At 71.7% G+C, this 44,278-nt stretch carries 39 protein-coding genes and 1 pseudogene; 12 read left to right on the top strand and 28 right to left on the bottom strand.

The window, feature by feature from the left end; genetic code table 11:
- Positions 1-99: 99 nt before the first annotated feature.
- Both AC4IJH_RS33790 and AC4IJH_RS33785 read right to left on the bottom strand, forming a co-directional pair.
- Positions 100-519 (bottom strand): ATP-binding protein, encoded by a 420-nt coding sequence (locus AC4IJH_RS33790; RefSeq protein WP_490855762.1) that lies wholly within the window; start codon positions 517-519, stop codon positions 100-102.
- Between the two features lie 139 nt (positions 520-658).
- Positions 659-1,819, bottom strand: coding sequence for an adenosine deaminase (locus AC4IJH_RS33785; protein WP_490855761.1), 1,161 nt, complete (start codon positions 1,817-1,819; stop codon positions 659-661).
- A 103-nt stretch (positions 1,820-1,922) separates the two neighbouring features.
- Here AC4IJH_RS33785 and AC4IJH_RS33780 point away from each other — a divergent pair, with 103 nt between their 5' ends.
- The gene (locus tag AC4IJH_RS33780) at positions 1,923-2,684 is read left to right on the top strand and encodes an alpha/beta hydrolase (RefSeq protein ID WP_490855760.1); all 762 of its coding nucleotides are present in this window, start codon (positions 1,923-1,925) and stop codon (positions 2,682-2,684) included.
- 146 nt (positions 2,685-2,830) lie between these two features.
- Here the strand turns inward: AC4IJH_RS33780 and AC4IJH_RS33775 are convergent, their stop codons facing one another.
- Positions 2,831-3,397 carry a MarR family winged helix-turn-helix transcriptional regulator gene (locus AC4IJH_RS33775; protein ID WP_490855759.1) on the bottom strand — a complete coding sequence of 189 codons (567 nt, stop codon included), beginning with the start codon at positions 3,395-3,397 and terminating at the stop codon, positions 2,831-2,833.
- A 100-nt stretch (positions 3,398-3,497) separates the two neighbouring features.
- On the opposite strand from AC4IJH_RS33775, the gene AC4IJH_RS33770 reads away from it, so the two are divergent.
- Positions 3,498-3,899, top strand: coding sequence for a VOC family protein (locus AC4IJH_RS33770; protein WP_490855758.1), 402 nt, complete (start codon positions 3,498-3,500; stop codon positions 3,897-3,899).
- A 59-nt stretch (positions 3,900-3,958) separates the two neighbouring features.
- Here the strand turns inward: AC4IJH_RS33770 and AC4IJH_RS33765 are convergent, their stop codons facing one another.
- Both AC4IJH_RS33765 and AC4IJH_RS33760 read right to left on the bottom strand, forming a co-directional pair.
- Positions 3,959-5,644, bottom strand: coding sequence for an FAD-binding oxidoreductase (locus AC4IJH_RS33765; RefSeq protein WP_490855757.1), 1,686 nt, complete (start codon positions 5,642-5,644; stop codon positions 3,959-3,961).
- 240 nt (positions 5,645-5,884) lie between these two features.
- A complete protein-coding gene (locus AC4IJH_RS33760) occupies positions 5,885-6,883 on the bottom strand; it encodes a LysR family transcriptional regulator (RefSeq protein WP_490855756.1) in 999 nt (332 codons plus the stop codon).
- Positions 6,884-6,946: 63 nt separating this feature from the next.
- On the opposite strand from AC4IJH_RS33760, the gene AC4IJH_RS33755 reads away from it, so the two are divergent.
- Positions 6,947-8,269, top strand: coding sequence for an MFS transporter (locus AC4IJH_RS33755; RefSeq protein ID WP_490855755.1), 1,323 nt, complete (start codon positions 6,947-6,949; stop codon positions 8,267-8,269).
- Between the two features lie 159 nt (positions 8,270-8,428).
- On the opposite strand, the gene AC4IJH_RS33750 is transcribed toward AC4IJH_RS33755, so the two are convergent.
- The 4 genes from AC4IJH_RS33750 to AC4IJH_RS33735 all read right to left on the bottom strand — a co-directional run bounded on the left by AC4IJH_RS33750 (position 8,429) and on the right by AC4IJH_RS33735 (position 12,520).
- Positions 8,429-9,607 (bottom strand): acyltransferase family protein, encoded by a 1,179-nt coding sequence (locus tag AC4IJH_RS33750; protein ID WP_490855754.1) that lies wholly within the window; start codon positions 9,605-9,607, stop codon positions 8,429-8,431.
- 43 nt (positions 9,608-9,650) lie between these two features.
- Positions 9,651-10,268, bottom strand: coding sequence for a TetR/AcrR family transcriptional regulator (locus AC4IJH_RS33745; RefSeq protein WP_490855753.1), 618 nt, complete (start codon positions 10,266-10,268; stop codon positions 9,651-9,653).
- A gap of 130 nt (positions 10,269-10,398) precedes the next feature.
- A complete protein-coding gene (locus AC4IJH_RS33740) occupies positions 10,399-11,160 on the bottom strand; it encodes a bestrophin-like domain (protein WP_490855752.1) in 762 nt (253 codons plus the stop codon).
- A gap of 82 nt (positions 11,161-11,242) precedes the next feature.
- Entirely contained in the window at positions 11,243-12,520 is a 1,278-nt protein-coding gene (locus AC4IJH_RS33735; RefSeq protein ID WP_490855751.1) for a thymidine phosphorylase, read from the bottom strand.
- A 172-nt stretch (positions 12,521-12,692) separates the two neighbouring features.
- Between AC4IJH_RS33735 and AC4IJH_RS33730 the strand changes: the two genes are divergently transcribed.
- Positions 12,693-13,253 (top strand): MarR family winged helix-turn-helix transcriptional regulator, encoded by a 561-nt coding sequence (locus AC4IJH_RS33730; RefSeq protein WP_490855750.1) that lies wholly within the window; start codon positions 12,693-12,695, stop codon positions 13,251-13,253.
- A gap of 142 nt (positions 13,254-13,395) precedes the next feature.
- Here the strand turns inward: AC4IJH_RS33730 and AC4IJH_RS33725 are convergent, their stop codons facing one another.
- From AC4IJH_RS33725 to AC4IJH_RS33680, 10 genes are all read right to left on the bottom strand, one after another.
- Positions 13,396-13,818, bottom strand: coding sequence for a cytidine deaminase (locus AC4IJH_RS33725; protein WP_490855749.1), 423 nt, complete (start codon positions 13,816-13,818; stop codon positions 13,396-13,398).
- Entirely contained in the window at positions 13,815-15,092 is a 1,278-nt protein-coding gene (locus AC4IJH_RS33720) for an ABC transporter permease (RefSeq protein ID WP_490855748.1), read from the bottom strand. Before AC4IJH_RS33720 ends, AC4IJH_RS33725 begins: the two co-directional genes overlap by 4 nt.
- Entirely contained in the window at positions 15,089-16,192 is a 1,104-nt protein-coding gene (locus AC4IJH_RS33715) for an ABC transporter permease (protein ID WP_490855747.1), read from the bottom strand. Before AC4IJH_RS33715 ends, AC4IJH_RS33720 begins: the two co-directional genes overlap by 4 nt.
- Positions 16,189-17,682, bottom strand: coding sequence for an ABC transporter ATP-binding protein (locus AC4IJH_RS33710; RefSeq protein WP_490855746.1), 1,494 nt, complete (start codon positions 17,680-17,682; stop codon positions 16,189-16,191). Before AC4IJH_RS33710 ends, AC4IJH_RS33715 begins: the two co-directional genes overlap by 4 nt.
- A 172-nt stretch (positions 17,683-17,854) precedes the next feature.
- Complete coding sequence (locus AC4IJH_RS33705; RefSeq protein WP_490855745.1) at positions 17,855-18,886, bottom strand: BMP family lipoprotein; 1,032 nt, start codon at positions 18,884-18,886, stop codon at positions 17,855-17,857.
- Positions 18,887-19,113: 227 nt separating this feature from the next.
- Positions 19,114-20,370: an amidohydrolase gene (locus AC4IJH_RS33700; protein ID WP_490855764.1), complete on the bottom strand. Its 1,257-nt coding sequence runs from the start codon at positions 20,368-20,370 to the stop codon at positions 19,114-19,116.
- A 242-nt stretch (positions 20,371-20,612) separates the two neighbouring features.
- Positions 20,613-21,752, bottom strand: coding sequence for a hypothetical protein (locus AC4IJH_RS33695; protein WP_490855744.1), 1,140 nt, complete (start codon positions 21,750-21,752; stop codon positions 20,613-20,615).
- A gap of 26 nt (positions 21,753-21,778) precedes the next feature.
- Positions 21,779-22,717 (bottom strand): N-acetylneuraminate synthase family protein, encoded by a 939-nt coding sequence (locus AC4IJH_RS33690; RefSeq protein WP_490855743.1) that lies wholly within the window; start codon positions 22,715-22,717, stop codon positions 21,779-21,781.
- A 90-nt stretch (positions 22,718-22,807) separates the two neighbouring features.
- Positions 22,808-24,079 (bottom strand): cytidylyltransferase domain-containing protein, encoded by a 1,272-nt coding sequence (locus AC4IJH_RS33685; RefSeq protein ID WP_490855742.1) that lies wholly within the window; start codon positions 24,077-24,079, stop codon positions 22,808-22,810.
- 68 nt (positions 24,080-24,147) lie between these two features.
- The gene (locus AC4IJH_RS33680) at positions 24,148-25,461 is read right to left on the bottom strand and encodes a DUF6716 putative glycosyltransferase (protein WP_490855763.1); all 1,314 of its coding nucleotides are present in this window, start codon (positions 25,459-25,461) and stop codon (positions 24,148-24,150) included.
- 223 nt (positions 25,462-25,684) lie between these two features.
- Between AC4IJH_RS33680 and AC4IJH_RS33675 the strand changes: the two genes are divergently transcribed.
- Genes AC4IJH_RS33675 through AC4IJH_RS33665 form a run of 3 tightly spaced genes read left to right on the top strand, consistent with a single transcriptional unit; the run spans position 25,685 to position 29,162 of the window.
- Positions 25,685-26,662 carry a glycosyltransferase family 2 protein gene (locus AC4IJH_RS33675; protein WP_490855741.1) on the top strand — a complete coding sequence of 326 codons (978 nt, stop codon included), beginning with the start codon at positions 25,685-25,687 and terminating at the stop codon, positions 26,660-26,662.
- Positions 26,662-28,026, top strand: coding sequence for an alpha-2,8-polysialyltransferase family protein (locus tag AC4IJH_RS33670; protein WP_490855740.1), 1,365 nt, complete (start codon positions 26,662-26,664; stop codon positions 28,024-28,026). The genes AC4IJH_RS33675 and AC4IJH_RS33670 overlap by 1 nt, the downstream gene beginning before the upstream one ends.
- Positions 28,023-29,162 (top strand): acyltransferase family protein, encoded by a 1,140-nt coding sequence (locus AC4IJH_RS33665; protein WP_490855739.1) that lies wholly within the window; start codon positions 28,023-28,025, stop codon positions 29,160-29,162. Before AC4IJH_RS33670 ends, AC4IJH_RS33665 begins: the two co-directional genes overlap by 4 nt.
- Positions 29,163-29,291: 129 nt before the next feature.
- On the opposite strand, the gene AC4IJH_RS33660 is transcribed toward AC4IJH_RS33665, so the two are convergent.
- Entirely contained in the window at positions 29,292-29,972 is a 681-nt protein-coding gene (locus AC4IJH_RS33660; RefSeq protein WP_490855738.1) for a TetR/AcrR family transcriptional regulator C-terminal domain-containing protein, read from the bottom strand.
- Between the two features lie 71 nt (positions 29,973-30,043).
- Between AC4IJH_RS33660 and AC4IJH_RS33655 the strand changes: the two genes are divergently transcribed.
- Both AC4IJH_RS33655 and AC4IJH_RS33650 read left to right on the top strand, forming a co-directional pair.
- Positions 30,044-31,570 (top strand): FAD-dependent monooxygenase, encoded by a 1,527-nt coding sequence (locus tag AC4IJH_RS33655; protein ID WP_490855737.1) that lies wholly within the window; start codon positions 30,044-30,046, stop codon positions 31,568-31,570.
- 37 nt (positions 31,571-31,607) lie between these two features.
- On the top strand, positions 31,608-32,069 hold the full coding sequence (locus AC4IJH_RS33650; protein ID WP_490855736.1) for a GNAT family N-acetyltransferase: 462 nt from the start codon (positions 31,608-31,610) through the stop codon (positions 32,067-32,069).
- A gap of 4 nt (positions 32,070-32,073) precedes the next feature.
- Here AC4IJH_RS33650 and AC4IJH_RS33645 read toward each other — a convergent pair whose 3' ends face one another.
- Both AC4IJH_RS33645 and AC4IJH_RS33640 read right to left on the bottom strand, forming a co-directional pair.
- On the bottom strand, positions 32,074-33,471 hold the full coding sequence (locus AC4IJH_RS33645) for a GntT/GntP/DsdX family permease (RefSeq protein WP_490855735.1): 1,398 nt from the start codon (positions 33,469-33,471) through the stop codon (positions 32,074-32,076).
- Between the two features lie 67 nt (positions 33,472-33,538).
- On the bottom strand, positions 33,539-34,051 hold the full coding sequence (locus tag AC4IJH_RS33640; protein WP_490855734.1) for a gluconokinase: 513 nt from the start codon (positions 34,049-34,051) through the stop codon (positions 33,539-33,541).
- A gap of 143 nt (positions 34,052-34,194) precedes the next feature.
- On the opposite strand from AC4IJH_RS33640, the gene AC4IJH_RS33635 reads away from it, so the two are divergent.
- Complete coding sequence (locus tag AC4IJH_RS33635; protein ID WP_490855733.1) at positions 34,195-34,902, top strand: FadR/GntR family transcriptional regulator; 708 nt, start codon at positions 34,195-34,197, stop codon at positions 34,900-34,902.
- Between the two features lie 19 nt (positions 34,903-34,921).
- Here AC4IJH_RS33635 and AC4IJH_RS33630 read toward each other — a convergent pair whose 3' ends face one another.
- From AC4IJH_RS33630 to AC4IJH_RS33620, 3 genes are read right to left on the bottom strand one after another with little or no spacing between them, the layout of a single operon-like run.
- On the bottom strand, positions 34,922-35,134 hold the full coding sequence (locus tag AC4IJH_RS33630) for a hypothetical protein (protein ID WP_490855732.1): 213 nt from the start codon (positions 35,132-35,134) through the stop codon (positions 34,922-34,924).
- 14 nt (positions 35,135-35,148) lie between these two features.
- A complete protein-coding gene (locus AC4IJH_RS33625) occupies positions 35,149-36,324 on the bottom strand; it encodes a hypothetical protein (protein WP_490855731.1) in 1,176 nt (391 codons plus the stop codon).
- An 8-nt stretch (positions 36,325-36,332) separates the two neighbouring features.
- Positions 36,333-37,913 carry an acyl-CoA mutase large subunit family protein gene (locus AC4IJH_RS33620; protein WP_490855730.1) on the bottom strand — a complete coding sequence of 527 codons (1,581 nt, stop codon included), beginning with the start codon at positions 37,911-37,913 and terminating at the stop codon, positions 36,333-36,335.
- A 290-nt stretch (positions 37,914-38,203) separates the two neighbouring features.
- On the opposite strand from AC4IJH_RS33620, the gene AC4IJH_RS33615 reads away from it, so the two are divergent.
- Complete coding sequence (locus AC4IJH_RS33615; protein WP_490855729.1) at positions 38,204-39,061, top strand: L,D-transpeptidase family protein; 858 nt, start codon at positions 38,204-38,206, stop codon at positions 39,059-39,061.
- Between the two features lie 193 nt (positions 39,062-39,254).
- Here the strand turns inward: AC4IJH_RS33615 and AC4IJH_RS33610 are convergent, their stop codons facing one another.
- Positions 39,255-40,355 carry a hypothetical protein gene (locus tag AC4IJH_RS33610; RefSeq protein ID WP_490855728.1) on the bottom strand — a complete coding sequence of 367 codons (1,101 nt, stop codon included), beginning with the start codon at positions 40,353-40,355 and terminating at the stop codon, positions 39,255-39,257.
- Complete coding sequence (locus AC4IJH_RS33605; RefSeq protein WP_490855727.1) at positions 40,355-41,080, bottom strand: RNA polymerase sigma factor; 726 nt, start codon at positions 41,078-41,080, stop codon at positions 40,355-40,357. Before AC4IJH_RS33605 ends, AC4IJH_RS33610 begins: the two co-directional genes overlap by 1 nt.
- 903 nt (positions 41,081-41,983) lie before the next feature.
- On the opposite strand from AC4IJH_RS33605, the pseudogene AC4IJH_RS33600 reads away from it, so the two are divergent.
- Positions 41,984-43,042, top strand: a pseudogene (locus AC4IJH_RS33600) (HD domain-containing protein).
- Positions 43,043-43,194: 152 nt separating this feature from the next.
- Here AC4IJH_RS33600 and AC4IJH_RS33595 read toward each other — a convergent pair.
- A partial coding sequence (locus AC4IJH_RS33595; protein WP_490855726.1) for an AAA family ATPase occupies positions 43,195-44,278 on the bottom strand: 1,084 nt, incomplete at its 5' end.

The raw sequence follows: 44,278 nt of genomic DNA, 5'->3' as shown, positions 1-44,278 counted from the left end.
CCCCCCCCCCCCCCCCCCCCCCCCCCCCCCCCCCCCCCCCCCCCCCCCCCCCCCCCCCCCCCCCCCCCCCCCACGGCCATGTGCACACGGGCGGCAGGTTCAGCCGAGGCCGGGCAGGCCGCCGGGGACGGCGCCGGTCGGCAGACCGCCGGTGACGGCGTCGGTCGGCAGACCGCCCTTGGCCGCGTCGCCCGCGACCGGCAGGCCGCCGAGCAGGTCGCCGCCCGGCAGGCCGCCGCCCTCGCCGCCCGCGGCGACGGTCGGCAGGGACTTGTCGGCGGTCATCGGCAGCGTGGCGGCGCCGCTGCCCAGCGCGTTCTGGCCGGCGGCCAGAGACTCCGCCGTGCCCGCGGGCAGGGACTTGGCGGCCTGGTCGACGGGGAGCTGCTGTACGAGCCCGGTGGCGGCGCTGGTGGCCATCTCGGTCGGCGAGGCGGCGGAGGCGCTGCCGGCCGCGGTGGCGGCGAAGGCGGCACCGAGCGCGGCGACACCGAGAGTCTTGACGGTTCCCTGCTTCATCGAAATACGTCCTTGTCACGGGGGCTTGACCGGCACAGGAACCTAGTGAGGAGATCACCGGCGCCGCAAACCCCCCGCGGCACGGAAGAGCGGCCGGAACGCATCGTCCCGGCCGCCTCAACTCCCGTGCGGATTCCGCTTACACAGCGTCAGAACCACTGCTCACAGGGGTGGTCGTGCCCGCGTGACGGAACAGCCATTCGGACCTGAGCTCGGCATATCCGGGCTTGATCACGTCATTGATCATGGCGAGACGTTCATCGAAAGGAATGAACGCTGATTTCATCGCATTGACTGTAAACCACTGCATGTCATCGAGCGTGTATCGAAATGTCTTGACCAGGTGCTCGAATTCCTGGGTCATGCTCGTGCCGCTCATCAGCCGGTTGTCGGTGTTGACCGTGAGGCGGAACTGGAGCCGGCGCAGCAGCCCGATGGGGTGCTCGGCGTACGAACTGGCGGCGCCCGTCTGGAGGTTGGAGGTCGGGCACATCTCCAGCGGAATGCGCTTGTCGCGCACGTAGGAGGCCAGGCGGCCCAGCTTCACCGAGCCGTCGTCGGCGACCTCGATGTCGTCGATGATGCGCACGCCGTGGCCCAGGCGGTCGGCGCCGCACCACTGCAGGGCCTGCCAGATGGAGGGCAGGCCGAAGGCCTCGCCGGCGTGGATGGTGAAGTGGTTGTTCTCGCGCTTGAGGTACTCGAAGGCGTCCAGGTGGCGGGTGGGCGGGAAGCCCGCCTCGGCCCCGGCGATGTCGAAGCCGACGACGCCCAAGTCGCGGTAGCGGTTGGCCAGTTCGGCGATCTCCAGGGCGCGGGCCGCGTGCCGCATGGCGGTGAGCAGGGCGCCGACGCGGATCCGGTGGCCGTTGGCCTTCGCGCGGCGCTCGCCCTCGCGAAAGCCCTCGTTGACCGCCTCGACGACCTCTTCGAGGCTCAGCCCCTTCTCCAGGTGCTGCTCGGGGGCGTACCGGATCTCGGCGTACACCACGCCGTCCGCCGCGAGGTCCTCGGCGCACTCGGCGGCCACCCGCACCAGCGCCTCGCGGGTCTGCATGACGGCGCAGGTGTGCGCGAAGGTCTCCAGGTAGCGCTCCAGGGAGCCGGAGTCGGCGGCCTCGCGGAACCAGATGCCCAGCTTTTCCGGGTCGGTCTCGGGGAGGCCCTCGTAGCCGCTTTCGCGGGCGAGGTCGACGATCGTGGCCGGCCGCAGGCCGCCGTCGAGGTGGTCGTGGAGCAGCACCTTGGGCGCGCGCTTGATCTGCTCCGCTGTCGGGAGGTTGGTGGTCTCGCTCGTCATTGCGGCACTCTAGCCCCTACGCGCGTAGATCTCACTGAACGATATGCAACGGTGACCCGCACGACAGGTGGCCGGGGCGCCGCCTTCTGCCATCGTTGCGCCCATGGATCGGCAAGCGGTGCCGGAGCGCGCCGCCCGGCTGGGCAGACCAGTGGGGGCGACGGGGCGGACGGCGAGTGGAGTGGCGCTCTTACTGCCCGAGGGTGAGCCGACGGGCACCCGGCGGCCCTCACCCCTGACGGCGCTGGCGGTCCGCCCGCTGGCCGCCAGGCTGGCCCGCGCGGGCCGGGAGGAGGGTCTGGTCGCGCACGTACTGCACTACCGCTGCCGCGGCTGGAACGGCCCGGCCGCCCACCCGGCGCGCGATGCGCACTGGGCGCTGGAGGAGGTGCTGCGGCGCTACGGCGACGTACCGGTGTGCCTGGTGGGTACGGGCATGGGCGGGCGGGCCGCCCTGCGCGCCGCCGGGCACCCGGCCGTCAACTCCGTCCTGGCGCTGGCCCCTTGGCTGCCCGGGCCCGGAACGCACAGCGAGGGGCCGGAGCCGGTCAAGCAGCTCGCGGGCCGCCGGGTGCTGCTGGTGCACGGCACCAACGACGAGCGCAACGACCCCGATCTGTCCTACCGCTACGCGGAGCGCGCCAAGAAGGCCAACCGCGATGTGTGCCGCTTCGAGGTGCACTCCGACGGCCACTCCCTGCACCAGCACCGCTCCGAAGTCCTGGCGCTGGCAGCGGACTTCATGATGGGCTCCCTCTTCGCCCGCGCCTTCGCCCGGCCCGTCGAGGACGCCCTGGCCGCGCCCCCGCCCCTGGGTCTGCGGATGCCGCTGGCCTCCGGCTTCGGGGTCTCTCTGCGGCACTGACGGCGAAGGCGCTGACAGCGAAGGCGCTGACAGCGAAGGCGCCGTCGGCGAAGGCGCCGACAGCGAAGGCGCCGACAGCGAAGGCACCGACAGCGGGGACACGGCCTGCGGGACCGGAGGCCGGGCCCGCGGGCGCCGGGGAAACGTCACCCCTCGGCGCGCCGCCCGTTCTTGCCCTGCCGCAGCGAGGCGGAGTCCGGGTGCGGTGCGCGGGCCAGCTTCTGCAACAGCCCGCCCAGGGCATCGCGTTCGGCGCCGTTCAGGGGTTCCAGCAGCGTGGCCTCGGCCTCGTCGGTGAGGCGGTCGGCGAGTTCGCGCATGCGTATCCCCTCGGGCGTCAGGGTCAGGGCGTAGCGCCGGCGGTCGGCCGGGTCGCGCTCGCGGGAGATCCAGCCGCGGCGTTCGGCGTCGTCGGCCACGGCGACCATGGTCGTACGGTCCGTGCGCAGGATCGCGCCGGCCTCCTGCTGGGAGATGGGCCCCAACTCGGCGACGGTGACCAGGAGTCCGTGGTGGCGCATGGTCATGTCGTGCTCGGCCAGGCGCTCCTCCAGCATCCCCCACAGCCGCAGTGCGGCGTGCGACACGAGAAAGCCGGGGCCGCGCAGCATGCCGGCGGGCATCCGTGGGCCGTGCGCGTAGGGGTCGCCGACCAGCTCGCCGGGCTGGGGCAGGGAGGGCAGGGATGCGCTGGGGCGCTTGGGTGACGTCACCCCCACATCTTTGCTGCCGCCGGAGGGATTGCCAATCAGTCAGCACCCCATATACTCAGCAAGACGAACAGTCAGGATCACTGATGATCTGGAGGCGAGTATGCCGGGCACCCTCGACCACGTGATCGTGCACTGCCGCGACCAGCGCGCCGCCGCGTCCTTCCTCACCGGGCTGATGGGCTCCCCCGAGCCCGTCCACTGGGGCCCGTTCGCCCAGGTGACCACCGCCAACGGCGTCGGCATCGACTTCCTGGACAGCGTGGTGGACGCCGACCGGATCAACATCTCGCACATCGCGCTGCTGGTCTCCGACGAGGAGTTCGACGCGGTCATGGGCCGCATCACCGAGCGCGCCGTCCCCTACTGGGCCGACCCCGAGCAGAAGCTGACGGGTGAGATCAACCACGACTTCGGCGGCCGCGGGGTCTACGTCCGCGACCCGGGCGGCACGGTCAGCATCGAGTTCATGACCGCGCCCTACGGGGAGTTCCCCGACAGCTGAGCGGTGTGCCCCGGCCCTCCCCGGCCCGGAGCACACCGCTCGGTCATCTCACCGGCGCACTACGGCAGTTGCACCGACTGGCTGTGCTTGAAGAAGTTCTTCGGGTCCCACGCGGCCTTGGTCTTCTGCAGGCGCGCGTAGTTCTCCTTGTAGTAGAGGCTGTTCCACGCCGTCGTGGAGGCGTTCCACGTCTGCGTGCTCAGGTCGGTGTCCGGGTAGTTGACGTAGCAGCCGTCGTTGATGTCGCCGGGGACCGGCACACCGCCGGTCTCCGCGTACACGTCGCGGTAGAACTCCCGGATCCAGTTGAGGTGCTTGGCCTCCTCGGACGGGTCGGTCCAGTAGGTCTGGTACTGGAGCTTGAGGACCGAGTCGCGCTGCGGCACCGCGGTGTCGCCGGGCTTGACCGCGTTGATCCGGCCGCCGTAGGAGTCGACCTGCACCAGCGCGTCGGGGTTGTGGTAGTCGGTGCGCGACAGGTGCTTGTACATCGCCTTGATCTGGGTGGCGGAGAAGCCCTTGCGCGCGTACGCCGACTTGTACTTGCCGTGCAGCGTCGGGTTGCCGCCGCTGAGGTAGTCGGTGGCGATGTACCAGGGCAGCGTCCGCGGGGCGGCGAACTGCGGCATCGCCGCGTGCTCGCCCATCCGTACGGTCATCGCCTGGCGCTGCACGCCCACGCCCGCGGTGACGGCGGCGAGGTAGTCGTTCAGCAGGCCCTGCGCGTTGGGCACCTTGGCGTCCATCTGCGTGAGCAGACCGATCTGGCCGTTGGAGCTGTGGTTCAGCTTCAGCAGGCCGAACAGCGAGTTGTACGGCGAGTCCGGGGCGCTGTTCTTCTCGTGCCAGGCGCCCCAGTTCTGCAGCAGCCGCGTGAAGGAGGCCTCGTCCATCTCCGCCCACTTGAAGGACGTGGCGTGCACGAAGACCTCGGACGGCGGCTTGGGCAGCAGCTTGGAGGGGTCGGTGCCCGTCGCGCCGGGGGTGCGCAGCCAGTAGCGGGTGATCAGGCCGAAGTTGCCGCCACCGCCGCCGGTGTGGGCCCACCACAGGTCCTTCAGGGCGGCGTCGGTGGAGTCGCGGGTGGCGACCACGGCCTTGGCGGTGCCGTTCTTGTCGACCACGACGACCTCGACGCCGTACAGGTGGTCCACGGTCAGGCCGTGCAGTCGGGAGAGCAGGCCGTAGCCGCCGCCGGATATGTGGCCGCCGGCGCCCACGGAGGCGCAGGAGCCCGCCGGGAGGGTGACCCCGTACAGCTTGTAGAGGGTCTCGTAGATGTTGAGGTTGGAGGCGCCCGCCTCGACGGCGAAGGCGTTCTTGGCCGCGTCGAAGTAGACCTGGGTCATGGCCGACATGTCGACGACGACCTGGACGTCCTTGTTGAAGACGAAGTCCTCGTAGCAGTGGCCGCCGCTGCGCACGGTCAGCCGCTTGCCCGCGGAGACCGCGTCCTGGACCGCCTTGACGGCCTGGGAGGTGGTCGTGACCAGACGGACGTACTCAGGGTTGGCGACCCAGCGCTGGTTGATGCCGCGCACCAGGTCCGGGTAGCGGGCGTCGCCCGGCTTGACCGTGACGGCGCTCGACGTGGTGGCGGCGGCCTCCCCGGCGGCGGCGGACCGCGGCGCGGCCTGGGCGCTCGTGGGCAGTGCCGAAGCCAGGGCGGCACCGCCGGCCACCGCTGCCGCACCGGTGAGCAGGGATCTGCGTCCGACGGAACGTTCCGGGTTCGTCTTGCTCATGACCATTCCCCCAAGGGGTCTTTTCCCGACGAAAGTTGACCGATGATCGATCGGCGAAAGACTAGACCAATGTGACAGGTGAGGCGCAAGGGCCAGTTCTATAAATCTGTCCGAACTGTCAGTCAGACCCCGCTTGACAACGGGATGGCGGGACTTTTACGCGGCAAATCGCCTTCGCACCGCAGGAATTACCGACCGGAGGGAATGTTTCCAGTCTCCGCCCCTCCCCGGTCCGCCCCCTCAGCGCGGCAGCAGCTGCCCCCGCCGCGACAGCAGGAACTTCTTGAACGCCGCCACCGGCGGGGTGTCCGGGTGCCCGTCCAGCCAGGCCACCCCGATCTCCCGGACCGCGCGCGGCGCGGTCACCGTCAGCTCGGCCACTCCGGGCCGGGGAAAGACCGGCGGCGGCAGCAGCGCCACCCCGAACCCGGCCGCGACCAGGCCGCGCAGCGTCTCCGCCTCCTCCCCCTCGAAGGCGATCTTGGGGGTGAAACCGGCCTCGGCGCACAGGGCGTCGGTAATACGGCGCAGGCCGAAGCCCGGCTCCAGGGTCACGAACAGCTCGGCGGCGGCCTCCGCGAGCCGGATGCGCTTGCGCGAGGCCAGCGGATGGTCGTCCGGGACCACCAGCCGCAGCTTCTGCTCGTCCAGGCGCCGGGCCACCAGGTCGGGCGAGTCCGGGACCGGGGAGGTCAGACACAGGTCCAGGTCCCCGGCGCGCAGCCGCTCGATCATCGCGTCGCCGTAGTTCTGCACGAGCTGGAAGCGCACCCGCGGGTGGTCGGCGCGGAAGGTACGGATCAGGCCGGGCACGGTCTCGGGCCCCAGGGTGTGCAGAAAGCCGAAGGCCACCTTGCCCGCCGCGGGATCGGCATCGGCGCGTACGGACTCCGTGGCGCGCTCCACATCGGCCAGCGCGCGCTCCACGGAGGCCAGGAAGGCGCGGCCCGCGGGCGTGAGCGAGAGGGTACGGCCGTGCCGGGCGAAGAGCGCCACCCCCAGGTCCTCCTCCAGGCGCACGATGGCACGGCTGAGGGTGGGCTGGGGCACGCCCAGCTCCTGCGCGGCGCGGGTCACATGCTCGTGCCGGGCGACGGCGGCGAACTGGGCGAGGCGGGGAGTGAGCAGGGCCGCCCAGGAGTTGATACCGAGATCCGTTAGTTCTTCGTTAGTTCCCTGAATGTCTTTTCTGTTGCTTGCCCGTGACAGAGACCGCCCTGAGCTGTGCTCATACGCCATGGAATCAATTATGTCGTTTCTATGCATTGGACGCATGAGAACTGGCTGCCTAATGTCGCCGTCATGCCTCCCGCTGATACCGGGGCGTCCGCCACACCGTGCGCGGACGCCTCTGCCCCGTCGTCCCCTGCCGCCGAGTCCGCCCCCGCCGAGCCGGCCGACCCCGAGCCCGCCAAGCTGCGCCCCGGTGGCCCCGGTTACCGCCGGATGAGCTTCGCCCTCTTCGCGGCCGGAGTGGCGACCTTCGCCCTCCTGTACTCCACCCAGGCCCTGCTCCCCGCCATCTCGGCCGACCTTCGGGTCTCCCCCGACCAGGCGAGCTGGACCGTGTCGGCGGCGACCTTCGGCCTGGCGCTGGCCGTCATCCCGCTCAGCGCGCTGTCCGAGCGCTTCGGCCGCCGCACGATGATGACCGCCTCCCTCTCCGTCGCCGCCGTGATCGCGATGCTGGTGCCGCTCGCCCCGTCGCTGGGCTGGCTCATCGCGCTGCGCGCCGTACAGGGTGTGGCCCTGGCCGGGCTCCCCGCCTCCGCGATGGCCTTCCTCGCCGAGGAGGTACGGGCCAAGGCGCTGGTGGGCGCGATCGGGCTGTTCGTCGCGGGCAACAGCATCGGCGGCATGTCGGGCCGGATCGTCAGCGGCTGGGTCTCCCAGGCCTGGGGCTGGCGCGCCGGGCTGGCCGCGGTCGGCGCGATGGCGGTGCTGTGCGCCGTGGTCTTCCGCCTGCTGATCCCCAAGGCCCGCCACTTCACGTCCCGTTCGGTGGGGCCGCGGGCGCTGGCCGCCACGTTGGCCGGCCACCTCTCCGACCCGCTGCTGCGCCGTCTGTACGCCATCGGCGCCCTGTTCATGACGGTCTTCGGCGCCATCTACACGGTCATCGGCTACCGGCTGGTCGGCGAACCGTTCAACCTTCCCCAGGGCCTGATCGGTTCGATCTTCCTGATCTACCTGGTCGGCACGCTCTCCTCGGCCGCGGCCGGGAAGCTGGTGGGCCGCGTGGGCCGGCGCGGCGCCCTCTACCTCGCGGTCGGCACCACCTCCAGCGGCCTGCTGCTGTCCCTCTCCCACTCCCTGACGGCGGTCCTGGCGGGCCTGGTCCTGATCACCGCGGGCTTCTTCGCCGGACACGCGGTGGCCTCCTCCTCGGTCAGCCGCGCCGCCAAGACCGCCCGCGCCCAGGCCTCGGCCCTGTACCAGTGCGCGTACTACATCGGCAGCAGCCTCGGCGGCGCGCTCGGCGCCCTCGCCTTCCACGCCGCCGGCTGGGACGGCACCGTCCTGCTCGGCCTGACCGCCATGCTCGGCGCCGCCGCCATCACGCTGTACGCCACCCGCAAGGCCGTCGCCGAACAGCGCCTGCTGCGCCTGGAGAAGGCCGCGTGACGCGCTGAGCCGAACGCGTCACACCCCCTGAACCGAAGGGGCCGCCCCATCCACCTGTCCTGGTGGGGCGGCCCCTTCATCGTGTGCGGGCGGTCGGCTGCGGGCCGTCTGTGGCTGGTCGCGCGGTTCCCCTCGCCCCTTATGGGCGCGCTGTGCGCCCTACAGGACCCGGTCGGCGTGCGGGAGGGAGCGGACGGCGTAGGCGAGGGTCCAGCACAAGGGGAGGGCCAGGGTTGCGACCAGGGCGAATTTTTCGATGGCGGGGGCGTGCAGCCAGCGGAAGGCGTAGCCGAGGGCGACGAGGACGGGTGGGTGGACGAGGTAGACGGTGAAGGCGTGGCGGGAGAGGAAGGTGGCGGTGCGGCCCTGGTGATTGAGGCGTTCGCGGAAGAGGACGGTCAGGCCGAGGACCATGCCGAGGGCGAGCGCCGACTCCCATGCGGCCATGGCCAGCGACTCCCAGGTGCCGAAGCCGGCGATCGACTCCGGCGGGGAGAGCAGGGCCACCGGGAGGAAGGCGAGCGTGGCCACGGCGCTGACGGCGAAGCCGATGCGGCCGGCGGTGCGGGAGAGGGACGTCAGCCAGCCGCGGCGGTGGGCCAGCACGCCCAGGGCGAAGAAACTCGCGTACTGGGGGAGGTAGTTGGGAGAGGGGAGACCCAGCACCGGGACGTAGGTGCCGACCGGGACGAGGATGCGCCACAGGTAGGTGGCGAGGGTCAGGCCGAGGCCGAAGGCGACGAGGGAACGCGGGCGCAGCGGACATACCCCCCGGGCCTGCGCGTCGGCGGGGACGGCCCGCGCACGGCGCTCCCGGCGGCGGCGCAGCAGGACATAGGCCGCGGTGAACACCAGCAGCACCTCGACGAACCACATCGGGCCCGGGTCCCAGCTGTCGATGTAGAAGGCCCAGTAGGACAGCCGGTCGCGGAACCGCTCGTAGGCGCCGAAGTCCACTATCGGGCGGATCAGCAGGAGGAAGGCGAGCAGCGGGATGCCGAGCCGCTTGAGGCGGTCCCGCAGGAAGGGGCCCGCGCCCTTGCGCTCGTACGAGCCGGGGGTGAAGAGCCCGGCGATCAGGAAGAAGAAGCCCATGAAGAACGCCTGGTTGACCATGACGAAGATGTCCAGGAGCATCCCCGAGCCGTCCTTGGCGGGCTCGGTGTAGAACCAGGCGTTGATGGTGCTGTAGGTGACGGCGGTGTGGTGCAGCACCACGAGCGCCGTCAGCGCGATGCGCAGATTGTCGATGTAGAGGAGCCGGGCGGGGCCGGCCCGCTGGGTGACGGGTATGTCCTTGGCGGTTGAGGCCTTGCTCTCCCCGTCCTGCTGGGTCATCGGCGGTTCCCCAATCGGTGATCAGTGGTGCTGTGGCGACCGTTCACTCGGTGGGCGGGTGCTGTGCGCGGGTGGCGTGCTCGTAAAGATCGGCCAGTTCGCGCGCGTGCGCCGCGAGGTCGTGCTCGGGATAGGCGCTCCAGTACTCGAACATCGCGTCGAGGCCGGACTGGAGGCTGACGGCCATCACGCGGGGGTCGAACGCGCGGAACTCACCGCGCTGCTGGGCCTGGCGGAAGACCTCCTCCAGCGCGGCGTAGAGCGGCTCGGTGCTCACCACTCCGTAGCGCGGGGAGCCGTCGGCGGCGCGGAAGTTGTGGAAGATCGCGCTCAGCGCGGCCAGTTGGGACCGGTGGCCGTGCATGTACTCGGCGAGCGACTGGATGTAGGTGCGCAGCCAGCCGCCACCCGCCTCCTGCTCCTCCAGCCGCGGCGCCATGAACGCTTCGATCCGCTCGAAGATCTGCCCGACGACCTGCTCGATCAGCTCGTCCTTGCCAAAGAAGTGGTACGAGATCACGCCCTTGCTGATCCGGGCCCGCTCGGCGATCTGCGCGAGCGAGGCCCCGGCGAACCCCTTGGCCGCGATGGTCTCCACGGCGGCATCGATGATCTGCGCCCGGCGGGCCTGCTCGATGAACGAGCGCTGCTGCTCCCCCACGGTCCGCTTGCCCTCCCCGGGCCGATGACTGGCTGACCGCCCGGCCCATTTTTTGACCAGGCGGCCAAAAGCTAGGCCATGCGGCCGGAGGCTGTCCAGAGCGGTCCGGATGCCGGCCGCTGTGCCCAGGTCAGACGAGGGTGGACATACGGGTGAGGGCCAGTTCGAAGGCGGTGGGGTGGACGCGGACCGGGCCGCTGAAAGGGTGGTTGAGCTCGTGGGCCAGCAGCATGAGAAAACCGATGACGGTGGAGAGCAGGAAGATCACGACGGTGTGGACCCACAGGTCGGCCATGCCGAACATGAAGGAGAAGCCGACGGTGACGGCGCCGCCCAGGAGCAGGGCGGTCCACAGCAGGCCGGGGACCGTGCCCTGCGCGGCCTCGTTGATGCGCTCGCGGCGGGCGTCGCCGAGTTGGGCTATGGCCTGCAGGGCCACCTGGTAGCGGCCCTCGTCACCGGCCGTCAGGGGCTCGTGGGTGTTCAACGCGCGCCGCAGCTCTATGTACTGCTTCCACACCTGGGGGCTGGCCTGGCCACCGGCGAGCAGCTCCCACTCGGTCTCGATGACGCTGCGGGTGTACTGCACGGCGAGCGTGGTGATCCAGGTCCCGTCCTCGCCGCGCAGCGCCTGGCCGTACCAGAAGACCTGGAGTACGGCGTTGGTCTCGGTGTAGGTGTTGGTGTGGGCGCGTTTGCGGGCGTCCCACACGCCGATGACGACCATGGCGAGCACGACCGCGTAGACGACACCGACCTGCGCGTACACCGCGCTCAGCGCCTCGTTCTGCGCGGTGCGGACGTCGAGCGGTACGAGGTGGGCGCAGAGCAGGAAGCAGGCCACGGTGAGCAGTGAGGTGCACAGGATCAGCAGGGTTCCCCGAAGCGGCATGCGCTCCATCGTGGTGCCTGAAACAGCCTCGCCCCATTACACGATCGTGTGATGGGGCGAGGGTTTGAACCGGAGCCGGGCGTCAGGCGATGCGGCCGAGGACGATCGGGTTGGGCGTGAAGTCCGTTCCCGCGGGGGCGATGTCGTACGCGCCGGCCAGGGACTGCAGGGCGTAGTCGAACTTCTCCGGGGTGTCGGTGTGCAGGGTCAGCAGCGGCTGGCCCTCCTTGACCTCGTCGCCGGGCTTGGCGTGGATCTCCACGCCGGCGCCCGCCTGCACCGGGTCCTCCTTGCGGGCGCGGCCCGCGCCCAGACGCCAGGCGGCCAGGCCGACGGCGTAGGCGTCCAGGGAGGTCAGGACGCCGGAGGCGGGCGCGGTGAGGGTCTGCGTCTCGCGGGCGACGGGGAGCGGGGCGTCCGGGTCGCCGCCCTGGGCGCGGATCATCCGGCGCCAGTGGTCCATCGCGGAGCCGTCGGCCAGCGCCTTGGCCGGGTCGGCGTCCTTCAGGCCCGCGGCGTCCAGCATCTCGCGGGCCAGCGCGAGGGTGAGGTCGACGACGTCCTGCGGGCCGCCGCCGGCCAGCACCTCGACGGACTCGCGTACCTCCAGGGCGTTGCCCGCGGTCAGGCCGAGCGGGGTGGCCATGTCGGTGAGCAGCGCGACGGTCCGCACGCCGTGGTCGGTGCCCAACTCCACCATCGTGGACGCCAGTTCGCGGGCGTCGTCGAGATTCTTCATGAACGCGCCGGAGCCGACCTTGACGTCCAGGACGAGCGAGCCGGTGCCCTCGGCGATCTTCTTGGACATGATGGAGGAGGCGATCAGCGGGATGGCCTCGACGGTGCCGGTGACATCGCGCAGCGCGTACAGCTTCTTGTCGGCGGGGGCCAGGCCGTCGCCCGCCGCGCAGATGACGGAGCCGACGTCGCGCAGCACGTCCAGCATCTCGGAGTTGGAGAGCAGGGCGCGCCAGCCGGGGATGGACTCCAGCTTGTCCAGGGTGCCGCCGGTGTGGCCCAGGCCCCGGCCCGAGAGCTGCGGTACGGCGGCGCCGCAGGCCGCGACGAGGGGCGCCAGCGGCAGGGTGATCTTGTCGCCGACGCCGCCGGTGGAGTGCTTGTCCGCCGTGGGGCGGGGCAGCGAGGAGAAGTCCATGCGCTCGCCGGAGGCGATCATCGCCGCGGTCCAGCGGGCGATCTCCGCGCGGTTCATGCCGTTGAGGAAGATGGCCATCGCCAGGGCCGACATCTGCTCGTGGGCGACCTCGCCGCGGGTGTACGCGTCGATGACCCAGTCGATCTGCTCGGGGGTCAGCTCGCCCCGGTCGCGCTTGGTGCGAATGACGCTGATGACGTCCATCAGGCTTCCTTTCGTGGCACTCTGCCGCTCCACCCGTCCCTGGACCCGGGAACGACGCGGCGGGCGGACCCTTCAGTTCTACACGCATAGACCCGGAAGATCGAGGCCTCCGCCCGCGCAGGCCCCGCGCCGGGCGGGGCCACGAAGGCGCCGGAGGGGGCCAGGGGGACGGATGACTGCGGATCTGGTGACGGCCGACGGCTTCTTCGCAGAGCCGGACGAAGTGACGGCGGCGGTGATGGCGGCGTCGCGGCTGGTGATCGCCGTGTCGGCCCGCGCGCTGGTGGAGGTGGACGACTCCCTCACGCTGGCGCAGCTGCGCACCCTCGTCGCGCTGGAGGGCTGCGGCCCGGTCAAACTCGCCACCCTGGCCGGGGTGCTGGGGGTCAATCCGTCGGCCGCGATGCGGATGACGGGCAAGCTGGCGGCCGGCGGGCTGGTGGACCGGCGCGCCAACCCCGACAGCCGCCGGGAGGTCGTCCTGAGCCTTTCGCCGCGCGGCGCGGACCTGGTCGAGCGCGTACTGGCCCACCGGCGCCGCGAGATCGAGACCCTGGTCAGCGGCCTCTCCCCCGACCTGCGCACCGGCCTGGTCGAAGGCCTGCGGGCCCTGGTCGCCGCATCGGACGACCCCTCCTTGCGGGGCAGCGACGCCGGCCGGTACGCGGAGGAATTCCGGGACGATCCGGGCATCGATGTCGCCGCGGGCGTGGCCCCTCCCGGTGCCCCGTAAGGGGCGCGGGGAACTGCGCAGTCTTGAGGGGCGCGGGGAACCGCGCGGCCGGCCCCCACCGGCCTGCGGTGACACGACCGCGCTTGCAGTGATCGGTCGTCTGCGGCCAGTACGTGGCTGGTCGCGCAGTTCCCCGCGCCCCTTACGGGACGCGATGGGTGCGAGCCAGGTGCTCGGGACCGAACGCGTCCGGCAGCAGATCCGACAGCGGGCGGACTCCCGCCGCCGTGTCGACCAGTAGGCCGGGGCCGCCGTGCTCGTACAGCAGCTGACGGCACCGCCCGCACGGCACCAGCAGATCGCCCTCGCCGTCCACGCAGGTGAAGGCCGTCAGCCGACCGCCGCCGCTGGCGAACAGGGCGGAGATCAGGCCGCATTCGGCACACAGCGCCAGCCCGTAGGAGGCGTTCTCGACATTGCAGCCGGTGACCGTGCGCCCGTCGTCCACCAGCGCGGCGGCGCCCACCGGATAGCCCGAGTACGGGGCGTAGGCCCGGGACATGGCGTCCCGGGCCCGCGCCCTGAGGCCGTCCCAGTCGACCTCGTCGGTCGTGCGCTCGCTCACGTGCCCTGCCCCCGGCGGTACGGCTTGCCGACGGCCTTGGGCGGCCGCAGCCGCTGGGCGAACAGCGCCAGCACCAGCAGCGTGGCGATGTAGGGGCTGGCCTCGACGAGCTCCAGGGGCACGGAGTCGGTGAGGAAGTACCAGAGCACCAGCAGCACGGCGACCACTGCGGCCACCGCCGCCTGGGCGCGCTTGGCGGCGCGCAGCCGGAACAGGGCGAGCACCGCGAGCAGCGCGGCCAGGCCCAGCAGCAGGGCGTGCACGGTCGGTCCGCCGCTGCGCAGCTGCATGGCGTCCATGAAGCCGAACAGGCCCGCGCCCATCGCGACGCCGCCCGGGCGCCAGTTGCCGAAGATCATCGTGGCCAGGCCGATATAGCCGCGGCCGCCGGTCTGCCCGTCCTGGTAGAAGTGCACGCCGATGGAGAGGAAGGCGCCGCCGAGCCCGGCGAGCGCGCCGGAGACCAGCACGGCCGCGTACTTGTACGTGTAGACGTTGACGCCCAGCGTCTCGGCGGAGACCGGGGCCTCACCGCAGGAGCGCAGCCGCAGGCCGAAGGGCGAGCGCCACAGCAGGAAGAAGCTGCCGACGAAGACCAGCACCGCGAGGACGGTGAGCCACGAGACGCCTGTGACCAGGCCGCCGAGGATGCCGGCGAGGTCGGAGAGAAGGAACCAGTGGTGGTTCTCCACCGACTCCAGCCAGTCGGACAGCCCGGGGATGGTGAAGGTGGGCATGTCGGCCATCGGCGGCGACTGCTTGTCGTTGCCGCCCGCCTTCATCGCCGCGCTGCCCTCGGCGCCGAACCACAGGGTGGCGAGGTACTGGGTGGCGCCCAGGGCGAGGATGTTGACGGCGACACCGGAGACGATGTGGTCGACACCGAAGGTGACGGTGGCGACGGCGTGGATGAGTCCGCCCAGCGCGCCGCCGACGATCCCGGCCGCCGCGGCGGCCCACGGGCCGTGCTGCCAGCCGACCCAGCCGGCCGCGAAGGACCCGAGCATCATCATGCCTTCGAGGCCGATGTTGACCACGCCCGCGCGCTCGGCCCACAGGCCGCCCAGACCGGCCAGGCCGATCGAGGTGGCGGCGGCGAGCGCGGCGCTGAACTGCCCGGCCGAGGTGAGGTCGCCGGTACCGGTGATCATCCGCAGCGCGGAGACCGCGAGCAGCGCACCCGCGATGATCAACAGGACGACGGGATAGGACAGTTTGCGGCGCGGGCCGCCCTTCACCGGGGCCGCGGCGGTGGCCTTGACGTCCGTGCTCACGCGGTCACCTCCGCCTTGTCGTTGTTACGGGCCTGGGCGGCCAGCTCGGCGCCGACCTTGCGCTGCTGGGCGCGGAGCCCGTACCGGCGCACGATCTCGTACGCGATGACCACGCACAGCACGATGACGCCCTGGATGACGCCGACGATCTCCTGCGCGTACCCCTCGAACTCCAGCCGGGAGCCGGTGCGGTCCAGGAAGGCCCACAGCAGCGCGCCCAGCGCCATGCCGACGGGGTGGTTGCGGCCCAGCAGGGCGATGGCGATGCCGGTGAAGCCGATGCCGGCGGGGAAGTCGGTGCCGTAGTTGAAGGACTCGCCCAGCAGGGTGGGCATGCCGACCAGTCCGGCCGCGGCGCCCGACAGCAGCATGCTGATGACGACCATCCGCTTGACGCTCACGCCGCTGGCCTCGGCCGCCGACTCCGAGGAGCCCACCGCCCGCAGGTCGAAGCCGAAGCGGGTGCGGTTGAGGACGAACCAGTAGACCAGGCCCGCCAGTACGGCCACCACCACGAAGCCGTAGACGGGCTTGGGGTGGGTGGGGAAGGAGAAGAAGTGGCTGGACTCCGGCAGGAACTTGGTGTGCAGCAGGTTGCCGTCCTTGACGGCCAGGCGCCCGTCCTGCAGGAAGTAGCCGATCACCGAGGCGGCGATGGCGTTCAGCATGATGGTGGTGATGACCTCGCTGACCCCGCGGGTCGTCTTGAGCAGACCCGCGATGCCCGCCCAGATCGCGCCGACCAGCATCGCCACGACGATCAGCAGGATGATCTGGATCGCGCCCGGCAGCGCGATGGCGCCGCCGACCGCCGCCGCGGCGAAGGCGGCGAGCCGGTACTGGCCGTCCACACCGATGTTGAACAGGTTCATCCGGAAGCCGATGGCCACCGCCAGCGCCGAAAGGTAGTACGGCACCGACTTGTTGATGATCCAGACCTGGCTGTCGCTGTAGCGGCCGTAGTCGGCCATGATCCCGAACGCCCGGAACGGGTTCTCGCCGGAGGCCAGGAAGACCAGCGAGCTGATGACGAACGCGGCCACGATGGCCAGGAGGGGCGCGGCGATCGCGAGGACCACCTTGTCCTTGGTGAACTTCACTCCTGGTCACCTCCTTCGTGCTTCAAGTGGCCGCTGGCGGCACCGGTCATGGCGGAGCCCAACTCCTCCGGGGTGATCGTGGCGGGATCGGCGTCCGCGACCAGCCGGCCGCGGTACATCACCCGCAAGGTGTCGGAGAGCCCGATCAGCTCGTCCAGATCGGCGGAGATCAGCAGCACCGCCAGGCCCTCGCGCCGCGCCTGGCGGATCTGCTCCCAGATCTGCGCCTGGGCGCCGACGTCGACACCGCGGGTGGGGTGGGCGGCGATCAGCAGCTTGGGCCGATGGCTCATCTCCCGCCCCACGATGAGCTTTTGCTGATTTCCGCCGGACAGCGACGCCGCGGTGACGTCGATGCCGGGAGTACGGACGTCGTACTCCTCGACGATCCGCTCGGTGTCCTTGCGCGCACCGGCCAGATCCAGCAGCGCGCCCTTGCTGTTGGGCGCCTCGGTGACATGCCCCAGGATGCGGTTCTCCCACAGCGGGGCCTCCAGCAGCAGGCCGTGGCGGTGGCGGTCCTCGGGTACGTACCCGATGCCGCCCTCGCGCCGCTTGCGGGTGGAGGTGCGCGTCAGGTCCTGGCCGTCCAGCGTCACGGTGCCGCGGTCCAGTACCCGCGTGCCCATGATCGCTTCGACCAGCTCCGCCTGCCCGTTGCCCTCCACGCCGGCGACGCCGAGCACCTCGCCCTTGTGGATGGTGAAGGAGATCCCGTCCAGTACGGTGCGCTCCACGCCGTCGGAGTCCGTGGCGCTCAGCCGCAGTTCCTCCACGCCCAGCATCGGCACATCGGTCACCGTGGACTCACGCGTCTCGGGCGAGGGCAGTTCGCTGCCCACCATCAGCTCGGCGAGCTGCTTGGGCGTGGTCTTCGCGGGCTCCACCGAGGCGACCGTGGTGCCCCGCCGGATGACGGTGATGTCGTCGGCGACCGAGAGCACCTCGCCCAGCTTGTGCGAGATGAAGATGACGGTCAGGCCCTCGGCCTTCAGCTCCCGCAGGTTGTCGAAGAGCGCGTCGACCTCCTGGGGCACCAGCACCGCGGTCGGCTCGTCGAGGATGAGCGTACGGGCGCCCCGGTAGAGGACCTTGAGGATCTCCACGCGCTGCCGGTCGGCGACGCCCAGGTCCTCCACCAGCGCCTCGGGCCGTACGCCGAGCCCGTACGCGTCCGAGATCTCCATGATCTTCTTGCGCGCCCGGCCACCGATGCCGTGCAGCTTCTCCGCGCCCAGAACGGTGTTCTCCAGGACGCTGAGGTTGTCGGCGAGCATGAAGTGCTGGTGGACCATGCCGATGCCGCGGGCGATGGCGTCGCCGGGCGTGTGCAGGTTCACCTGCTCGCCGTCGAGCGCGATGCTGCCCTCGTCCGGCTTCTGCATGCCATAAAGGATCTTCATCAGGGTGGACTTGCCCGCGCCGTTCTCACCGCACAGCGCGTGCACGGTGCCGCGGCGGACGGTCAGGTGGATGTCGTGGTTGGCCACGACGCCGGGGAACCTTTTGGTGATGCCGCGGAGTTCTACCGCAGGGACACCCGTGTCTTGCTCCGGGCGGCTGCCGGTCGCTACTGCGTTGATGACGCACTCCCCTCGGGGACGAAGATGGCGAGGTGGGGGCAGAAGGGCTGAAGGACGTGCCGAAGGCGCCGTCCGGCTGTTACGGGGTCTCCTTGACCTTCACCCTGCCCTCGACGATCTTCTTCCGGGCGGCGTCGATCTGCGGCTGGACGTCCTTGATGAAGCCGCCCGAGGTCGCGAGTGTGACGCCGTCCTTCTTCATGTCGTAGGCGTGCACACCGCTCAGCGGCTTGCCGTCCTTGACGCTCTTGACCAGGTCGTAGACCGCCACATCGACGTTCTTGACGACCGAGGTGAGAATGCAGTCCTTGTACTTCGCCAGGCCCGGCTGGAGGTACTGGTCGGAGTCGACCCCGATGGCCCAGGCGCCCTTCTTCTTGCTGATCGCCTCGATGGCCCCGGCGCCCGACTGCCCGGCCGCGGAGTAGATCACATCGATGTCCCGGTCGAGCATGCCGTTGGCCTTGGCCTTGGCGGCTCCCGGGTCGTTGAAGCCCTTGTCGTTGTTCGGGTAGAGGTACTGCGAGACGACCTTCACCTTGCGGTTCGTATCGCGTACGCCCTGCTCGAAGCCGGCCTGGAACTTCTGGATCAGCGCGTTGTTCACGCCGCCGATGAAGCCGACCTTGCCGGTCTTCGACTTCAGCGCGGCGGCGACGCCCGCCAGGTAGGAGCCCTCGTGCTCGGCGAAGACCATCGCGTCGACGTTCTTGCCCTGCGGCACGGCGTCGACCACCCCGAACGTGGTCTCGGGGAAGTCCTTGGCCACGTTCTCGATGGAGCGGCTGTAGGCGAATCCGACGCCGATGACCGGGTTGTACCCGGCCTCCGCGAAGGAGGTCAGCCGCTGCTCGCGGTCGGCCTCGGTCTCACCGTTCTTGGCGGTGAGCATCTTGGCGTTGACGCCCAGCTTCTTCTGGGCGTGCTCGATGCCGCGGGCCGCCGCCTCGTTGAAGGAGTGGTCGTCGCGGCCACCGATGTCGAAGGCGAGGCCGACGCCCGCGTGCTTGGCGCGGTTGGCCTCGGCAAAGCTCTGACCGCAACCGGTGGCGGTGAGCGCGAGGGCCGCGGTGGCGGTGGCCGCGGCGGCAATCCTGATGACCCGACGCAAGGGGCCTTCCCTTCGCTCGAAGCGCCCCCATTGGCGCTGCGCGCGCCCCGGCTGAGCGCTGGCTTGACGGGAGATTAACGCGCGTAGACCTGGCGCAAAACCCTCGCCGGGGTGGCCGTTACCGATTCGACGCCGTCGCGGGATCCGGCGGTCCTCCCCCACCTGGCTCGGTGTACAGGGCAGCCACGTGGGGTGCGGGCCGGGCACGGTGCCCGGCCCGCTCCGGATCAGCGGTCGAGCAGGGCGGCGGCGGTGAAGAGTTCGACGCCGACGCGGATCGCTTCCTCGTCGGCGTCGAAGTCGCCCTGGTGGAGGTCGCGGCGGGTGGTGTCACCCACCGGGCGCACGCCGAGGCGGGCCATGGCTCCGGGGACGTGCTCCAGGTACCAGGAGAAGTCCTCGCCGCCCTGGGACTGCTCGGTGTCCTCCACGGAGAACGGGCCGCGCCGCGCGGTCATCGCGTCCTGCAGGAGCTGGACGCTGCCGGCCTCGTTGACCACCGGCGGCACCCCGCGCACATAGTTCAGCTGCGACTTGGCGCCGTACAGCGCCGCCACCTCGTCGATCGCGGCGTGCACGAGGTCCGGCGCCGCCCGCCAGGCCTCCAGGTCCAGGCAGCGCAGGGTGCCGGACAGCTCGGCGTGCTGCGGGATGACGTTGCAGGTGTGCCCCGCCTCCAGCCGCCCCCAGGTCACCGCGAGCCCCGCCCGGGCGTCCACCCGGCGGGCCAGCACGGCCGGGACGTCGGTGGCCACCCGCGCGGCGGCCGTGACCAGGTCGGTGGTCAGGTGGGGCCGCGCCGTGTGGCCGCCGGGCCCGTCCAGTTCGACCTCCAGCCGGTCGCAGGCCGAGGTGATCGGTCCCGTGCGCAGCCCGATCCGGCCGACCTCGACCCGCGGGTCGCAGTGCACCGCCAGGATCCGGCCGACGCCGTCCAGCACCCCGCACTCGATCGCGTCGGCGGCGCCGCCGGGCAGCACCTCCTCGGCGGGCTGGAAGACCAGCCGCACCGGCTGCGGCAGCACGCCCTCGCGGGCCAGCTCCGCCAGGACCAGGCCCGCGCCGAGCACGACGGTGGTGTGGACGTCGTGGCCGCAGGCGTGCGCGCGGTCGGGGACGGTGGAGCGGTAGGAGACGGTCTTGGTGTCCGGGATGGGCAGCGCGTCGATGTCCGCGCGCAGGGCGAGGACGGGCCGGCCCGCCGCCCGCCGCCCGCCGGAGCGCCGGCCGGCGCGGCGCGCCCCCGCCTCCTGGCCGATGTCACAGACGAGCCCCGTTCCGCTGGTGAGGACGCGGGGCGCGAGGCCGGCCTTCTCCAGGCGGGCCTTGATGGCCCCGGTGGTGCGGAATTCCTGGTTGCCGAGCTCGGGGTGCATGTGCAAGTCGCGGCGGAAACCGATGAGTTCGGCGCGCAGCTCGTCGGGCAGCGCGCCGGGGAGCGCTTCCCCGGCAGGGGCGTCTTCGGCTTCGGGCTCGCAGGACATCAGTTGGTTCACCTGTTGAAGGGTACGGGCCTCAAGGGGACAACTGCCCCTCGATCAACAAAAGTTCAGCAAGTTCAGTCCGATAGGGGAAGGAAATCTAGGCCGCCCGGCGCATGGGTCGCTCATCATGGGGGTATTGGTAAGGGTTTAGGCTCCAGAGTTGACTCAGGTTCTCCTCAGCGGCCCACGCGCCGGGTACGCCCCGCGCGGGATACGGGCCCTCCCCTGGGACAGGGGCCGGTTCACCCCGCGAACGAGAGCCGGTGCACATCCCGCGCCGTCCCGGTCACCCCGTGCAGGAACCCCTCGGCCCGCGGTGAGGCGTCGCTGGTGAGCCAGGCCCGGTCGATGTCGCAGACCGCGACCTTGACGCCGGTGCCGGTCAGCGCGAGCGGCAGGGTGTGGACCACGGTGGAGGGAAAGCTGAGGATGGTGCGTCCGATGGGGCCCCGGCGCGCGATGAGTTCGAGGGGCAGGTCGGGGCGTACGACCTCCAGTGAGGTCTCGGCCGCCAGGCGGTGCAGCTTGGCCACGCTCTCGCGGCGGTGCGCGAAGTAGCGGGTGGCGCCGTGCGTGACCGCCAGGGACCGTACGGCCTGGAGGTAGTGGTCGGCGTCGACGACGCCGGTCTCCACCAGGGACGTGCCCACGATGTCGGTGCCGCGGGTCAGCCGCGGCGGGCCGAAGCGCGCACGGGTCCAGGCGAACTCGTTGGCCTGGACGGCGACTCCGGGCGGCGCCTGGACCGGCATGGAGGTGAAGACGCTCACGCCGCGCCGGGCGTCGTCCGGGTCGGGGGTGAGCCTGCGGCGGGCGGCGGCGGAGAACGGCGCGAAGAGCAGCTCGCGCGGCCCGCGCCCGCCGCCGTGCCGGTGCCAGCGCACCAGCCTTTCCCCGCGCGCCAGTTGGGAGATGAACTCCATGGTGGCGGTGCCGTCGTCGACGACTACCAGGTCACGGGCGCGGGCGAGGGTCAGCAGGAGCTGGACGTAGCGGGAGAAGGGGTCGCCGATGACGATGCGGCGGGCCCTGCGCAGCAGCGGGGTGAGCCCGCCGACGGTGCGCAGCGGCGCGCTCGCGCCGCCGCGCGCTTCCTCCCAGCGGACCGTACAGCCCTCCTCGCGGGCGAGTTCGGCCATCCTGCGCAGCTGGCCGCGGGTCATCGGGTCGTGCGGCGCGAGCACGGCGACGGTCAGCGCGCCGGCCTGCCCGGCGTGCGCCCACTCCAGGACGTTCAGGAGCTGGACCGGGCTCTCCACGAAGGCGAGCGTATCGGCGGCCGGGCCGCGCCCGCCGGGCTGCCGGGGAACCCCCAGGAGGGGACGGGCGGGAGTACCCGCCACCTCCTGGGGCGGGCCGTCGGCCCCGTCTGGTGAACTCACCGTCTGCGTCCCTCCCGTCCCCGCCGTCAGACCGCGGCCGGCTCGCGCTCGGCGTCCGCCGCGGCGGCCTCGGCCACCACGCCCGCCACCCGGCGCAGCTTCTTCATCGGGCCCAGCTCGCTCTCGTAGACCTTCTTCACGCCGTCGCCGAGGGAGGCCTCGATGGTGCGGATGTCGCGTACGAGCCGGGTCAGGCCGCCGGGCTCGACGGAGGCGGCCTGGTCCGAGCCCCACATGGCGCGGTCCAGAGTGATGTGCCGCTCGACGAAGGAGGCGCCGAGCGCGACGGCGGCGAGCGTGGTCTGCAGGCCGGTCTCGTGGCCGCTGTAGCCGATGGGGACGTTGGGGTACTCGGCCTGCAGGGTGTGGATCATGCGCAGGTTGAGCTCCTCGGCCTTGGCCGGGTAGGTCGAAGTGGCGTGGCACAGAAGGATGTTGTCGCTGCCCAGGACCTCCACGGCGTGCCGGATCTGCTTGGGCGTCGACATGCCGGTGGAGAGGATGACGGTGCGTCCGGTGGCGCGCATGGCGCGCAGCAGCTCGTCGTCGGTCAGGGAGGCGGAGGCGACCTTGTACGCCGGGACCTCGAACTTCTCCAGGAAGCCCACGGACTCGACGTCCCAGGGGGAGGCGAACCAGGCGATGGAGCGCTTCTTGCAGTACTCGTCGATGGCGCGGTAGCCGTCCTCGTCGAACTCCACGCGGTGGCGGTAGTCGATGTAGGTCATCCGGCCCCAGGGGGTGTCGCGCTCGATGTCCCACTGGTCGCGCGGGGTGCAGATCTCCGGGGTCCGCTTCTGGAACTTCACGGCGTCACAGCCGGCGTCGGCGGCGGCGTCGATGAGCGCGAAGGCGTTCTCCAGGTCGCCGTTGTGGTTGATGCCGATCTCACCGGTGACGTAGACGGGCCGGCCGGGGCCGACGATCTGCTCGCCGAGGGTGCGAAGGCGCGAGGTGCTGGTCATGGCGGAGATTTCCTTCGTGGTGGGTTCGGTGCGCGGGGGTGGTGCAGGGGGTGCGCGGTGGTGGTGCGGGGGTTGCGCGGTGCAGGGGTGTTACAGGGAGGGGCCCAGGAGCCAGCCGGCGATCTCGCGGATGGCTCCGAAGCCGCCGGGGACCGAGGTGACGGCGCGGGCGGCGCCGCGTACCACGTCGTGTGCGCCGGCCACGGCGACGGGCCAGCCGACGAGGTCGAAGCAGGGCAGGTCGTTGACGTCGTTGCCGACGTAGAGCACCCGCTCGGGCGCGGTGCCCGACTCCTCGCACCACTGCTTGAGGGCGAGGTCCTTGCGGTCGATGCCGTGCAGGACGGGCAGCTTCAGCTTGCGGGCGCGGGCGGCGACGACCGGGTTCTGCTCGGTGGACAGGATCAGCAGCTTCAGGCCGGAGCGGCGCAGCGCGGCGATGCCGAGCCCGTCGCCGCGGTGCACGGCGACGATCTCCCGCCCTTCGGAGTCGATCAGCACCCGGTCGTCGGTCTGGGTGCCGTCGAAGTCCAGGACGACCGCGTCGATGTCCTGCCGTGCGGGCAGGGCGCCGGGGCGCGGGCCGTCCAGGAGGGGGGCCAGCGCGCGGGCGCGGGCCAGGTCGTGCGGGTCGTCGACCTCCAGGACGCGGGCGGGGTCGGTGCGGACGAGTTCGGTACGGCCGAAGAAGCGGTGCCCCGCGGCGCGGAATCCGGCCGCGTCCATGGCGTAGGCGGCGCCGGTCTCCAGGAGGTCCTGGGGGCGGTCCTGGCGGCGGGGGCGGAAGGACTTGTCGTGGTTGATGCCGTAGCCGCCCTCGGTGGTGGTGACGGTCGCGGTGGCGCGGTGCGCGGCGGCGGCCACCGCGCGCTCGGCGGGCCCGGCGCCCACCCCGGCGTCGTCGGCGGCGTCGCGCCACACGAAGCCGTGGAAGGGCGCGACGGTCAGCGCGCTGTCGGCGCCGCCTTCCACGACCGCGGCGGCCACCCCTTCGATGTCCTCGCGGGCCAGGAAGGGGCTGGTGCACTGGACCAGCAGCACCGCGTCCACGCCGTGGCCGTACTCCTGCTCGTAGGCGTCCATGGCGTGCAGGACGGCGGCCTCGCTGGTGGCGGTGTCGCCCGCGATGTCCTTGGGGCGGCGTACCACCACCGCTCCGGCGCCGCGGGCCGCGGCGGCGATCCCGGCGTCGTCGGTGGAGACCACGACGTCGGTGACCAGGCGGGAGGCCCGGCACTCGCGCACCGCGCGGGCCACCAGGGGCACTCCCCCGACGGCGGCGAGGTTCTTGGCGGGCACGCCCTTGGATCCGCCGCGGGCGGGGATGACGGCCACGACGGTGGGCCCGTCGGTCGGCGGCATGGTGACTCCTTCGCGGGGAGCGGTCGTGGTCGGTGGGGGGTTCGTCACGGGCGGGCGCTCGCGGGCACTCACAGCTGCCCCCAGCGGCGGATGGCGGGGGCGACGCGCTGCACGCCGTGCCGGTAGGCGCCGCGCGCCGCCTCGCGCACGGCCTCGCGGGCGACCTTGCGCAGCCCGCCCGCCGTCTCGTCCTGCCCGCCGTATCCGGGGATCGGATCGCCCTTGGGGTCCAGGCCGTGCCGGGCGAGGATGCCGGGGAGGTAGCCGGGCGCGGTGCGCGGTGTGTAGTACGGGGCGAGCGGCGGGAGTTGGGCGGAGCGGCACAGTTCGGCGACCCGGGCGCGGGCGGCGTCGAAGGCGCCTGCGTAGGAGCCGTCGGCGGCGACGCCCTGGCGGGCCAGCCACGCCGGGTCGGGCTCGGGCCGGTGCCCGGCGTCCAGGTCGTCCCAGGAGGCCAGGCAGCCGGAGCCCAGGAAGTGGTGGTTGCCCAGCGCCTCGCGGATGCCGAGGTCGGTGAGGACGGCGGTGGGGATGCCGCGGTGCAGGGACTCCAGCGCGGCGGTCGAGGAGAGCGTCACCATCAGGTCGGTGCGGTCCAGGACCTCGCCCATGTTCCCGTACAGCAGGCGGCAGTTGGCGGGCAGACCGCCGGGGATGCGGGCGGCGAGCTTCTGGTAGGGCAGCTCCTCGATGTGCGTGGTGTGCTCGCCCGGCTTGCTGCGCAGCTTGACGAGCACCTCGCGCCCGGGGTTGCGTCGTGCGTGCTCAACGGCCCGGTGCAGCAGGTACGTTCGGTCCTTGCGGCTGTCGGGCACGGAGGGCTGAGCGGCGAAGACCACGGTGTAGGGGCGCTCGCCCGCGGCCGGTGCGTACCGCTCGCCGCCGAGGAAGGGCAGCGCGCACTCCACCACGCTGCGGTCGTCCGCGCCGACCCCCTGGTACACGGCGCGGAAACGGTCCGCGTCGTGCCGGGAGTTGGCCAGCACCACGTCCGCGCCGTGCCGCAGCAGCAGGCCGTCGGCAAGCTTCTCGTAGACGACGCCGACGTATCCGGTGACGACGACGGGGCGGCGGGCCGCGCCTTGCCAGGCGCGGGCCAGCCCGTGCAGCATGGCCTGGACCGCGCCGCCGACGCAGGCGAGCACGACCACGTCGTAGCGGGAGCGGTCGATGGTCCGCAGGAAATCCGTGCCGCGGATTTCGCGCAGCGAGTCCGCACGGGCGCCGACCTCGTCGAGCTGGCGGACCGTGGGGGTCGCCCGGCCGCGGAGCAGATATCCGTCCAGCCGGACGTCCGATTGCACGTCCGATTGCATGCCCGTTTGAATACGGTACGCTGTCAAAGCGCCCCATTTCCATCGGGTATCGGAGTCGGCGAGCACGGCAACTCGCGGCGGGGAAGCGGTACGTGATGGCACGTCGAAGACGCTAGGAAGGCATTCCGTTTGGCGGGCCAACTGGGATGCAACAAAGGGTTAACAGCGCATCGCCGAATGGCGAACCGCCCTTCAGGAAAACCCGGTTAACCATCTCGCCATTCTTCGTTCACCCCGATGTCCGTGGCAGGTAAAGACGAATGCCAGAGCGACACCTAACGTCTCGCGGGTGGTTAAGCTCTCCGTCATCGTGCCGTTCTACAACGTGCAGACATACGCGCCCGACACCCTCACGAGCCTGGCGGCCAACGCCCGGGAGGACTTCGAGTTCCTGCTCGTCGACGACTGCTCGCGCGACGAGACACCGCAGATCCTTGAGCGCGCCGAGCGCGAACTGCCCGGCGCCCGGCTGCTGCGGCACGAGCAGAACGGGGGCCTGGCCACCGCCCGCAACACCGGCCTGGACGCGGCCCGCGGCCAGTACGTCGCATTCCTGGACGGCGACGACTGGCTGGCCCCCGGCTATTACGAGCAACTCCTGGCCTTCATCGAGGAGTTGGGCTGCGACTTCGTGCGCACCGACCATGTGCAGTGCACCGCAAGGGCCCGTACGGTCCACCGCGTCCCGTACGGCAGGCGCGGCGTCGTCCTGGATCCGCGCGAGCTGATTCTGCCCGCCGACCGTTCCACGTCCGTCGACTACGCCTTCGCCTGGGCGGGCATCTACCACCGCCGGCTGCTGGACGACGGGCTGCTGCACTTCCGGCACGGGCTGCGCACCGCCGAGGACCGGCCCTGGATCTGGCGGCTGCACCGCGAGGCGGGGTCGATGGCGGTGGCCGGGCTGCTCGGCGTCTTCTACCGCCGGGGCGTCGCCTCCTCGCTCACCCAGATCGGAGATGTGCGCCAGCTCGATTTCATTCGCGCCTTCGACCAGGTGATCGACGAGACGGCAAAGGACAGGGAGGCGGACCGGCTGCTGCCCAAGGCCGTCCGTACCTATTGCGCCATCATTTCCCACCATCTCGGCTCGATCGAACGCTTTGAACCACAAGTCGCCCGTAAATTGCGGACGATGAGCGCCGCCGCGATGAAGCGCATGCCGCAGGACATACTGAAGGAAGCCCTGGATTCGATGGATGCACAGCGCGCGTCCCGGCTGCGGCGGCTGCGGCGCCGCCCGGTCCCGGCGGAGGTGGCGGCCTGATGCCCGCCCGCCCCCGTACCCAGATCTTCGTCGCCTCCACGCTCTACGGCGCGGCCACCCTGGCCGCGGCCCTGGACGCGGAGCGCTTCGCCCCGGCCGCCCGCCGGATGCTGCTGATCAGCAACAACGCCGCCACACCGGAGACCACCCCCGCCCTGGACACGATGGCGGGCTTCGAGCGGCTGCGCGCCCGCTTCGACGACGTACGGTCCTGGAACGAGACGATCCGGCCCTTCCACCCCGGCGGCTGGTCGCCGCGCGGCGACGATGTCCCGCTCTGGGAACGGTACTTGAGGCTGCTGTGGGAGCTGGGCGAGGACGATGTCGAGCTGGTGGTGGAGTCCATCCAGGTCAACCCGGCCCTCGCGCTGGCGCAGATCTTCCCCGGCGCGCCCCTGGAGGTGTACGCGGACGGGCTGATGAGCTACGGGCCCACCCGCAACAAGCTCGACCCGCTCATCGGCACCCGGGTACGCCGGCTGCTCCACCTGGACCTGGTGCCGGGGCTGACCCCGCTGCTGCTCACCGAGTTCGGGGTGGGCGCCGAGACCGTACCCACCGACGCCTTCGCCAAGGTGCTGTCCGAACTCGCCGACGACGGCGGCCTGTTGGACCTTCCCGAGGGCGGCGCGCTCCTGCTGGGCCAGTACCTCTCCGCGCTGGGCATCCTCACGCCCGAGGAAGAGGAGGACCTGCATGTGCGCATGGTGCGCGGCGCCGTCCGGCGCGGCCACCGCGAGGTGGTCTTCAAGCCGCACCCCTCCGCGCCGGCCCGCTGGTCGCGCCTGCTGGAGCGGGAGGCCGAGCGGCTCGGCGTGAGGCTGACCGTCCTGGACTCCCCGGTGCTGGCCGAGGTGGTCTACCAGCGGATGCGCCCCGCGCTGGTCGTCGGCTGCTTCTCCACCGCGCTGCTGACCGCCTCCGCCTTCTACGGCCTGCCCACCGCGCGGGTCGGCACCGAGCTGCTGCTGGAGCGCCTGACCCCGTACCAGAACAGCAACCGCGTCCCCGTCACGATCGTGGACGCGCTCGTGCCGGACCTGGAGGGACCGGCCGGGGCCGCGCCACCGGCGGGCGCGACGCCCTCCGAGGTGGACCTCCCCGGCCTGCTGGTCGCCGTCGGCTATGCCATGCAGCACCAGATTTATCCCCAACTGCGCCCGCAGGCCGAGCAGTTCCTGACGGCCAGCCTCGGTGCGGACACCTGGCGCTACTTCAAGCGGCGCCGCCTGACGGCCCTGGCGCTGCCGGGCGCGCTGCCCTCCCAGCTGTCCTTCATCCCGCGCAACGCGACCGTACGCAAGGTGGCGCGGCGCGCCCGCGCCGTACAGCGGCGGCTCAAGCGCAGGGCCGTGTTCGGATGAGCGCGCCGCCCGCCTCCCTCCCGCTCCAGGAGGCCGCCCCCGGCAGGAAACCGGGGCCGGCCGCCCGGCTCGCGGGCGTCCGGCCCCGGCTGCGCGCCCTGGACGGGCTGCGGCTGCTCGCCGCGCTGATGGTCGCCGCGTACCACTACGGGGGCCGCGGCGGCGAGGTCACCACCGCCTGGGGCAGCTCGCCCGCCGTCCAGTTCCCCACCGCCTCCAGCCTGTTCGCCTACGGCTGCCTGGGCGTGCAGATCTTCTTCGTCATCAGCGGCTTCGTCATCTGCATGAGCGGCTGGGGGCGCACCCTGCGCTCCTTCATCGCCTCCCGCGCCGCGCGCCTCTACCCCGCCTACTGGGCCGCGATCCTCATCGTCACCGCGGCCTTCGCGCTGCCCTGGGTCGCCTTCAAGGCCCTGTCCCCCAGTGAGGTGCTCACCAACCTCACCATGCTCCAGCAACCGCTCGGCGTGAAGCGGGTGTTGGGGGTGTGCTGGACGCTCTGGGCCGAGCTGCGCTTCTACGCCCTGTTCGCGCTGTGCGTCGTCCTGCCGGGCGCCACCCGCCGCCGGGTCGTGCTCTTCTGCGCGGGCTGGACCCTGGCGGCGGCCGTCGCCCAGGCCGCGCACAGCCCGCTGCTGGACACGGTCCTGATGCCGCAGTACGCCCCGTTCTTCATCGGCGGCATCGGCTTCTACCTGATCCACCGCTACGGGCCGCGCGATGCCACCGGCTGGGCGATCGTCGGCGTGAGCTGGCTGATCGGCCAGCACTACGTCGTCAGCCAGCTGTGGCACCCGCCGTCCGCGAACGCCTTCTCCTACCGCTCACCGTTCGGCATCATCGCGGTGCTGACCCTGGGCTATGTGCTGGTCGCGGCCGTCGCCCTGGGCCGGCTCCACTGGGCCGACTGGCGCTGGCTGACCGTGGCCGGCGCGCTGACGTACCCCTTCTACCTGGTCCACGAGCACCTGGGCTGGGTGGTCATCAAGGTCCTGCACCGCGACCTCGCCCTGCCGTCGTACGCGACCTTCGCCCTCACCGTCGCCCTGATGCTGACCCTGGCCTGGGCCCTGCACCGCTGGGTGGAACGCCCGCTGACGCCGGCGCTGAAACGGGCGATCGACCCCCGGCGCTAGGGCCTGTCGCCAAAGCCCCGTCGTTCGCCCGCCAGGCAGGCGGGGCTTTGACGAGTGGCCCCAGGCGCTGCGCCGGGGGCGTGGCGCACCCACGCGGCGGAGCCGCGGATCGGCACGGTCCCGCGCCCTTCAGGAGCGCGGGACCGTAGCCTCGATGCCCGCCACCACGATCCGCAGGCCCGCCTCGAAGCTGCGGTCCAGGTCGCCGAAGAGCTCCCGGCCCGCCCGCGCCGCCAGCGGGTAGGCCTCACCCAGCCGTCGCTCGCGGTCGGTCAGGTCGTAGGCCGGGTCGCGCTCCTCGGGGTCCCGCTCGCCCGGGTCGCCGGGCTCCGGGTAGACGGACTGCTCCTCGATCACCAGGCCGATGGTGTAGTTGTACGCGGTCCACCACGCCCGTGCCGCGTCGCCCAGGGAGAAGCCCGCCTCGGTGAGCTTGCCCAGGAACGCGTTCAGGGGCGCGGCGTAGCCGTCGTCGGCCATCCGCGTACCGCTGAAGACCTTGCCGCCGTCGCGGTAGCCGAGCAGCTCGCGCCGCAGCCCGCGGCAGGTGTCGGCCAGGACGTCCTGCCAGCTGCCGGACAGGTCGGCCTTCCCGTCCCGCCCCACCGCCCCGGCGGTGATCCGCCGGAACATCTCGGTGGCCATCTCGTCCAGCAGCTCCTGCTTGTTCTTGAAGTGCCAGTACAGCGCGGGGGCCTGGACGTTCAGCTCCTTGGCGATACGGCGGAGGCTGAGCCCTTCCAGGCCCACCTCGTTCAGCAGTCGCAGGGCGGTCTCCGCCACGTGCTTGCGGTCGAGTCTCGTCGCCATGTTGACAATTTAACACCGTTAAGCGCATCCTCGCGGCCATGGCCTTTAACAACGTTAAGGAGACCTGGAGCATGGACGCCACCACGGACACGGACGTGGACGTACTGATCGTCGGAGCGGGCCCCAGCGGCCTGGCCCTCGGTGTCGACCTGGCCCGGCGCGGCGTACGCGCCCTGATCGTCGAACGCCAGGAACACCTCTCCCCCGGCGGCCGCGGCACCGGCCTGCAGCCCCGCACCCAGGAGGTCTACGACGACCTCGGGATACTCGACGCCATCCACGCCGTCGGCGGCGCCTACCCCCCGATGGCCATCTGGGAGGACGGCCGCAAGACCGACGTCTTCGAGATGGTCGAGCGCGTCGAGCCGACCCCCGGCACCCCCCACGCCAACGCCCTCATGGTCCCGCAGTGGCGCAACCAGGAGGCCCTGTACGCGCGCCTGTTGGAGCTCGGCGGCCGGGTCGCGTTCGACACCGCGCTGGACTCCTTCACCCAGGATCCCGACGGCGTCACGGCCCGCGTGGTCTCCCCCTCCGACCCCGGCGCGGGCGCACGCACCCTGCGCGCCGCCTACCTGGTCGGCACCGACGGCGGCCGCAGCCGCGTACGCAAGGCCCTCGGCGTCAGCATGAGCGGCCCGGACCTGCCGGCCGGCGAGGGCCTGGTGGCCGATCTGCGCATCGAGGGCCTGGACCGCGACCACTGGCACCGCTTCCCCATCGGCACCCGGGGCTTCGTCACCCTCCTCCCCCTGGCCCGCACCGACCTCTTCCAGTGCTTCGCCGCCTTCGCCGACACCCCGCAGGACGCCTCGCCCGACGCCGTACGCAAACTCATCGCCACCCACACCCACCTGACGCTCGATCAGATCCACGAGGTCGTCTGGACCTCGGTCTTCCGCCCCCGCGCCGGCGTGGTCGACCGCTTCCGCTCCGGCCGCGTCTTCCTGGCGGGCGACGCGGCGCACATCCACTCCCCCGCGGGCGGCCAGGGCCTGAACACCAGCGTCCAGGACGCCTACAACCTCGGCTGGAAGCTCGGCCAGGTCCTGCGGTACGGCGCCCCCGACTCCCTCCTGGAGACCTACGACGCCGAACGCCGCCCCGTCGCCGCCGACATCCTCAACACCAGCACCCGCCTGCACCGCACCGGCTCACTGCGCCGCGGCCGCGACCTGCACCAGCTCACCCTCGGCTACCGCCACAGCCCCCTCACCCTCGAACGCCGCTGGGACCTGCCCGACACCGCCCTGCGCGCAGGCGACCGCGCCCCCAACTCCCCCTGCACCACCCCCTCCGGCGCCCCCTTCCCCCTCTCCGACGCCTTCCGCGGCCCCCACTTCACCCTCCTGATCACCGACCCCACCCTCACCCTCCCCCCTCTCCCCACCGACCTCGCCGCCCTCCCCGACACCGCCCTGCGCACCTACCGCATAGGCGGCCCCACCCCCGACCTCCTCGACCCCACAGGCCACGCCCTCGACACCTACGGCACCGCCCTCTTCCTCATCCGCCCCGACGGCCACCTCGCCCTCGCCTCCCCATCCCCCACCAGCCTCACCCCCGAACTGCGCCGCTACTTCCCCGAGCCGAAATGACGTGCGGAACCCGCGGCCGACCGGCATCGTTCGCCCCATGGACACCGAGCAGATCACCATCCGGCGCGCGACCGCCGCCGATGCCGCCGCCGTTGCCGACGTATGGCTGCGGTCGTACGACGCCGCCCTGCCGACCGTACGGCGGGCACACAGTGACGACGAGGTGCGGGAGTACTTCCGGGCGGTGGTGGTGCCCGGGCAGGAGACGTATGTGGCGGTCGACGGGGACGCTGTGGCCGGAATGATGGTGCTCGACGGGGCCGTGGTCGGTCAGCTGTATCTGGAGCCGGGGCGGCGCGGGCGGGGCCTCGGGGACCGGTTCGTGGCACTGGCCAAGGAACGCAGTCCGGCGGGGCTGGAGTTGTGGACGTTTCAGGTCAACACGGCGGCGCAGCGCTTCTACGAACGGCATGGTTTCGTGGAAGCGCTGCGCACGGACGGGCAGGGCAACGAGGAGCGGGAGCCGGATGTGAAGTACGTGTGGCGGCCCGCGCGTTGAGGCCCTAGAGCACCAGGGACAGCAGGAGGACGCAGGTGATGCCGACGACGGAGATCAGCGTCTCCATGATGGACCAGGTCTTGAGGGTCTGGCCCACGCTCATGCCGAAGTACTCCTTCACCATCCAAAAGCCCGCGTCGTTGACATGGCTGAAGAAGAGCGAGCCGCAGCCGATGGCAAGGACCAGGAGGGCGCCGTGGGTGGTGCTCATGTCGGCGGCGAGCGGGGCGACCAGGCCCGCGGCGGAGATGGTGGCGACGGTCGCCGAGCCGGTGGCCAGGCGGATGGCCACGGCGATCAGCCAGGCGAGCAGGAGGGTGGAGATGTTCCAGTCCTGGGAGATCTCCAGGATCATCCGGCCGACGCCCGCGTCCACCAGCGTCTGCTTGAAGCCGCCGCCCGCGCCGACGATCAGCAGCACGCCCGCGATCGGGCCCAGCGACTTCTCCACGGTGGCGGCGGTACGGCCCTTGGTGAAGCCCGCGGCCCGGCCGAGGGTGAACATCGCGACGAGTACGGCCGTCAGCAGCGCGATCAGCGGTGAGCCGATGACGTCGAAGACGCGCTGGAGGGTGTGCGTGGGGTCGTCCACCACGATGTCGACCAGGGCCTTGGCGAGCATCATGACGACGGGCAGCAGGACCGTGGCGACGGTGACACCGAAGCCGGGGCGGCGCTCCAGGTCGTCCGAGGCGCGCTGGGGGATCAGGTTCTCGGGCGGGTGGATGTCCACCCAGCGGGCCGCGTAGCGGGAGAAGAGCGGCCCCGCGACGATCGCGGTGGGGATGGCCACGACGACGCCGAGGGCGAGCGTGACGCCGAGGTTGGCGCCGACCGCGTCGATGGCGGCCAGCGGGCCGGGGTGCGGCGGGATCAGCCCGTGCATGACGGACAGGCCCGCCAGGGCCGGGATGCCGATGCGCATCAGGGAGAAGTTGCCGCGCTTGGCGACCAGCAGGACGACCGGGATCAGCAGGACGATGCCGACCTCGAAGAAGATCGGCAGGCCGATGACGCCCGCGATCAGCACCATCGCCCAGGGCATCGCCTTCCCGCTCGCCCTGGCCAGGATCGTGTCGACGATCTGGTCGGCGCCGCCGGAGTCGGCGAGCAACTTGCCGAGGACGGCACCGAGCGCGATCAGTACGCCGGTGCCCGCGACCGTGGAGCCCAGGCCGGAGGAGAAGCTGGCGATGGCCTTGTCCAGTGGTGCGCCGGCCACCGCGCCCAGCACCAGCGACCCGACGATCAGCGACAGGAACGCGTGCAGCTTGAACTTGGTGATGAGCAGGACGATGGCGGCGATGCCGGCGAGGACGGCGATACCGAGCTGGGCGTGACCGGCCGAGGTGATCGGCTCGGCCGCGTCCGCTGCCAGCATCTCGACGCTGAGATGTGTCACGGTGAATCCCTTGCGATTGCCTTGCTGTTATTGCTGGGCTGTCGTTGCCCGTGGGGCCGGGCCTTCGTCAGCCCCCGGCGCGCTCGCGCAGCGCCGCGACGGCCCGGTCGGCGATCTCCTGCGGCGTACCGGCCACGTCCACCTCCACGCCCGCCTCGTCCGCGCCCAGCGGCTGGAGCGTGGCGAACTGGGAGTCCAGGAGCGCGGTCGGCATGAAGTGGCCCCGGCGCTCGCGCATCCGGGACTCGATCAGCTCGCGGTCGCCGGTGAGGTGCAGGAAGACCAGACCGGGCGCGGCGGCGCGCAGCCGGTCGCGGTAGGCGCGCTTGAGCGCGGAGCTGGAGACCACTCCGCCCTGCCCGGCCCGGCCGTGCGCCCAGGCCCCGATGGCGTCCAGCCACGGGGCGCGGTCGCCGTCGTCCAGCGGGGTGCCGGCCGACATCTTGGCGATGTTGGCCGGGGGGTGGAAGTCGTCGCCCTCCGCGTACGGGACGCCCAGTGCGGCGGCCACCAGCGGCCCGATCGTCGTCTTGCCGGTGCCGGCCACGCCCATCACGACGATCACGTGGGGAGCGCTCATCCCGATTACCTCGCTGTCCTCATCGACCTCGGTACGGTCCCCACTGAAACCCATTGGGTACGACGTATTCAAGACACTGTGACCCAAACGTCATACTTAATTGGCTTGATCCCCCGCGCGGCCCCGGAACGTAGGCTGAGGCCATGGAAAACCAGGAGCAGGCGCAGGGGCTGCACGCGCGCGTGCTGGAGTCGCTCGGGCTCGCGATCACCGCGGGCGAGTACCCGCCCGGCACGGTCCTGCGCACCGACGAGCTGGAGCGCGGCTTCGCGGTCTCGCGCACGGTCATCCGGGAGGCGATACGGGTCCTGGAGTCCATGCACCTGGTGGAGTCACGGCGCCGGGTCGGCGTGACCGTACGCCCCACCCAGGAGTGGAACGTCTACGACCCGCGGGTCATCCGCTGGCGCCTGGCGGGCGCCGACCGCCCCCGGCAGCTGCGCTCGCTGACCGTGCTGCGCGGTGCGATCGAACCGGTCGCGGCGGGCCTGGCCGCCCGGCACGCCACCCCCGCCCAGTGCGCCGAGCTGACCGAGCACGCCATGGGCATGGTCGCCACCTCGCGCGGCCAGCAGCTGGACGCGTACCTCGTGCACGACATGGCCTTCCACCGGGTGGTGCTCACCGCGTCCGGCAACGAGATGTTCGCGCGGCTGGGGGATGTGGTGGCAGCCGTGCTGACCGGGCGCACCCACCACCATGTGATGTTCACCGACCCGGACCCGGCGGCGGTCACCCTGCATGTGCAGGTGGCGGAGGCGGTACGCGTCGGGGACGCGCGGCGGGCCGAGTCGCTGACCCGCGAGATCACCGCGGGCGCGATGGCCGAACTGGACGTGCTGGCGCCCTAGCCCGGCGCCTCGGAACGACTCAGAACAGCGGCTGCTGCCCCGGGAAAGGCGGCTCCTCGGGGTCGAAGAGCTTCTCCGCCGGTGCCATCATCGGCGCGATCCTGCGGGACCCCGGGCAGGAGATCAGTTCCAGGCCGGTACGGCGCCCGGGCGGGTCGTGGCGGGCGAAGCGGCCGCCGACGACGGCGATCTCTCGGGTGCAGATGGGGCACGCACGGCGGGGTGAAGACATGACACCAGTCTGACTCAGGGCAGCCCCGTGGTCGCCGCCAGCAGCCGCACCCGGTCGGCCAGGGCCCGTACGGCGGGGTCCGCACCGGCACCTGCACCGGCACCCGCACCCGCTTCTGCACCGGCGTCTTGTGCACCGGCGCCGACGCGCTCCGCCGCCGCGGCCAGGCGCTGGATGTCGCGGGCCCAGTGGCCGGTGGCCCGCTCGGGTGCGCCGATGCGCGCGAAGCCGCGGTCCAGCAGGCCGCGGACCGTCTCGGCCGGCCGCCCCCGGCGCAGCGCCTTCGCCGCGCCCACCGCGTTGGCCAGCGCGCTGACGGCCGGCGGCCAGTCCCCGCCGGCCGGTGCGGGCCCCGGGGGCGGCGAGCCGGCCCGTACGTCCAGGTCGAGGCGCCAGAACAGCGGCAGGTCGCGGAAGAAGTAGGTGAGCAGACGGCGCCCAGCAGCGGCGTGGAAGGCGGGATCGCTGCGCGCGGTCAGCAGCGGATGCGCCCGCTCCAGGCACGGCGCGGCCCCCGCGACGGCCGCCGCGAAGCGCTCACCGGGCACCGTCCAGCACAGATCGATGTCGCTGTGGCGGTCCGCCGTCCCCGCCGCGAGCGACCCCCGCAGTTCGAGGAACCCTTCGGGGCAGCACTCCCGCAGGGCGTCGGCAATGGCGCGCAGCGCCTGCGCCAGGGGGTGGCAGTCGACCTCGTCCCCGATCATCGCGTAGACGAACGAGACGTCAGCCAACGGTAATTGAGGGGTCATCAGCTCGACGGCGGCCAGACGGTAGGCGCCGAGCAGGCCGTCGTCCGACTCCTCCAGCACGGCCCGCCCCACCCGCCCGCCCGGCGTGGCCATCCAGTACGCGCACGGGCGGACCAGCGGCGCCGAGTACAGCACCACCCGGCCGGTGCCCGCGGCCAGGCGCAGCGCCAGCGTGCGGCTGTCGGGGAGTTCGGCGCCGCCGTGCGCGTACAGGTCCAAGGCCCAGGAGACATCGCCCGTCACCGGCTGTGCGTCGCAGAAGACGAGCGCTGCCCAGTTGCGGGTCTCCGCCCCCGCCGCGCTCTCGTCGAGCGCGACGGAGACCTCCTGGGGCCGCACGCGGAAGCAGTCCGCCAGCAGGGGCACCAGGCCGCGCGGCTCCCATGACCCCGCGACGAAGAAGCCGTAGCCCGCGTCCCGGCCGCCCGCGCCGGTCAACGGGCCGCTCAGAACGCGTCGGTGGGGATGTAGGTCCCCCACACGTCCCGCAGCGCGTTGCACACCTCGCCCACCGTCGCGCGTGCCTTGAGCGCCTCGCGCATCGGGTAGAGGACGTTGTCGGTGCCCTCGGCGGCCTTCTTCAGGTCGGCCAGGGCCGCGTCGACGGCCGCCTGGTCGCGCTCGGCGCGCAGCCTGGCCAGCCGCTGGGCCTGCTGGGCCTCGATCGCCGGGTCCACCCGCAGCGGCTCGTAGGGCTCTTCCTCCTCCAGCTGGAAGCGGTTGACGCCGACCACCACCCGCTCGCCGGAGTCGGTCTCCTGCGCGATGCGGTACGCGTTGCGCTCGATCTCGTTCTTCTGGAAGCCGTTCTCGATGGCGGCCACCGCGCCGCCCAAGTCCTCGACCTTGCGCATGAGTTCAAGGGCCGAGGCCTCGACCTCGTCGGTCATCGACTCGATGACGTAGGAGCCGGCGAAGGGGTCGACGGTGGCGGTCACATCGGTCTCGTACGCCAGCACCTGCTGGGTACGCAGCGCGAGGCGGGCCGACTTGTCGGTGGGAAGGGCGATCGCCTCGTCGAAGGAGTTGGTGTGCAGGGACTGGGTGCCGCCGAGCACCGCGGCCAGGCCCTGCACGGCGACCCGTACGAGGTTGACCTCGGGCTGCTGGGCCGTCAGCTGCACTCCGGCGGTCTGGGTGTGGAAGCGCAGCATCAGCGACTTGGGGTTCTTCGCGCCGAACTCCTCCTTCATCACCCGGGCCCAGATCCGGCGCGCGGCACGGAACTTGGCGACCTCTTCGAGGATGGTGGTGCGCGAGACGAAGAAGAAGGACAGCCGCGGCGCGAAGTCGTCGACGTCCATCCCGGCGGCGACGGCGGTACGGACGTACTCGATGCCGTCGGCGAGGGTGAAGGCGATCTCCTGCGCGGGCGAGGCCCCCGCCTCGGCCATGTGGTAGCCGGAGATCGAGATGGTGTTCCACTTGGGGATCTCGGTCCTGCAGTACTTGAAGATGTCCGCGATCAGCCGCAGCGAGGGCTTGGGCGGGAAGATGTACGTCCCGCGCGCGATGTACTCCTTGAGGACGTCGTTCTGGATGGTGCCGGTGAGCTTGTCCGCCGCCACCCCCTGCTCCTCGCCCACGAGTTGGTAGAGCAGCAGGAGCAGCGCGCCGGGCGCGTTGATGGTCATCGAGGTGGAGACCTTGTCCAGCGGGATGCCGTCGAACAGCACCCGCATGTCCTCGATGGAGTCGATGGCCACGCCGACCTTGCCGACCTCGCCGCTGGCGATCGGCGCGTCGGAGTCGTGGCCCATCTGGGTCGGCAGGTCGAAGGCGACCGACAGGCCCATCGTGCCGTTGGCGATCAGCTGCTTGTAGCGGGCGTTGGACTCGGTGGCGGTGCCGAAGCCGGCGTACTGGCGCATCGTCCAGGGGCGGCCCGTGTACATCGAGGGGTACACACCGCGGGTGAAGGGGTACGAGCCGGGCTCGCCCAGCCTCTCGGCCGGGTCCCACTCGGCGAGCGCGTCCGGCCCGTACACGGGCTCGATGGGCAGTCCGGACTCTGACTCGCGCGCCATGGGTACATGCCTCCAGCTGTATTACTTGGGGGTGGAACCAACAGGTGGACCATCGAACTCTGCCTTCGCGACGGACTGTAGCGGCGGCCGTGCGAGCCGTGGAGGGCCGCACGCTGGGACCTTGCTCACAGCAGTCTCCACCGGCCGCCTCGCCCGTGCCCGCGAGCGACTCGGCTCCCACGGGGCGTACGCCCTCGCACCCGCCCTCCTGGCATGCCTGCGGGTTCACCTGCCCGCAGCCGTGGGAATCATGGCGGTAGGGGTGAGTGACAGCACCACGGGGGTGGCGCATGAGCGGTATCGGGATATCCGGGGCGAGGGGCCGCGGGGCCAGGGGCCTGGCCGCGGTGGCGGCCGTGCTGGCGCTGGCCTCGGGGTGCCAGGCGCTGGCGGCCACGCCGGACCCGGTGGCGGCGGAGCGTGACGACGGCGCGGCGGCCGCGCCCGACCCCAGCCCCACTCCCCCGCCCCCGGCGCGCGATCCGTCCCCGGCGGCGAAGCCCCGGCCCGGCCCGGTCGTCCTCCGCAGTGGCGCGCAGGGCGACCAGGTACGTGAACTCCAGGCCCGGTTGCGGCAGTTGGACCTCTTCGACCGCTCCCCCACCGGCTATTACGGCTCGGTCACCGCCGAGGCGGTCGCGGCGTTCCGCGCGCGGCAGCACCTGCCGGGCAGCGGCGGCCGTACGGTCGAGCGCGCGGTGTGGAGCGCGCTCGCCTCCCGCACCACCCCGCCCACGCACGACGAGCTCCACCCGCCCACCAGCCGGCCGATCGCCGCGCCCGATCCGCGCTGTCTGACCGGGCGGGTGCTGTGCGTCAGCAAGAAGAGCGACACCCTGGCCTGGATGATCGACGGCAAGGTCCTCGCGGCGATGGACGTCCGCTTCGGCTCGCAGTACTCCCCGACCCGCGAGGGCAGCTTCACCGTCTACTTCAAGAGCCGCCACCACGTCTCGACGCTGTATGACACGCCCATGCCGTACGCGATGTTCTTCAGCGGCGGCCAGGCGGTGCACTACTCCGCCGACTTCGCCGCCCGCGGCTACAACGGCGCCTCCCACGGCTGCGTGAACGTCCGCGACCACGCCAAGATCGCCGCCTTGTTCGACCACGTACGAAACGGAGACTCGGTAGTCATCTACCGGTGAAGCCGACCGCAACCATCCATTGAGCAGCCCCAACGGCGAGCCATTGGGCCCGCGAGAGCGGCGCCGGCTCAGGCGCAAAAAGGGGCGCGAGCGGGGCCGGGGGAACGTGCCCCGCCCGCGCCAAATGCGCTGAGCCGTTGGTACGGGGGGAACCCCGGCTCTGGCGCAGCCGATGACCAGTCGGCTTCACTACCTACTGCGTCAGTGGCTCAAAAAACGTCACACCCGGTGAATGACGGTGCCCTCGGCGGCCGTCGTCGTCACCGTCACCGCGCCCGCCACCGTGGCCGTTGCCACCGCCGTGACCATGGCCGTTGCCGCCGCCTTTCCCGCCGCGCCCGCCGTCCGGCCCGTCGCGGTCACCGCCGTCACCGGCCCCGCCGCCCTGGTAATTCCCGCCACCCGCCGAAGCGTTTCCGCCGCCCCGGGCGAGGTACTGGCGGCAGAAGGCGTGCACCCGTTCGCGGCCCCCGGCGGCGCGCTCCAGGCGGCGCAGGGTCTCCCGGTCCATGGCGGGCCGCCGGCCGGACTCGTAGTCGCGGCACAGCATGTGGACGACGTGTCGCCGGTCGCCCGAGTCGTCCTTCTTTTCGTCTTTGTCCTCGTCGTCATCACGGGAGGAGCCGTTGCCGCGCTCCCGCTCACCGTCGTCCGTCCCGGCGCCGCCCCGCCGCTTCTCTTCCCCCTCACGGCCGTTCGCCCCGCCGCCCGAGACGCCCGCGTCCGCGCCGCCGCTCACGGCGGAGCCGGTGCTGTGCGCCTCGCCCGGCTCGGCCGAGCCGGTGGCGCCCGGGGTCACGTCGGGTATCGGTGTGGCGCCCCCGGTGGCGGCGCCCGGCCCCCGGGATTCGCGCGGGCCGGGGGAGACGGCGGCGGAGATGCTGGGCGCGGGCTCGGGGTCGGCGCTGCTGGCGCGGAACGGCGTGGGGAGCACGCCCGTACCCGCCGCGACCGCCACCCCGCCCAGCGCGCAGCCCGCCAGCGCGACCATGAAGCCGCGCCGGAAGGGCCGCGCGAAGCCGGTGCGTGCACGGGCATCGCGCGTAGACCGCGTGCCGACGGTGGCGCGTACCGCGCCCACTTCCGTCGCCGGGGCAGCCGCCCGCGCCTGCCGGAAGGCGGCCAGCGCCGCCTCTTCACCGGGGAGCGCGCCGCCTTGAGGGGTGCTCGCCTGTGCCGCGGCCGCGTCCAGCAGCCCGGCCAGTTCGCCCGCGCCGGGGGCGTCGACCGGCTCACCGCGCAGCAGCCGCTCCGCGGCGTCCTTGTCGAGCCAGTCGTACCGGTCGTCGGCCATCACATGTCCTTCTGCGTTCGTGCGGCCGTTTCCGTCACACCTGGTACGTACGATTCCGTCGCGCTCTCCCCGCGCCTGCGGCCCTGTGAGGGCACTCCGCCCATCGTCCGGCCGCCCGCTCCCCCGCCGCCGCGCCCTTCGCTTCCGCCCGGGTCGCCGCGGTCCCCGCCCAGCAGTTCGGCGAGCCGTCGCAGCCCGCGGTGCGCGGCGGTGCGGACGGCTCCGGGGCGCTTGCCCAGGACCTCGGCGGCGCTCTTGGCGTCCAGCCCGACCACCACCCGCAGCACGACGGCCTCGGCCTGGTCCTGCGGGAGGCGGGCGATGAGGCGGAGCGTACGGCCGGTGCCCAGCGCCTCCATGGCCTCGCCCGCGGTGTCGGACTCCCCGGGGCGGTCGGCCAGTACGCTCTCGTCGCCGCCGATGGCGGGGCGGCGGCCGCGGGTGCGTAGGTGGTCCAGGGCGCGGTTGCGGGCTATTCGCGCGGCCCAGCCGCGGAAGCGGTCGGCGTCACCGCTGAAGCGGGCGAGGTCGCGGGTGATCTGCAGCCACGCCTCCGAGGCGACATCCTCGGCGTCCGCTTCGCCCACCAAAGTGCGTACATATCCGAGAAGTCGTGGATGCACCGCCCGGTAGACGGTACGGAACGCCGTCTCGTCGCCGTCCTGTGCCGCCTGTACGGCGACTGTCAGCCGGTCGTCGTCCGGCTGAATGTCGTCCCCTCGCACGGGTCCATCCTGTCGCACGCGGATGAGCGGAGAACACCTGGAAGACGAGGGGACGCACCGAGCGCGCAGCGCACACGCCCACACCGACCGGTCCCTGCCGCTTCTCTTCCCCGCCGTTTCGCTGTCTGTCGCCGCGGACCCCCGCCCGCGTACCGCTTGGCCCGAGTACCGCAGGTAACCCGGCTGGTCCCGCCGACCGTAACCCGGCTGACCGGCCGCCGGCCGCGCGGGCTTGGACCGAACCCGACCAGGGCGTGTCCGACCGGCGCGGACCAGCACGTTACGGGCAGCCGGCGCCCCGCGTCCAGAGCACTGGCCGTGCCCCGGCCCGCACCCGCTGTGACGCTTTCGGGCCGCCCGGCGCTGAAGGGGATGGGAGTTCCACCACGGGTCTCCCTCAGACGACGGCCGGGGCCTCTCCTGTGGGGGGTGGCGGCCCCGGCCGTCTCCACGACGCCTCCAGTTCTGGCCTGGGACGATGCAGGGCGTCACCCGTCGCCGTGGCCGGCCGGTCGGGCACCTCATGCGATGCCCCCAAACCAAGGCGCTGAGCTGTTCCGGCCGTCGGCTTGCGGGCGCCCTCGACTCGGCGCGTACCGTACTGGGCCATGATGTAGCCCGGCGAGTGGGACCTCACATTCGGGCGCCAAGCCGCCGCAGGGTGCGGTCGCCCGCGACACGTACGTGGTGTGCGTGCCGGAGCAGCTCCGCCGCGCCCTGAACCGGCGCGACCTGGTCGCCGCCCTGTCCAAACGTTGGGCGGACCCGCGCGTGAGGCCGCTGGACGGGCCAGGGAGGACGGCGGTGTGCGGGGCCAAGCGGCAGATGACCGACCGGCTCCCCCGCGGCCAGCGCCCTCGGGAAGTCGCCCCCGCCGCGGGCCGTCGCCCATAGGCTCAGGACATGGAGGACGTGGACGCCGCGGGCAACCTACGCAACCTGATCTCCGGGGGTACTCAACGCACTGTCGTACAGGCCGGGACAGTTCACATGCACGTGGACGCTGCGGCTCCACCTGCGTTGCCGTCCAGCGGTGTTGAGGACTGGTGGGTGCGAGCCGCGAAGCAATCGGCCCTGTGGGACCACGTCGACGACGATCGGAGCGCACAGACACTCAGAGCACATGTGTGTTCCGTAGTCGCCGAGTTGGCGGGCGTACGCGATGCCGCGCAGGACGCACTCGCCGTAGATCCGTGGCAGGATCCGGGCGCGGCCGTGCGATTCATCGACCGGGTCGAATGGTTGCTGGGTGAGCCAAGCGCCGAGCGCCCACTCGATCTGTATCCGGCCGAGACCGCGCTACTGACCCTCGTGCCGTTCTTGTACGGCGCCAGCAGGGCGCGGACCGCGTCCCGTTGAGCCCGCGTCGGACCGGACCAGCTCGGTCCCGTGCCCGACGCGGACGAGGATCGGCGGGCCTTCGAGGTGTTCGCAGCAGGGCATGACCGGCTGGTCAAGCGTGCGGCCCTGCGGCCCGATGCGGCACAACCGATCGGCTGGTGGTTGTTCTACCGCTGGTTGCTGGGACGTGGCGAGCATGCGGAGGCGGGACCGGTTCGGGAGCTGCTCCATGAGATCGCGAGCTCGGATTCTCCCCTTCGTGCGCGTTTCCCGATGACGCTACGACCGACGATCTCGCACTGCTCGACAGCCGGTGGGTCGACAACACACTGTGCCTCGCACCTACAGGCCCATTGCCGTACGAATTGCTTCTGGAATCGGGCGTCCATCGCCTGGGATCGGCGATCCGAAGATTCCAGGACTACGGTTTCGATGTGCCGTTCAAAGCGCCTCACCGCCCCGACGATCTGGATGAGCAGCTGCTGTCTCCCCCGAGCGTATGGCGACTTACGGGCTCACGGTCTCCTGTCCGGACCTACCAGCCGGACTGTCGGCAGCCGACGCGCACGAACTCCTCGTGGACTCGAAATACGACGAGACCTACATGTCCGTAAGGGATGAGCTCACGTGGCAGGACCTCCTGTGTCGCGCAGCAGAGTTGAATTCGAGCCTCGGACAAGTCGTTCGGTGGCTGACAGAGTTGGGGATCCCAGTGCCCGACCTCGAAGCGCAGCTGCGCCGCGCCCTCGCCCAAGTTCCTCGTCCGCTTGGCATCAACCGCCGTAAAGAGTAGACAGATCGACCAAGAGGAGGTCGTCGCGCCGGGTTGCCAGGTCGACCAGGTCCGGGTGGAAGCCGTGCAGGGAGTACAGGGCCAGGGTGGTGGCACCGGTGTCATAGCCCTGGACTTCGAGCAGGGCACGGATACGCTCAAGGCGCTCCAGGTCACCGGTCCCACGGCGGGCGGCCGTCGCCTTGGCCTCGCCCAGCAGCGCGATCCTCGCACGGGGAGCCTGTGGGCGCTCACCAGCAGCCAGTGCAATGACATCGACCTCGTGCTTCGTCCGGGTGGCCTGGTCGGCGACCTCGGTGGTACCGACCGGGCCGGGCAGTCCGCCGGGCAACAGGGTGTGGGCGTAACGACGCGTGAAGTCGCGGGCCAGGTCCTCGAAGTGCGGGCCGAGGATCTTGGAGTTGAAGGTCGGAGCGGCCTGCTGCCACACCTGCTCAGCGAAACCCTGCTCCACGGCGGCGGCCTGCGGGAGGGTGATGAGCTGGTTGAAGCGGATAACGGGGTCGGCGAGCGTGATGACGGGGTGCCTGGAGCGGAGGATGTCCTGTTCCCGCCGGATGTAGCCGGTGGACTCCAGCACTCCGAGCGGATGGGCGACGGCATTGCGCGGGCGCTCCAGGGCGGCACCGATCTTGCTGGGGGTGGTGGCGCCTTGCGCGATGGCGGTGAGGATGTCGTAGTACAGCGTGTGCTGTGTGATTCTCGGGTCCTCGCGCAGCAGGTACTCGGTCTCGGTACGCGAGTACACCGCCCGCCCCGGGTCGAGCAGCGTCCGGGTGAGCCAGGTGTCGAAGCCGTCGTCCGGGTGCGGGCGGGCGGCCACCGGCCGGTAGCCGGGAGCGCCCCCAAGGACCGCGTGCACCTTCAACGCGGTCAGCGGATCCTTGATCTGCCAGAAAGTGCGGCTGTCCCGGTAGTCGAACGGGCCCAGGCGCAGATCGACCACGGCCCGGCCCCGCAGCGGCTTCGTCCCCGACAGCAGTTCATGCATGACGCTCATGGCGGAGCCGCACAAGATCAGGCGCGGGCCCGGGGGGGGGGGGGGGCGGGGGGGGGGGGGGGGG

This window comes from Streptomyces sp. UF-297 (genome assembly GCF_058245575.1).
This window is presented reverse-complemented; position numbering and strand designations above follow the sequence as displayed.

Coding starts and splice junctions, on each gene's coding strand:
- AC4IJH_RS33785 (WP_490855761.1), bottom strand. CDS start 1,819: ATGACGAGCGAGACCACCAACCTCCCGACAGCGGAGCAGATCAAGCGC.
- AC4IJH_RS33685 (WP_490855742.1), bottom strand. CDS start 24,079: ATGCCGCCGACCGACGGGCCCACCGTCGTGGCCGTCATCCCCGCCCGC.
- AC4IJH_RS33650 (WP_490855736.1), top strand. CDS start 31,608: ATGGACACCGAGCAGATCACCATCCGGCGCGCGACCGCCGCCGATGCC.
- AC4IJH_RS33760 (WP_490855756.1), bottom strand. CDS start 6,883: ATGGCGTATGAGCACAGCTCAGGGCGGTCTCTGTCACGGGCAAGCAAC.
- AC4IJH_RS33690 (WP_490855743.1), bottom strand. CDS start 22,717: ATGACCAGCACCTCGCGCCTTCGCACCCTCGGCGAGCAGATCGTCGGC.
- AC4IJH_RS33740 (WP_490855752.1), bottom strand. CDS start 11,160: ATGCCGCTTCGGGGAACCCTGCTGATCCTGTGCACCTCACTGCTCACC.
- AC4IJH_RS33755 (WP_490855755.1), top strand. CDS start 6,947: ATGCCTCCCGCTGATACCGGGGCGTCCGCCACACCGTGCGCGGACGCC.
- AC4IJH_RS33615 (WP_490855729.1), top strand. CDS start 38,204: ATGAGCGGTATCGGGATATCCGGGGCGAGGGGCCGCGGGGCCAGGGGC.
- AC4IJH_RS33700 (WP_490855764.1), bottom strand. CDS start 20,370: ATGTCCTGCGAGCCCGAAGCCGAAGACGCCCCTGCCGGGGAAGCGCTC.
- AC4IJH_RS33660 (WP_490855738.1), bottom strand. CDS start 29,972: ATGGCGACGAGACTCGACCGCAAGCACGTGGCGGAGACCGCCCTGCGA.
- AC4IJH_RS33635 (WP_490855733.1), top strand. CDS start 34,195: ATGGAAAACCAGGAGCAGGCGCAGGGGCTGCACGCGCGCGTGCTGGAG.
- AC4IJH_RS33735 (WP_490855751.1), bottom strand. CDS start 12,520: ATGGACGTCATCAGCGTCATTCGCACCAAGCGCGACCGGGGCGAGCTG.
- AC4IJH_RS33610 (WP_490855728.1), bottom strand. CDS start 40,355: ATGGCCGACGACCGGTACGACTGGCTCGACAAGGACGCCGCGGAGCGG.
- AC4IJH_RS33670 (WP_490855740.1), top strand. CDS start 26,662: ATGCCCGCCCGCCCCCGTACCCAGATCTTCGTCGCCTCCACGCTCTAC.
- AC4IJH_RS33790 (WP_490855762.1), bottom strand. CDS start 519: ATGAAGCAGGGAACCGTCAAGACTCTCGGTGTCGCCGCGCTCGGTGCC.
- AC4IJH_RS33620 (WP_490855730.1), bottom strand. CDS start 37,913: ATGGCGCGCGAGTCAGAGTCCGGACTGCCCATCGAGCCCGTGTACGGG.
- AC4IJH_RS33630 (WP_490855732.1), bottom strand. CDS start 35,134: ATGTCTTCACCCCGCCGTGCGTGCCCCATCTGCACCCGAGAGATCGCC.
- AC4IJH_RS33765 (WP_490855757.1), bottom strand. CDS start 5,644: ATGAGCAAGACGAACCCGGAACGTTCCGTCGGACGCAGATCCCTGCTC.
- AC4IJH_RS33770 (WP_490855758.1), top strand. CDS start 3,498: ATGCCGGGCACCCTCGACCACGTGATCGTGCACTGCCGCGACCAGCGC.
- AC4IJH_RS33665 (WP_490855739.1), top strand. CDS start 28,023: ATGAGCGCGCCGCCCGCCTCCCTCCCGCTCCAGGAGGCCGCCCCCGGC.
- AC4IJH_RS33730 (WP_490855750.1), top strand. CDS start 12,693: ATGACTGCGGATCTGGTGACGGCCGACGGCTTCTTCGCAGAGCCGGAC.
- AC4IJH_RS33640 (WP_490855734.1), bottom strand. CDS start 34,051: ATGAGCGCTCCCCACGTGATCGTCGTGATGGGCGTGGCCGGCACCGGC.
- AC4IJH_RS33750 (WP_490855754.1), bottom strand. CDS start 9,607: ATGACCCAGCAGGACGGGGAGAGCAAGGCCTCAACCGCCAAGGACATA.
- AC4IJH_RS33780 (WP_490855760.1), top strand. CDS start 1,923: ATGGATCGGCAAGCGGTGCCGGAGCGCGCCGCCCGGCTGGGCAGACCA.
- AC4IJH_RS33655 (WP_490855737.1), top strand. CDS start 30,044: ATGGACGCCACCACGGACACGGACGTGGACGTACTGATCGTCGGAGCG.